This window comes from Cytobacillus purgationiresistens, from assembly GCF_030813235.1.
Taxonomy (GTDB): Bacteria; Bacillota; Bacilli; order Bacillales; family Cytobacillaceae; genus Cytobacillus; species Cytobacillus purgationiresistens.
Genome location: NZ_JAUSUB010000021.1, coordinates 1 through 57671 on the forward strand (window position 1 = coordinate 1; position 57671 = coordinate 57671).

The 57671-nt window shown below is 38.0% G+C and carries 49 protein-coding genes and 4 pseudogenes (1 of these 53 running past the window's edge); 16 read left to right on the plus strand and 37 right to left on the minus strand.

Annotated elements, in window-relative coordinates; genetic code table 11:
• Together J2S17_RS19715 and J2S17_RS19720 are read right to left on the minus strand one after the other, a co-directional pair.
• Positions 1 to 1019 (minus strand): IS110 family RNA-guided transposase (locus J2S17_RS19715; protein ID WP_307477483.1); only part of this gene is annotated, 1019 nt, incomplete at its 3' end.
• Between the two features lie 323 nt (positions 1020 to 1342).
• Complete coding sequence (locus J2S17_RS19720) at positions 1343 to 2227, minus strand: GNAT family N-acetyltransferase (protein WP_307477484.1); 885 nt, start codon at positions 2225 to 2227, stop codon at positions 1343 to 1345.
• Between the two features lie 613 nt (positions 2228 to 2840).
• Between J2S17_RS19720 and J2S17_RS19725 the strand changes: the two genes are divergently transcribed.
• Complete coding sequence (locus tag J2S17_RS19725) at positions 2841 to 3038, plus strand: hypothetical protein (RefSeq protein WP_307477485.1); 198 nt, start codon at positions 2841 to 2843, stop codon at positions 3036 to 3038.
• A gap of 280 nt (positions 3039 to 3318) precedes the next feature.
• Here the strand turns inward: J2S17_RS19725 and J2S17_RS19730 are convergent, their stop codons facing one another.
• Positions 3319 to 4074 (minus strand): GntR family transcriptional regulator, encoded by a 756-nt coding sequence (locus J2S17_RS19730; protein WP_307477486.1) that lies wholly within the window; start codon positions 4072 to 4074, stop codon positions 3319 to 3321.
• Positions 4075 to 4079: 5 nt separating this feature from the next.
• Between J2S17_RS19730 and J2S17_RS19735 the strand changes: the two genes are divergently transcribed.
• On the plus strand, positions 4080 to 4331 hold the full coding sequence (locus tag J2S17_RS19735) for an ArdC-like ssDNA-binding domain-containing protein (RefSeq protein WP_307477487.1): 252 nt from the start codon (positions 4080 to 4082) through the stop codon (positions 4329 to 4331).
• A gap of 197 nt (positions 4332 to 4528) precedes the next feature.
• Here J2S17_RS19735 and J2S17_RS19740 read toward each other — a convergent pair whose 3' ends face one another.
• The 6 genes and pseudogenes from J2S17_RS19740 to J2S17_RS28950 form a co-directional block, all read right to left on the minus strand.
• Complete coding sequence (locus tag J2S17_RS19740; RefSeq protein WP_307477488.1) at positions 4529 to 5863, minus strand: MFS transporter; 1335 nt, start codon at positions 5861 to 5863, stop codon at positions 4529 to 4531.
• A gap of 126 nt (positions 5864 to 5989) precedes the next feature.
• Positions 5990 to 6331 carry a nucleotide-binding domain containing protein gene (locus tag J2S17_RS19745; protein ID WP_442342051.1) on the minus strand — a complete coding sequence of 114 codons (342 nt, stop codon included), beginning with the start codon at positions 6329 to 6331 and terminating at the stop codon, positions 5990 to 5992.
• A pseudogene (locus J2S17_RS29045) lies at positions 6305 to 6524 on the minus strand (FAD-dependent oxidoreductase); the annotation flags it as partial. The gene J2S17_RS19745 and the pseudogene J2S17_RS29045, both read right to left, overlap by 27 nt.
• 148 nt (positions 6525 to 6672) lie before the next feature.
• Positions 6673 to 8103 (minus strand): NAD-dependent succinate-semialdehyde dehydrogenase, encoded by a 1431-nt coding sequence (locus tag J2S17_RS19755; protein WP_307477563.1) that lies wholly within the window; start codon positions 8101 to 8103, stop codon positions 6673 to 6675.
• A gap of 519 nt (positions 8104 to 8622) precedes the next feature.
• Entirely contained in the window at positions 8623 to 9801 is a 1179-nt protein-coding gene (locus tag J2S17_RS19760) for an iron-containing alcohol dehydrogenase (RefSeq protein ID WP_307477489.1), read from the minus strand.
• Positions 9802 to 9863: 62 nt separating this feature from the next.
• Positions 9864 to 9974, minus strand: coding sequence for an FCD domain-containing protein (locus tag J2S17_RS28950; protein ID WP_370875085.1), 111 nt, complete (start codon positions 9972 to 9974; stop codon positions 9864 to 9866).
• A 200-nt stretch (positions 9975 to 10174) separates the two neighbouring features.
• Between J2S17_RS28950 and J2S17_RS19765 the strand changes: the two are divergent.
• Positions 10175 to 10500 (plus strand): annotated as a pseudogene (locus tag J2S17_RS19765) (IS66 family transposase); the annotation flags it as partial.
• Between the two features lie 571 nt (positions 10501 to 11071).
• Here the strand turns inward: J2S17_RS19765 and J2S17_RS19770 are convergent.
• A complete protein-coding gene (locus J2S17_RS19770) occupies positions 11072 to 12289 on the minus strand; it encodes a CaiB/BaiF CoA transferase family protein (protein ID WP_307477490.1) in 1218 nt (405 codons plus the stop codon).
• A 192-nt stretch (positions 12290 to 12481) separates the two neighbouring features.
• Positions 12482 to 13270, minus strand: a complete 789-nt coding sequence (locus J2S17_RS19775; protein WP_307477491.1) for an enoyl-CoA hydratase-related protein — start codon at positions 13268 to 13270, stop codon at positions 12482 to 12484.
• 1137 nt (positions 13271 to 14407) lie between these two features.
• On the opposite strand from J2S17_RS19775, the gene J2S17_RS19780 reads away from it, so the two are divergent.
• The 3 genes from J2S17_RS19780 (at position 14408) to J2S17_RS19790 (ending at position 18546) form a co-directional block, all read left to right on the plus strand.
• Complete coding sequence (locus J2S17_RS19780; RefSeq protein WP_307477492.1) at positions 14408 to 14668, plus strand: FCD domain-containing protein; 261 nt, start codon at positions 14408 to 14410, stop codon at positions 14666 to 14668.
• A gap of 312 nt (positions 14669 to 14980) precedes the next feature.
• Entirely contained in the window at positions 14981 to 16861 is a 1881-nt protein-coding gene (locus tag J2S17_RS19785; RefSeq protein WP_307477493.1) for an NAD(P)-dependent oxidoreductase, read from the plus strand.
• 215 nt (positions 16862 to 17076) lie between these two features.
• Positions 17077 to 18546, plus strand: a complete 1470-nt coding sequence (locus J2S17_RS19790) for an aldehyde dehydrogenase family protein (protein ID WP_307477494.1) — start codon at positions 17077 to 17079, stop codon at positions 18544 to 18546.
• 106 nt (positions 18547 to 18652) lie between these two features.
• On the opposite strand, the pseudogene J2S17_RS19795 reads toward J2S17_RS19790, so the two are convergent.
• Positions 18653 to 19357 (minus strand): annotated as a pseudogene (locus J2S17_RS19795) (IS6 family transposase).
• A 110-nt stretch (positions 19358 to 19467) separates the two neighbouring features.
• On the opposite strand from J2S17_RS19795, the pseudogene J2S17_RS19800 reads away from it, so the two are divergent.
• Positions 19468 to 19911: pseudogene (locus J2S17_RS19800) on the plus strand (IS3 family transposase); the annotation flags it as partial.
• Positions 19912 to 20084: 173 nt separating this feature from the next.
• On the opposite strand, the gene murC reads toward J2S17_RS19800, so the two are convergent.
• The 6 genes from murC to J2S17_RS19830 all read right to left on the minus strand — a co-directional run bounded on the left by murC (position 20085) and on the right by J2S17_RS19830 (position 27890).
• Positions 20085 to 21380 (minus strand): UDP-N-acetylmuramate--L-alanine ligase, encoded by a 1296-nt coding sequence (gene murC / locus J2S17_RS19805; protein ID WP_307477495.1) that lies wholly within the window; start codon positions 21378 to 21380, stop codon positions 20085 to 20087.
• 272 nt (positions 21381 to 21652) lie between these two features.
• On the minus strand, positions 21653 to 22336 hold the full coding sequence (locus J2S17_RS19810; RefSeq protein WP_307477496.1) for a hypothetical protein: 684 nt from the start codon (positions 22334 to 22336) through the stop codon (positions 21653 to 21655).
• Positions 22337 to 22472: 136 nt separating this feature from the next.
• On the minus strand, positions 22473 to 25406 hold the full coding sequence (locus J2S17_RS19815; RefSeq protein ID WP_307477497.1) for a DNA translocase FtsK: 2934 nt from the start codon (positions 25404 to 25406) through the stop codon (positions 22473 to 22475).
• A gap of 183 nt (positions 25407 to 25589) precedes the next feature.
• On the minus strand, positions 25590 to 26384 hold the full coding sequence (locus J2S17_RS19820) for a DUF1444 domain-containing protein (protein ID WP_307477564.1): 795 nt from the start codon (positions 26382 to 26384) through the stop codon (positions 25590 to 25592).
• Positions 26385 to 26544: 160 nt separating this feature from the next.
• A complete protein-coding gene (locus tag J2S17_RS19825) occupies positions 26545 to 26859 on the minus strand; it encodes a thioredoxin family protein (RefSeq protein WP_307477498.1) in 315 nt (104 codons plus the stop codon).
• Positions 26860 to 26861: 2 nt separating this feature from the next.
• Positions 26862 to 27890: a PTS sugar transporter subunit IIC gene (locus J2S17_RS19830; protein ID WP_307477499.1), complete on the minus strand. Its 1029-nt coding sequence runs from the start codon at positions 27888 to 27890 to the stop codon at positions 26862 to 26864.
• Positions 27891 to 28130: 240 nt separating this feature from the next.
• Here J2S17_RS19830 and J2S17_RS19835 point away from each other — a divergent pair, with 240 nt between their 5' ends.
• The gene (locus J2S17_RS19835; protein ID WP_307477500.1) at positions 28131 to 30200 is read left to right on the plus strand and encodes a methyl-accepting chemotaxis protein; all 2070 of its coding nucleotides are present in this window, start codon (positions 28131 to 28133) and stop codon (positions 30198 to 30200) included.
• Positions 30201 to 30292: 92 nt separating this feature from the next.
• Here J2S17_RS19835 and J2S17_RS19840 read toward each other — a convergent pair whose 3' ends face one another.
• Positions 30293 to 30628, minus strand: a complete 336-nt coding sequence (locus J2S17_RS19840; protein ID WP_307477501.1) for a hypothetical protein — start codon at positions 30626 to 30628, stop codon at positions 30293 to 30295.
• A gap of 162 nt (positions 30629 to 30790) precedes the next feature.
• Between J2S17_RS19840 and J2S17_RS19845 the strand changes: the two genes are divergently transcribed.
• The 4 genes from J2S17_RS19845 (at position 30791) to J2S17_RS19860 (ending at position 36174) form a co-directional block, all read left to right on the plus strand.
• Positions 30791 to 31237 carry a YtoQ family protein gene (locus tag J2S17_RS19845; RefSeq protein ID WP_307477502.1) on the plus strand — a complete coding sequence of 149 codons (447 nt, stop codon included), beginning with the start codon at positions 30791 to 30793 and terminating at the stop codon, positions 31235 to 31237.
• 791 nt (positions 31238 to 32028) lie between these two features.
• Positions 32029 to 32739, plus strand: coding sequence for a glycerol-3-phosphate acyltransferase (locus J2S17_RS19850; RefSeq protein WP_307477503.1), 711 nt, complete (start codon positions 32029 to 32031; stop codon positions 32737 to 32739).
• A complete protein-coding gene (locus J2S17_RS19855) occupies positions 32720 to 34324 on the plus strand; it encodes an aminotransferase class V-fold PLP-dependent enzyme (protein ID WP_307477504.1) in 1605 nt (534 codons plus the stop codon). The genes J2S17_RS19850 and J2S17_RS19855 overlap by 20 nt, the downstream gene beginning before the upstream one ends.
• Positions 34324 to 36174, plus strand: coding sequence for an LTA synthase family protein (locus tag J2S17_RS19860; protein ID WP_307477505.1), 1851 nt, complete (start codon positions 34324 to 34326; stop codon positions 36172 to 36174). The genes J2S17_RS19855 and J2S17_RS19860 overlap by 1 nt, the downstream gene beginning before the upstream one ends.
• Positions 36175 to 36305: 131 nt before the next feature.
• On the opposite strand, the gene J2S17_RS19865 is transcribed toward J2S17_RS19860, so the two are convergent.
• Together J2S17_RS19865 and J2S17_RS19870 are read right to left on the minus strand one after the other, a co-directional pair.
• Positions 36306 to 36824, minus strand: a complete 519-nt coding sequence (locus J2S17_RS19865; protein ID WP_307477506.1) for a DUF84 family protein — start codon at positions 36822 to 36824, stop codon at positions 36306 to 36308.
• Positions 36825 to 36881: 57 nt separating this feature from the next.
• Positions 36882 to 37955, minus strand: a complete 1074-nt coding sequence (locus tag J2S17_RS19870) for a M42 family metallopeptidase (protein ID WP_307477507.1) — start codon at positions 37953 to 37955, stop codon at positions 36882 to 36884.
• A 233-nt stretch (positions 37956 to 38188) separates the two neighbouring features.
• Here J2S17_RS19870 and J2S17_RS19875 point away from each other — a divergent pair, with 233 nt between their 5' ends.
• Positions 38189 to 38500 (plus strand): PepSY domain-containing protein, encoded by a 312-nt coding sequence (locus tag J2S17_RS19875; RefSeq protein WP_307477508.1) that lies wholly within the window; start codon positions 38189 to 38191, stop codon positions 38498 to 38500.
• Between the two features lie 51 nt (positions 38501 to 38551).
• On the opposite strand, the gene J2S17_RS19880 is transcribed toward J2S17_RS19875, so the two are convergent.
• Positions 38552 to 39394 (minus strand): YtnP family quorum-quenching lactonase, encoded by an 843-nt coding sequence (locus J2S17_RS19880; protein WP_307477509.1) that lies wholly within the window; start codon positions 39392 to 39394, stop codon positions 38552 to 38554.
• A 239-nt stretch (positions 39395 to 39633) separates the two neighbouring features.
• Entirely contained in the window at positions 39634 to 40272 is a 639-nt protein-coding gene (trmB, locus tag J2S17_RS19885) for a tRNA (guanosine(46)-N7)-methyltransferase TrmB (protein ID WP_307477510.1), read from the minus strand.
• A gap of 220 nt (positions 40273 to 40492) precedes the next feature.
• Here trmB and J2S17_RS19890 point away from each other — a divergent pair, with 220 nt between their 5' ends.
• Positions 40493 to 40771: a YtzH-like family protein gene (locus J2S17_RS19890; RefSeq protein WP_307477511.1), complete on the plus strand. Its 279-nt coding sequence runs from the start codon at positions 40493 to 40495 to the stop codon at positions 40769 to 40771.
• On the opposite strand, the gene J2S17_RS19895 is transcribed toward J2S17_RS19890, so the two are convergent.
• The 5 genes from J2S17_RS19895 to thpR form a co-directional block, all read right to left on the minus strand.
• Complete coding sequence (locus J2S17_RS19895; protein WP_307477512.1) at positions 40768 to 41550, minus strand: phosphotransferase family protein; 783 nt, start codon at positions 41548 to 41550, stop codon at positions 40768 to 40770. The genes J2S17_RS19890 and J2S17_RS19895 overlap by 4 nt on opposite strands.
• Positions 41551 to 41879: 329 nt before the next feature.
• Positions 41880 to 44039: a type I pullulanase gene (gene pulA / locus J2S17_RS19900; RefSeq protein WP_307477513.1), complete on the minus strand. Its 2160-nt coding sequence runs from the start codon at positions 44037 to 44039 to the stop codon at positions 41880 to 41882.
• Positions 44023 to 44982, minus strand: a complete 960-nt coding sequence (locus tag J2S17_RS19905) for a diacylglycerol/lipid kinase family protein (RefSeq protein WP_307477514.1) — start codon at positions 44980 to 44982, stop codon at positions 44023 to 44025. Before J2S17_RS19905 ends, pulA begins: the two co-directional genes overlap by 17 nt.
• 15 nt (positions 44983 to 44997) lie before the next feature.
• Positions 44998 to 45975 carry an NERD domain-containing protein gene (locus J2S17_RS19910; protein ID WP_307477515.1) on the minus strand — a complete coding sequence of 326 codons (978 nt, stop codon included), beginning with the start codon at positions 45973 to 45975 and terminating at the stop codon, positions 44998 to 45000.
• A gap of 31 nt (positions 45976 to 46006) precedes the next feature.
• A complete protein-coding gene (thpR, locus tag J2S17_RS19915; protein WP_307477516.1) occupies positions 46007 to 46570 on the minus strand; it encodes an RNA 2',3'-cyclic phosphodiesterase in 564 nt (187 codons plus the stop codon).
• 217 nt (positions 46571 to 46787) lie between these two features.
• Between thpR and cysK the strand changes: the two genes are divergently transcribed.
• Positions 46788 to 47714 carry a cysteine synthase A gene (cysK, locus tag J2S17_RS19920; protein WP_307477517.1) on the plus strand — a complete coding sequence of 309 codons (927 nt, stop codon included), beginning with the start codon at positions 46788 to 46790 and terminating at the stop codon, positions 47712 to 47714.
• Positions 47715 to 47912: 198 nt separating this feature from the next.
• On the opposite strand, the gene dat is transcribed toward cysK, so the two are convergent.
• The 7 genes from dat to J2S17_RS19955 all read right to left on the minus strand — a co-directional run bounded on the left by dat (position 47913) and on the right by J2S17_RS19955 (position 55792).
• Entirely contained in the window at positions 47913 to 48782 is an 870-nt protein-coding gene (dat, locus tag J2S17_RS19925; protein WP_307477518.1) for a D-amino-acid transaminase, read from the minus strand.
• A gap of 251 nt (positions 48783 to 49033) precedes the next feature.
• Positions 49034 to 50452, minus strand: a complete 1419-nt coding sequence (gene pepV / locus J2S17_RS19930) for a dipeptidase PepV (RefSeq protein ID WP_307477519.1) — start codon at positions 50450 to 50452, stop codon at positions 49034 to 49036.
• A gap of 219 nt (positions 50453 to 50671) precedes the next feature.
• A complete protein-coding gene (locus J2S17_RS19935; RefSeq protein WP_307477565.1) occupies positions 50672 to 51883 on the minus strand; it encodes an ABC transporter permease in 1212 nt (403 codons plus the stop codon).
• Positions 51867 to 52580: an ABC transporter ATP-binding protein gene (locus J2S17_RS19940; RefSeq protein WP_307477520.1), complete on the minus strand. Its 714-nt coding sequence runs from the start codon at positions 52578 to 52580 to the stop codon at positions 51867 to 51869. The genes J2S17_RS19935 and J2S17_RS19940 overlap by 17 nt, the downstream gene beginning before the upstream one ends.
• 112 nt (positions 52581 to 52692) lie before the next feature.
• A complete protein-coding gene (opuFB, locus tag J2S17_RS19945) occupies positions 52693 to 54207 on the minus strand; it encodes an osmoprotectant update ABC transporter permease/substrate-binding subunit OpuFB (RefSeq protein WP_307477521.1) in 1515 nt (504 codons plus the stop codon).
• Entirely contained in the window at positions 54200 to 55159 is a 960-nt protein-coding gene (locus J2S17_RS19950; RefSeq protein ID WP_307477522.1) for an ABC transporter ATP-binding protein, read from the minus strand. Before J2S17_RS19950 ends, opuFB begins: the two co-directional genes overlap by 8 nt.
• A 21-nt stretch (positions 55160 to 55180) precedes the next feature.
• On the minus strand, positions 55181 to 55792 hold the full coding sequence (locus J2S17_RS19955) for a flavodoxin family protein (RefSeq protein WP_307477523.1): 612 nt from the start codon (positions 55790 to 55792) through the stop codon (positions 55181 to 55183).
• Between the two features lie 626 nt (positions 55793 to 56418).
• Here J2S17_RS19955 and J2S17_RS19960 point away from each other — a divergent pair.
• Entirely contained in the window at positions 56419 to 56592 is a 174-nt protein-coding gene (locus J2S17_RS19960) for a PhzF family phenazine biosynthesis protein (protein ID WP_307477524.1), read from the plus strand.
• A 223-nt stretch (positions 56593 to 56815) separates the two neighbouring features.
• On the opposite strand, the gene J2S17_RS19965 is transcribed toward J2S17_RS19960, so the two are convergent.
• Positions 56816 to 57232, minus strand: coding sequence for a DUF4181 domain-containing protein (locus tag J2S17_RS19965; protein WP_307477525.1), 417 nt, complete (start codon positions 57230 to 57232; stop codon positions 56816 to 56818).
• A 229-nt stretch (positions 57233 to 57461) separates the two neighbouring features.
• A protein-coding gene (locus J2S17_RS19970) for a M48 family metallopeptidase (protein ID WP_307477526.1) crosses the window boundary here: on the minus strand, positions 57462 to 57671 show its end. It continues 1068 nt past the right edge of the window; 210 of the gene's 1278 nt are visible here — the last part of the coding sequence; its start codon lies beyond the right edge, outside the window; its stop codon occupies positions 57462 to 57464.

The window sequence follows — 57671 nt, forward strand, 5'->3', positions numbered from 1 at the left end:
TTGGTTCTCCCTTTATGCTTTCCTGATGTATTTTCTTTTAAGCTAAGTCCTGCCAGTTTGGTTATTTGACGAGGATGATTATATTCACTCAAATCACCTACTTCAGCGAAAAAACCCGATACTGTATCCCGTCCAATGCCTGTTATCTCTAACATTTGGTCAACACCTGGAATATCTTGAAGCAGTGTATCCAGAGTTTGGTCAAGCTCTTCGAACTTGGCTTGAATGAGTTCATATTTTTGAATTAACGCTTTTAATTCCATTTTAGCCATCATGGCTCCCTGACGAATGCCAATCGAGCGATTGGCGGCTTCTTTTAGGGACTGAATCTTCTTAATTCCTATACTTCTTTTCACTGCTTGCCTTAGATAATTAAGTAATTCTTCGTCTGTATATTTCACTAATTCATGAGGTAGCACTTCAAGTTTTAATAAATGAAGAGCTGCCTTTCCTTCCCAACTTTTAAAAACGGTAAAGAACTCTGGAAAGTATCGATCAATCCAGTTGTGTACTTGTCCCTGCACAATTTGTAAGTCTACATTTAATAAATCGCGTAATTTCTTAGCCACACGCAGTTCCGCGAAAACTCCTTGTGGTATGGTTGGTTCAGCGTATCTACCATCTTTAACTAGTTGTGCAATGACTTTTGCGTCTTTTACATCATTTTTTGTTGGAGAGTTATCGTCTAACTCCTTACTATGCTTGACGTGTAAAGGGTTGACCGTTACGAACTTAATCTGTTCCTCCTTTAGAATATGAGCTAGATTAAGCCAATAATGACCTGTTGGCTCCATTCCAGTAATGACAGAATCCATTTCGCATGACTCTTTTATTTGATTAATCCAATTAATAAATGCCCTAAACCCTTCTTGGGTGTTATCAAAAAAGCAAGTAGATCCTAGCTCCATTCCACGATAATCTTGTGCTCTAGCTACATGATGATGTTTGGCAATATCAATACCAATTACTAAGGTTTTAGGTGTAATTTGAGCTATTTTATGATTTTGGTTATAATTCATGGTGAGTCCTCCGAGTAGATGTTTTGTCCTTTTTAGCTGGCCAGCTCAGGACACATTCATCTTACCAAGAGGTCTTTTTTCATTCAAATCGCATTTTCAGTTATTACAGGAATGCTGCCCCTTTTGTTCCATAAGAAAAAGAGCTTTCTTATTAGAGAAAAGCCCCCGTTGTTAAGTGCTGTTCTTCACAAACCAACTATTAGCCGGCATATTTGTCATAGTATTCAGAATCGCAACTCACGGATTATGATACTGAATAAACAAAAAAGCGACTATTAATTCACTTTTAATAATCGCTTTTTTCCTGTAAACTTACATCTTTATTAACAATGTGATGTAAATGGAAATTTAAAATGCCCTTTCAATAATGGAGTATCTGATAAAATGAATAACGCATCGTCATCATTTGCCATTGTATTTACTTCCATACCTGCAACTAAATACTCAGGTGTAAAGTGGAACACAACCTGCTTAGTAGAATCCGTAATTATATTGGCTAATAAAGTCTCAATATCTTGCTTTTGATGAGAAATGATATCAAATACATGCAATGTTTCTTCTTCATGCTCCATTAATACGATTGTTTCTAAGTCTTCTATATAGTAAATAGCTTCAGGGAAAACGATCGTAAAATAGAACATTAATAAATTCTTATTATTCCTAACGTCTATTTGTTTTGCACATATATATTGGTTAGTTGCATAATCCTCAAGTAATGTAAGATTTTCTTCAATGGTCAGCCTTTTTAGACTTGTGTTATTTACTCGCTGAACATTACTTTTGTCTAAGGCTAGACAATATTCACTTTCATCAAGACGAGAGAAGCCGAATTTAGGATAAAAATCTAAAACAGATTCATTCGCAAATAGATACATAAAGTCACAAGATACTTTGTGTAATTCCATGATATGCAACATTAATTCTTTAGCAAGTCCTTTGTTACGATAACGTTGATCTGTCATAACTGTTCCAATTTGCATAGCATTATACGTTTTACTGTTAATAACCACAGACATTTTAAAAATAGAAGCATTGGCAATCACATTTCCATTCTCTGTATATGAATAAGGAATATAGCTATCGCCCCAATAGCCTTTTTCATACCAGCCACTAAAATCTATTCCGAAAGTTTCCTTAGCTAATTCGTTAAAACTTTTTCTCAATTCCTTATTATTTCGATAATCACTTACTAACTTGTAACTCGTCATCAATAGTTCCCTCCAAATTTTATTTTCTTTACTCAATCTCTTTTGTATTAATCACCCCCAGAAACAGAAAAAGACTTTACGAGAATAAACTCATAAAGTCTTTTTACAAGCACACTAAATAAGAGATTAGATCAAACTGAAAAAGAGTTTAACCTAATATGCTACTTCATTAGTCGCTAAATAAGAAATTAGACAATAATAGCTTTTCTACACATCGCAAAAGGGTATAGTAAATAAACCTATAATTATCTAAAAATTATAGAATACTACCCTTATTAAATTCGTTTGAATTTATTTTGCGATAATAAGTTTTAGCATAAAAGTCTAATCTCCTTTCTGTTTTTGGATTTAATTATTATAACATATAAGGTTTTCTTCTTTTTGGGGATAATATCAAAAAATTTCGCTTCTTAAACTATTCTGCCACGTTGGTTTAAGTGTATTCATTCACAATTTTTAATTACAGATTTCTACTGTATATTGTTTAAATATTTTTCATAACAAACACATTCATAAATTCGTTGGTTAGTTGTTTTAAATTGCTCAATCTCTTTTCGGTTCTGGTGCAAATATGATTTGTTAGAAACATAGAACCTCAATATCCTTTTCATCTATGAATTATGTTAATGAAAAGGACGCAAAATATGTACTCGGAAAAACAGGTGATGGCCAAGTTATAAAAAGTTCCATCAACCCTATGGCTGTATCTTTATTTTCAACTGGTAATTCAAGTGGTAGGATGTCTGCTACTTATGGAGGTTATACGACTGCAACTTCTTTTATTAAAGTAGATGGAGCAATATCAGCCTGAAATCTGGAAACCCCGGGTCTACATGCACAACTGCCCCTTCTTGAATATTTGAACATTCATCAACTATAATTTTTTCATTATCCCCTCGCAATATTACATTGAACCATACAGAGGTATCCTTTTTCAGTACAATAAACCTATTAATTGGACTCCCGGGGAAATGTAGGTGCTCTTAACTACTTGTGGATCTTTCCCTTTTAATTTGTAATTCATAAACAACTGCCCTTCACTTCTTGCTTTTTAAGAGCCATTCTTACAAAACAATTAGTCTCCTTTTTTACTAATGTTTTTTAGTCTCGAAATATTTTTGACCACGAATTTGGTCATTTTTTAAATGTTCTTCAACCAAACGAACGGCCTTTTCTTCATCTCTATCGTTAAGAGCCTCTAGTATCAACCTGTGTTCCTTTATTATTTCAGCGTAATGGTCAGAATAATTAACGATTGTTGCTCGATATAACAGTAATAAAGAACGAACCTGATCCAACAATTGAATCAACCGTTTATTGCTTATTGAATGAATAATGATTTCATGGAATTTTGTATTGAGCTCTAAAAAGGAGTGACCGTCCTCGCCGGGTTCTAATAATGACTCTGCCTTCGTTACGATATTATCTATTTTTTGTAACTCTTTATCTGAAATTTCCTTTACTGCTAATCTAATTATTTCTCTTTCAAGTAATAGTCTACTCGAACAGAGTTCTTCAAAATCCTTTTGGTCAAGTTCAATCACGGTTGCTCCTTGATTATTTTGGATCAGCAATTGTTCCTTTTGCAATTGACGTAAGGCCTCCCTTAAAGGGGTTCTACTAATTCCGTATTCTTCTGCCAGTTTGGATGCATTTATTCGAGATCCGGGTTTAATTTGTCCCGATATTATTAAATGCTTAATTAGCTCATAAATTTGTTGATATATGGGTTGGGATTGTTTTATAACCTTCAATAAAATTGCCTCTTTTCTCTGATGGTTTATAGATCCGGGATCCACATCTATTAAGATTACAATACAGAAGTTTTTTAAATAAGTCAATGCCATTTTAGATGGCTGAGTATGCGACTTTCAATCAAATAAAAGAAACTGGTGCCACAGTTAAAAAAGGTTCTAAAAGTCATATCATTGTTTTCTGGAAAATGTTTCAAGTTGATGACAAAGAAACAGAAGAAGGGAAGAAAAACATTCCCATGGTGCGCTATTATCGAGTGTTTAAAATCGGAGAACAAACCGAAGGGATCGAGCCAAAGCGTGAACTAGAAAAATTTGTTCATGACCCAATCAAGGAAGCGGAAAGGTAAGGGGAATTATTTTAATGCCCCATCATTTAGTTTTAATTCGGGTGGCGAATGATACAGACCGTTTGAAGATTACATAAATGTACCGCCAAAAGAAGAATTTGCAAACAATTGAACCAATCTTGGATGACATCGAGAGGTTTCTTCAGCAAAATAGTTAGCTAAAAAGCATGGTGGCCTTGAGGGGAAGCCACCATTTGTTAATTTTGAACTGGTTCTTTTATAGTTAAAATTACACAGAAACCAAGTACTAACAATACACCAAAGAAGCCGAAGGCAAGATTATAATTGCCTGTCGCATCAAGAATAGCACCAACAATCAATGGAGAAAAGAAACCGCCTAGATTCCCCCCGCTATTAACTGTAGCTATTGCAACAGGGTACGTATCTCTATTGGTTAGTCCCATCGGATAGGCAGTAAATGCCGGCAAGCCGATATTAAGGAAGAAACCCGCCAGACCTAAACTAAGAGCTACAAGCAAACCGTTGTTTGGTATGTTGATAACGACAAGCATCATAATAGATGTAGCAATAGCTGTTATTAACATCGTTGGTTTACGTCTCCCTAAGAAGACTTTGTCAGATAACCAGCCACCCAAAATGGCCCCAATCATTCCACCAATTGCAGGAGTCGAAGCTACAAAACCCATCTTCAAAAGCGAGTAGCCTTTAGCGTTGACTAGATACATAGGAACCCAAGTTAACATACCGTATACCACGCTATTCATTAGAAAATAAGTTAGTGTATTCCCCCAAATATTCCACGTAGTGAAAATGCCTTTATTAGTGGTTATTGGTTTCACTTTTTTATAACGAATCACCTTATCAATCCAGCCAAGTGATTTCTGTTCATCTGATTTGACTTCCGTAATTACTTCGCTTTGACGAATATATTCTAATTCATCTTTAGAAACATTTGGACTATCCTCTGGTTTCGTTCTTACAAATAAATACCATACTATCGCTATAACAATTCCTGGAACGGCAAACCAGAAAAACACTTGACGCCAGCCATAAGCTAATGCAATAGAAGTTGCGACAATCGGTACAATAATTGGAGCAAGCTGTGTTGATGCAAAGTAAACGCCGGTAGCCGTTCCTTTTTCTTTAGCTGGGAACCATTGATTAATAGTAGACGTCATACTTACAGGAACTGGTCCTTCTGCCAAACCTAATGCTAAGCGGAGCAAAATAAGCATAGCAGCGCTTGAGACAGTTCCAAGTAAGAAGGTAATCACCGAGAAAGTAATTACGGCTATAGTAACGATACCACGGGATCCTCTTTTGACTAGCCAGAAGCCTGTGGGAATTTGGGAGACGGCATAACCTAAAAAGAAGAAACTCGCGATAGCACCGGTCTGAAAATTAGTTAAAGTTAAATCCTTTTTTAAGAATGGTAATATTACCCCAATATTCGTTCGGTCAGCCATACAAACTACATAAAGACAAAAAATAATGGTGAGCACTACCCAGCGGTAACGTGATTTTTTCTTTAAGACAGGACTAAAATTGGCTTTAGATTCTAGCAAACTCATTTTCAATTCCCCCCTATTAACAATCTTAAAATATTGTTCAACTTTATTGACCGACAATAAATTGATTTTGTATACGTTTACATTTGGTGATATAATGATTAAATGATTTTACGCATGTATGACTTCTTAATGGTTTGATGTCGATGATTCTTTAAAAATTCTTTTTACAATAGATATTGCTGTATCATCTGCACCCGTTAATCCGCCCTTGCCAACAACAAGCCCATCATATTTTCCACCTATAATCCTTCCAAGATTTTCTTGAGGAATTACATAATCAATTAATTCAATTCCTTTTGCTCCTAAGACACGAAGGGCGTTGACCATTGTATCTCCACCAGTCATATAGATACCTCTAATGTCAACTTGTTCATCGTTTAAGACATGGGTAACAATTTCCCCCAAACCTACGTTGATGTTATTCGCAGCTTTACCCGAATTCAGTCCAAATTCCTTGCAAAACGCTATGATAGCCTTATTTCCTTCACGTGCAAATTTCGCATTTTGCTTTAAGGCTTCCCGGTTTATGGCCGGTTTGGTGAGTCGCCTACTCTTCCTCCTTTTCAAGAATTAATTACTTCGCTTTGGGATAACGACGGCTTAAAGCCATACCTGTTGACAGACCAACAATCCCTCCACCTATAATTGAAAAATCATACATTGATATCCCCCTCTTTTATCTTAATATTAAAGATCCAAAACATTAGGCTGAGCCTCAAGATCGGATTATTCCTGCCCTCTCTTTTAGCATCAGCCGGTATAGTTTTATTTCATAGCAGGAACTCTGGAAACCTCGCTTCGCTCCCTGTTTATTTAGTTTGAATACTCATTGATATATACTTATCTTCCAGATATTCATCCAATCCTTGATGACCGCCTTCCCGGCCCATTCCACTCTCTTTCATGCCGCCAAACGGAGCCTGGGCAACCGTAGGATTTGCATCGTTCATACCGATAATCCCAAATTCTAATGCTTCTGAAACTCTAACTGCCCGGCTAATATCCTGAGTATAAAAATAAGCCGCTAAACCATATTCTGTGCTATTCGCATGTTGGAGGACTTCTTCTTCGGTATCAAATGGAATGATTGGAGCAACCGGTCCAAAAGTTTCCTCTTTTGTAATCAACATGTCCGTGTTTACTTCCCCTAACACGGTGGGCTCATAGAACAATCCATCAGACAATTCACCTTCAAGTCTATTCCCGCCATTCAAAAGTTTAGCTCCTTTGTCCAATGCATCCTTTACATGTTTTTCTACCTTTTCTAAACCGTCTTGGCTTACAAGAGGGCCCACCTGGACACTTGGATCTATACTGTTTCCAACTTTCAGCTCCTGCACCTTTTTCACAAAAATATCCGAGAATTTCTCAATCACTGACCGATGCACGTAGATTCGATTTGAACAAACGCATGTCTGACCTGTATTTTTAAATTTACTAAAAACGGCACCAGCAGCGGCTAATTCTAAATCAGCATCTTCAAAGACTATAAACGGTGCATGTCCGCCAAGCTCCAGAGATAACCGCTTCAATTGATTCGCTGACTTTGTAACCAACAATTTTCCTACCTCTGTAGATCCGGTGAAAGATACTTTTCTTACAACCGGGTTTTCGAAAATGGCATCCGAGATAGGTCCCGAACTCCCCGTGACTATATTAATTACCCCGTGGGGAACACCCGCCATTTCCACCAATTTAGCAAACGCGATCGCACTGATTGGAGATTGAAGAGCAGGCTTTACAATTGATGTACATCCAGCTGCCATCGAAGGACCTACTTTCCGCGTTATCATGGCCAATGGGAAATTCCAGGGAGTAATCGCAGCAACCACCCCGATAGGCTGCCGAATCACTGTCAACCTTTTGTCAGGGGCAGAAGCTGGTATGACTTCACCGTAAATCCGGCGTCCCTCTTCAGCAAACCACTCCAGGTAACTTGCGGCAAAATCCACTTCTCCTTGCGATTCTGTAAAAGGTTTTCCCATTTCCAAACTCATGATTTCAGCCAATTGGTCTTTGTATTCATGCATAAGGTCCCGTATCTTTAGCAGATATTTTGCACGTTCAATAGCCGTTAATTTTGACCACGACTTAAAGGCTTGTTCAGCCGCTGCAATCGCCTGCTGTGTTTCGTCGTATCCGCCTTTTGGAACATCAGCGACAACTTTCCCTGTTGACGGGTTGGTAACCGAAAAAGTTTTTCCGTCGGTTGTAGCCTTCCATTCACCATTTATATACATTTTCAGTTTGGTAAAATCAACCAGATTATGTGTTTCAGTATTTATCATTATGATTCTCCTTTACACTGCTTACTTATATTTTCCTTAAACCGACATTCTGTCGCCATTTTCAATATCTGTTTTTAAAGATAATCCCTCGTTTTCCATAAGGAATGTATATCCCAGAGAAGCGATAAAACAGATAACGACCGGAATAATAAGCAATCGTAAAATTTTTTAAAATTAACAATCAAAGACCCTGTTGCCACAGGCGCTAACCATCAAGCTACGTTACCTACAAAGGTCTGTAACCCAACCAGCTTTCTTGCCGCTAAACCTTCACCGCCGATAGCAAGAGATATTAATGAAATTGCAAGTACCGAATTTTCTACAAAAATCGTTAGAATAATAGCTAACGGGAACAGATCCCGATGGCTTATATCGCTTTTCTTGCTTTAATGGAATTCCAGTCTCTCTTGATTAGCCCCCCCGACAAAAAGACGTCAAGTATATTAGTGATTCTATTGATTATCTTTAAAATTAATATCCCTCTAAATTACCATGGTAAGCTTTCTCAATAATTAATTGAATGTCGGCAGGATTTGTCAGTCTGGGGTTTACGAGGACGTTTCCGCTCCTCATTGCATCCTCCACTAGTTTTGGTACAAGCTCTAGATCTACCCTAAGGTCCTTTATATTAAGAGGGATGTTCATGGCTTGATTCATTTCAACAACAGAGTCTATGGCTTTTTCAGCTGCTTGTATAACGGATAAACCGGTTACATCATTTCCTAAGGCAACAGCTATATCTCTGTATCGTTCAGGACATGCATGCAGGTTGAATTTCATAACAAAAGGTAAGAGTGTCGCATTGGCTATGCCATGCGCAATATCAAAGACCCCCCCAAGCGCATGAGAAATGGCATGTACATTCCCCAAACGTGACTGTGCAAAAGCGGCTCCGGCCAACATAGAGGCTACAAGCATTTTCTCCCTGCTTTCTATATTTGTTCCAACGAAATAGGCTTTCGTTAAATTTTCACCAATCATTTTCATCGCCTGAGTAGCGAATGCCTGACTGACAGGGTTAGCAGCCTTTGAGGTATAAGACTCAATTGCATGGGTCAGTGCATCCATGCCGGTCGCTGCAGTAATACCCTGAGGCAGTCCCAGAGTAAGAACGGGATCAAGTATTGCCATAGTCGGGAATACATAAGAACTAAGCACACCTAATTTAAAAGAGGTTTCTTTATTCGTGACAACTGTTGAATTTGTGACTTCACTACCTGTTCCTGCCGTAGTCGGAACGGCGATGATTGGAAGTGGGCGATTTGGGATCTTCCCTACTCCTTCATAATCCAATATACTGCCTGCATTGGTGGCCATCACTGCGATGCCCTTACCCGTGTCAATACTACTGCCGCCTCCTATAGCCAACACTGCGTCACTTTTAACAACTTTCAGAAGTTGTGTACCTCTATGAAATGTTTCAGCAGAAGGGTTTTGCTCTACCTCATCGTAAATATCGTAGTCCAGACTTGCCACCTCGAGTGATTTTTCAATTCCCTCTAAAAGGTTGGCGGCCCGTACACCTTTATCTGTTACGATGAGTACCCTTTCTACACCTAATTTCTTTACGAATTCTCCTGTTTTTTTAGAGATTCCATTGCCGCATTCTACCTGTGTCGGCATAAAATACTTATATGGTATTGAAGACATGGTTAATAACTTCCTTTCTGCAAAGTTTATATCCAAAAATTAAAACCAAAACTCGGAAACTTTTAATCTTCTAAGGAGGTTAAGACGCCCTGCAAATGTCGCTTCATAGCCAAGACGGATCCCTCTGGATCTCTGTTTTCGATACAATCAAGGATATCTTTATGTTCTTGCAGAACCTCCCATCTTTATGATATCGCCTTCATTTCGAGGCATAGCGGCTAACTCAACAGTTCCCGACTCTACAATTTGCCGCATTTCCAGTAATTGCAGCGTTTGCTTCTTTTCCGTAACGATTGAAAGAACCAGCGGTTGAAATCGGTGGTAAGCTTGTCCGTGAAGAAGCCAAATTTATTCCTGCAAAAATGATGAAGGTGCAGCATATGATTGGCTGTTGCCTATTTACGAACGAATGAAAGATTTGATGATGTCTAAATCTGTTTTACATGTCGATGAAACGTATTCACAAATTATCTATCGTTCTGATGGTAAATCTGGTCAATCCAACGACTATAACTGGGTATATCGAAGTGTGCCAAGCCAAGGACCCACGATGATCCTGTTTCAAAGCTCCTTATCACGAGCTCGGTCTGTCCTTGAAAGTTTCACGAAGGTTATTCTGGTACGATTATTTGTGATGGCTACTCTGCCTATGATAAAATTGGCGGCATTACCTTCGCGAATTGTTGGGCGCATGTTCGTGCATCGATAGAAGAACTAATTCGTTACCGATATGAACTCCCAGTGTACAAAACGTTAAAAGATACAGCAAATGATGTGAGAAAAAAGTCCTGTCGTGTTATTTACGAACGGGTATTCAATTGATTAACCGAAGAACAGATAAAAGCACTAGATCAGCCAATTAGTTGCTTAATATAAAACTCTAACTTTTTGGGGTCACCTTATCATGGAGTGGCTTTTTATATTTGGTTAAACTTTTAATGATGGCTTATTATTCTAATACACTGTAAACACCTACTGCTTAAAAGTAGATATTGGATATGAGAATCATTAAACACGTGGTATATAAATCCAACCACAATAATACGATCGTAAATTGCAATGTTAAAAAGTGATAACCTTTACATTAGGGTGTTGCTCGCATTCATTGATTAATTCAATTTCAAAAGTTAAAGTATTTCGTTTATCGGGTTTATTAATATAAATAGTCGCTATTTCATCCTCTGATTGAAGAGAAATATCACTCTTACTATTCTTCGAAGTATCTACCATATTTACTTTTTACTTCATAAAACTTGCCCTTCCTTTATTGTCAAGATGTTGGAACGCCTTTTTTATAAGATTTTATTTCCCCTAAATCATTCATGGCAATAATTGATTTTTTGTCATATCCTAATTCTTTCAAAACTTCATCAGTATTCTGACCAAGTAGGGGGGCTGAAGATTTAATAGTTCCGGGTGTTTCAGAAAACTTAGTTGGAATACCAATCATCTCCATTTTCCCGATAACCGGATGTTCAACTTCTTGAATCATATCACGAGCTTGATAGTGTGGATCCTTAACAGCTTCAGCAAAATTATTAATAGGACCCGCCGGAACGCCAGCTTTTTCACAAGCATTTATCCAAAAATATTTATCCTTAGTCATAAGTACGTTCTCTATATCTTTCTCAAGTTCATCTACATGTTGATTTCGTAAAAGATTTGTTTTATAGCGTGGGTCATCTATCCATTCTTTTTTACCGATGACTTCTTCAGCGAATTTCTCCCATGTTCTTTGATTTGCGCAACCCAACATCATATATCCGTCTTTGGTTTGAACTGCCTGATACGGGGCTGAAACACGATGGCGCCAACCAGTAGGTTCTGGCAATGTTCCCTTTGCAAAATAGGCCCCTGCCTCCCAGGTAAACCATGGAAGTCCTATTTCAGCTAAAGCAATGTCCACGTGCTGTCCTTTGCTTGTTTTCATTTTATGAATAACAGCTGCTAGGATTGAATACGCAGCTGTTATTCCAGCCCCTATATCATAAACAGCAATTCCTGATTTCATGGGACGCTCTCCTTTTTCCCCAGTCATACTCATGAGTCCAGTCATACCCTGCGCAACTAAATCGAAACCGCCTCTTTGGGAATAAGGTCCAGTTTGTCCATATCCGGAGATGGAACAATAAATAATTCCAGAATTTATTTCTTTTAAAGTTTCATAATCAATCTTTAAAGATTTGGTAACACCTGGACGAAAGTTTTCAACGACAACATCCGCTTCTTTAGCCAGTTTATAAAAAACGTTCCTACCTTCCTGACTTTTCAAATTCAAAGCTACGCTTTTTTTATTTCTATTAATTTGAAAAAAACACGTTGATTCCCCGTTCACATATGGTCCCATTTGTCGGGAATCATCTCCACCATTTATTTTTTCTATTTTAGTAACATCAGCCCCAAGATCAGCTAAGACCATGGTACAATATGGGCCTGCCATAATCTGTGATACATCCAAAACTTTTATACCTTTTAATGGTCCCAACATTATCACCTCATATGTTTTGTTAAAAAGCCTAATATAACCGCATTCAAATAAGCTAGTGATTACAGTATAATCTTTTCATTATTTCCTTTTATATTTTTCCTTAATAATTTCCCTTCCTCTTTTCTTATTATTTTTAAAGTTTGTATTTCTATGAAAGTGACGTAATGGCTTTCATCCTTTCCCTACAAAAAATTATGAATATGTGAATTTGGGCTTCCTTTTTTCAAGAAATGCGCTGACACCTTCTTTGTAATCCTCGCTCTCAAAAGATGAAAGCACCAACCGTGCGACTTCATCTTGTTCTTTTATTTCACCATTTAAAACCTCTTGGATAATTGTTTTCGACCCTCGAACTGACATTTGTGCATTCTTTGCTATCAATTCTGCATATTCGGAAGTCCTTTCTATAATTTCCTCCGGCTCATAAAGGCGGTCTATTAATCTCATATGGTATGCTTCATCCGCTTTGATGATCCTCCCTGAGAACAAGATATCCTTGGCGTTGGACGGTCCAACAAGATCCACCAGATTTTTTGTTCCAGGCAAATTATAGATCAGACCTAATTTTGCAGGAGTAATTCCAAACATCCCTGTAGTATCAGCAAAGCGAAAATCGCAAGCTAATGCTAATTCGCATCCTCCGCCCACGCAATAACTTTGAATCATTGCGATTGTTGGTTTTGATAACTTTGCCAATTTTTCTTCTGCTTTTAAAGTTGCTTGATTATAAGTATTTGCTCCTTCTGCGCTATACCTTAAGGTTTTAAACTCACTTATATCCGCCCCTGCTGCAAAAGAAGTTTCATCTATGCCCCGAAGAATAAGCACCTTGATGTTTCGGTCTTGTTCCACCTCATCCAACAATTCATCCATTTTATTCCACATATCAAATGTTAACGCGTTTCGTTTTTCCGGCCGATTAAAGAACAGTGTTGCAATAGCACCATCTTTTGCTAAATAAAGGTCATATTTTTTTACCATAAACTAGCTCCTCCCCAGATATCACCTTATCATCTATTAATTGTTGAATTTCCTCTTTGGATAATTTAAGCTCATCCGGTTTACTAACCACTTTTTCACAGAAACTTGGAATGCCATTAAAGTTAACGTGGAAAATAGCCATAACCTGTTTCTATTATTTATTAACTTAATAAGCCATGATCCTCTGATATTACACTTAGAATATGAATCCCGGATCCGGGATTCGGTAAAATATATTCCAATATTACAATAAAATTCGGAAAGTAGTCAATGCTATCTTTGAAATTTTCTTAATTTTTTTGCTACTCTTAATTAAAGGACGAGGACTTTAATAACTTAACTCAACTTTCGCACAAAAAATTAAATGTAATTTGTTTGTTGTAGAAGGCCGACGGCCTTTCAAATATGTTCCTTGACAAACATGATAATAAATGAAAAACACCTCGTTCTTTTGTATAGTGTGTGATTTTCAAAAGAATAACTAGGATAAAAATCTAAAAAAGGACGAATTCGTCCAAGAGGTCCAAATGAAGTGAAAATATAGCTTCATTTAAAAGAAAAAGGTGATAGGGTGAATATCTCTCCAAAAAATATAATCAACCTCACCTGCTTGGGATGGCTTTCGAATCTCTAAATGGAATGCCAAAATAATAATATATATAAAGAACACTAATTCAACCGGTTGTCCTAATATATATGGTAATCGAAAAGTGAGTCACTATAATTTTGTGAATTTTTAGAATCTTTTAAAAACAATGTATTGACAATTTCAGAATTTTTATGTAATATCAAAAATGCAATTAGAGAATCCCGGATCCGGCGTTCAGCACCCAAAGCCAAACACCCCAGTCCAATAGATCTTTCGCTATCAAAAAAAAAACTTATAGAAAGGAGAAGGGTATTACTCACTACAAGCCGATTTATCAATAAGTGTATGCAATCATCAAAGATTCGATTTTAAAAGGAGAAATGAAACCCGCTTAAATTTCCGTGGCCAAACTCGCCGAAGATTTTCAAATCAGCAGAACGCCGTTATGAGAGTCCTTAAAACAGCTCCAAAGAGGGACTCCTTGTTCAAGACAGCCGCGGATCAACCGGCGTCTCCATAGATCACAAAGATTTCGAGGATTTGCTCAGTTGCAGACTCTTTTTGGAACAAAAAATCATACGACTGGCAGTCCAGTGATTACTGAATCGGAATTAAAAACTGCGCGGGCCCTGCTTGAAAAATTGAACACCGCATTAGTGGACAAGGATAATTTAAAAACATTGAAATATAACACGAAATTTCACGAAGTTTTTATTCATGCCTGCCCCAACAAGCGTTTTAGTAAAATTGATAGGATTTGTACGGTCTTTATTGCTTTTTTACAGGGCAAACATTATTCAATACCATGATGATTATAATTCTCAAATCATACAAGAGCATCAAAATGCATTTTAGATGCTGTGAAAGAGAGAGACACAACATGAAGAACATTTTCCGTTAGAGGGTTTGAAAGGGTCCGTTTACAATTTATAGTAGCGCTCCATTTGAAGTTAGCGAAGAAAGTAGACGTGATTGTCGAAAATCCCATCCGACTGTTGATGGCATCCAAGTCAACATCATCAAAAATTCCATGAATATGTTTTGATTGGATCCCTATGAAACTCTAAGTAAGGACGAGCATTTGGAACAAAATCATTTATTAATAGAGGGAGTTGGATAAAGTGAAAAAAGTAGGATTAATTGGTACAGGTGCGATTGGGAAAGGTGTATTGAAAAACTTAATTAAAAATAACTGTGAAGTACTTGCTTACGACATATCTGAAAAAGCAAAGGAAAATATAAGAAATCTGGGTGGCTTCGTTGCTAATCACCCCAAGGAAGTCATTCAATTTTCAGAGATAGTTTTCTTAAGCTTGCCTAGTCCACAAATTATTAAAGATTTGTTTCTGGGGACGGAAGGAATAGCTAAAGAAATGAAGAGCCACACAACAATTTTAGATCTAAGTACCATTGACCCTGCAACGGCAAGGGAAATGAACGATTTGTGTCATCAATATAATTCACATTACTTTGATTGTCCAGTTAGTGGAGGACCCGCTGGTGCAGATGAGGGAACTCTTACATTAATGGTAGGTGGTGACAAAGATCAATTTGATAACATTGTCGAATATTTAGGTTACATAGGTTCTAATATTGAATATATTGGGGAGTCAGGATTAGCACAAGTATTGAAACTATGTCATAACATGATCGGTGCAGCAAACATAGTGGCTATTGGAGAGTCTTTTGCGACAGGAGTCAAACATGGTTTAAGTGTAAAAGTCATGGCAAATGTAATTGGAAAAAGTTTGGCGGGTAGCAGGCCATTAGAATATTTTGGACCAAACATTGTAAACAATACTTACGATAATGTTAAATTCATGTTAAATCACATGCATAAAGATCTTGGACTCTATGTAAATATGACCCGACAAGTAGGCGTACCATCATTTATTGGTACAAACACATATAACCTGTACCATGCTGCTAAAACTCACAATAAAGGATCATTAGATCATACAGCTGTGTGTCAAATTATAGAGGATTTAGCATCAGTGAAATTGGTAGAAAATAATCACTTAAAAAATGAAATCGAAGGAGTTATGGTTGGATCAAAAAAAAGGACAAATGAAGTAAAAAAGATAGGATTAATTGGTGTAGGTGCTATTGGGGAAGGCGTATTAAAAAACTTAATTAAAAATAACTGTGAAGTACTTGCTTACGATATATCTGAAAAAGGAAAAGCAAAAATAAGGAATTTAGGTGGCCTTGTTGCAAATCATCCAAAGGAAATCGTTCAATTTTCAGATATAGTTTTCTTAAGCTTGCCTAGTCCACAAATTATTAAAGATTTGTTTCTGGGGACGGAAGGAATAGCTAAAGAAATGAAGAGCCACACAACAATTTTAGATCTAAGTACCATTGACCCTGCAACGACAAGGGAAATGAACGATTTGTGTAAACAATATAATTCACATTACTTTGATTGTCCAGTTAGTGGAGGACCCGCTGGTGCAGATGAAGGAACTCTTACAATAATGGTAGGTGGTGACAGAGAGCAGTTTGTAAATATTATTGAATATTTAGGTTTTATAGGTACTAACATTGAATACATCGGAGAGTCAGGGATAGCCCAAGCACTAAAGCTATGTCATAACATGGTTGGTGCAGCAAGCATAGTTGCTCTTGGGGAGGCATTTGCGACAGGAGTCAAACATGGATTGGATGTTAAAGTCATGGCAGATGTAATTGGGAAAAGTGTGAGTAATAGTAAGGTATTACAATACTTTGGACCAAACATTATAAATAACACCTATGATAACGTTAAGTTTATGTTAAATCACGCGCATAAGGATCTTGGACTCTATGTAAATATGACTCAGGATGTAGGAGTACCATCCTTTATTGGTGCAAGTACATATAACTTGTTCCATATAGCGAAAATTCATAACAAAGGCTCGTTAGACCAAACAGCTGTTTGTCAAGTAATTGAAGATTTTTCGTCAGTAAAATTAGTTGAAAATTCGGATTCCAATCAAATGAAGTATCAAAAAACCTTTTGAGGGCTATTTCAAGTAGCTAGGGCAAGCATACCATTTATTGGATGTATATTCATAGTGCTTATGCTAATGATTATTTTTCCAGATTTATTTAGCTACCTACCATCTCTATTTTATGATTAATAAAGAAGTTTTTTAGTATCGAATATTATTTGACTAGATTTGATACTAAGAAAAAATATACTCTTTATTAAAAAAATCAAAAGGAAGTGTTTGAAATGAAAACAGAAACTATTTCAAGAGAACTAATGCTAATTGATGGAGAATGGACTGAAGCTGTAAGTAAAGAATTCTTCCAAATAGAGAGTCCTGCAAAAAGAGGCTCTGTTATCGCAGAAGTACCAAAGGCAAATGCAGCGGATGTAGATATTGCAGTAAATGTAGCTAATAAGGCTTTTAAAAGTTGGAAAAGGGTACCAGCTAGAGAACGAGGAAAACTACTTTGGAAGATTTCGGATGCTATTGAAGAGCAATTTGAAGATCTAGCTCGAACAATTGCTACAGAAACCGGTAATGCTTTATATACACAGGCTAAAGGAGAAGTAAAAGGAGCTGCTGATGTTATTCGTTATTTCGGTGGAGTAGCAGGAGAGTTAAAGGGGGAAACAATGCCCGTAGATAATAATTTGTTTGCCTACACACAACGAGAACCATATGGAGTAGTTGGAGGGATAATTCCTTGGAACTCCCCTTTCCAACTCGCTGCATTAAAAATAGCTCCAGCGATAGCTGCAGGCAATACGATTGTTTTAAAAGCTGCTGAAGATGCACCTCTAGCTGTACTTAAATTAGCAAAAATTTGTTCAGAGTATCTACCTGCAGGGGTAGTAAACATTCTTACAGGTTTTGGTGAAGAATGTGGATTACCTCTAGCAAAGCATCCGCTTGTAAAAAAACTAACATTTACAGGTTCTACTCAAACTGGAAGAATTATTATGCACGAAGCCGCGGATCGAATCATTCCAATTTCTCTAGAATTAGGTGGTAAGAGCCCACAAATCGTATATCCTGATGCAGACAGCAATAAAGTAATAAAAAATGTAATATCAGCTATGCGTTTTGCACGTCAAGGGCAGTCTTGCTCCGCCGGATCACGACTTTATCTTCATAAATCGATTTATGATTCATTTTTAGGGAAATTAATCGGGAATTTGAAGCTTCTAAAAGTGGGGGATCCACTTGATGAAAATAATGATATAGGTTGTATTATTAATGAAAAACAATTTAATAAGGTTTGTAATTATATAGAAGAAGGAATTAATCATAAAGATACTGAGCTTCTTTTAGGAGGATTACCACCAAAAGATGGCCCCCTTTCCGAGGGTTATTATTTAGAACCTACTGTTTTTGCATCTCCTCACGATGATTTGAGAATTGCTAAAGAAGAAATTTTTGGACCAGTTTTAATTGTTATTCCATGGGAAGATGAAAAAGAAGTCATTGAAATGGCAAATAGGAGCGATTACGGATTAGCTGCTTATATTTGGACTAATGATACTACAAGAGCAATGAGAACTGCTAATCAATTAGAATCTGGATGGGTACAGATAAATCGAGGAGCTGGCATGTTGACAGGTCACTCTTATGGGGGTTTCAAACAGAGTGGTATGGGAAGAGAATATTCATTAGAGAGTATGATAGACAGTTTTACTCAAACGAAAAGCATTATGGTAGATTTCGATGAGTAAAACGTTAAATTAGTAAAATAAAGGTAGAATTCAACATTAGAGAGGGTTCTGGTGCAAATATGATTTGTTAAAAACATAGAACCTCAATATCCTTTTCATCTATGAATTATGATGCTACTCCAAACAATTTATGGATAAATTGTTTTTGATTTTGGGCAGACTTCACCTCTTGATGAACCTGTTTCTTTTTAATCCTATGCATGGCTTCTATGCCACTCAGTATGTAAGTAGCTGTACGAAATGATTTCAATCCTAACATCGAACGAACTCGCTTCTTTATAAAACGATGATCTTGTTCTACTATATTATTGAGATATTTAACTTGCCTTATTTGTCTGCCTTCAGGCTTGCGTTTCTCTTCTTTTAACTCTTGAATCGCTACAGGATAGGCTGGATTTTTATCCACTGTTATGACACGAGGTTTACAAACATGAGAAGTAGCCAAGGCTTTCTTGAAAAAGCGCTTGGCTGCTTGTTTATCTCTTGATTCACTTAGATAAAAATCAATGGTATTCCCTTCTGAATTGACTGCACGATATAAATACATCCATTGACCTTTTACTTTGATATACGTTTCATCGACTCTCCAAGAGTCATTTGTTGGCTAAAGATGACGACGTACTCTTTTATCTAATTGAGGTCCATATTGATGAACCCAACGCATAATCGTTGTATGAGCCATGGATAAGCCGCGCTCCTCCATCATTTCCACCAAATTACGCAAACTTAAGTTGTACCGTAGGTACCATCGTACTGTTAATAAAATAACAGGCTGATATTGCTTCCATTTGAACAAATCTTCTTTTTTCATACCGATCACACACCTTTTTTTAGAGTAATAGTATCAGTATGTCCAAGATTTAGAGATTAATTTCAATTGTCTTCAAGTTCTTGCACCAGAACCCTCAGTTTAACCTATAAGGAGAAAAGCTGTATTTATCACCTGTACTCGATTTATTTAATGGTGAAATCATCACCAACAACCTTGCCTCTAGACCTACCTATTCATTGGTATCTGAAATGTTAGAGAAAGCCTTTGAGCGTTTACCAAAAGGTCATCCTACGCTTATGATACATTCAGACCAATGATGGCAATATCAAATGAAACACTATCGAGATAGGTTAAAGGAACGAGGCATTATACAAAGCATGTCACGCAAAGGGAACTGTTATGACAATGCCGTCATGGAGAATTTCTTTGGGATACTAAAATCGGAATTTCTCTACTTAAGAGAATTTGAAAGTGTAGAGCATTTTGAAGAAGAACTAAGGAAATATATTCATTACTATAACAACAAACGGATTAAAATAAAATTAAAAGGACTGAGTCCAGTACAATACCGGTCTCAGTCTACAGTTGCATAAATAATGTGTCTAACTTTTTGGGGTCACTTCACTTCAGCAGGGTCTCGACGGTCTCGCTTCTCTCGCAGGAGTCGAGCGGTAAGCTTCTCCAAACCCAATTAGAATTGCTTTTTTTACTTTTGTCGACACTATGAAAACCCCAAGAATGATCTTGGGGTTTTCATATAGATAAATTATAGCTGCATTTCATAGGCTTTTTGGAACTTTTGAATATCTCCAGCTCCCATGAAAATAAGAACACTTTCATCATGGCCTTTTAATATAGCTGTTTCTGCTTCGTTTAATACGAGTGCACCAGAAACCTTTGCCTGCAGGTCTTCAATTGAAAGCTTGCCATGATTTTCTCTAGCTGATCCAAAGATTTCACATAAGTAAACTTGATCTGCCATGTTAAGACTAGCTGCAAACTCATCTAAGAAAGTTTGTGTTCTCGTAAATGTATGCGGCTGGAAAACACTGATGATTTCTCGCTCAGGATACTTTTGTCTAGCAGCTTCAATCGTTGCTTTAATTTCAGTTGGATGGTGGGCATAATCATCGATAATGACTTGTCTACCAATCACCTTTTCAGTAAACCTTCTTTTTACACCACCGAAGGTTGTTAATTGCGCTTGCACAATTTGTGCATCGATTCCTTCATAATGACAAACGGCTATAACTGAAAGTGCATTTAAGACATTATGATCCCCATAAGAAGCAATTGAAAATGTATTATAAAAAGTATTGCGTACAAATACATCAAATGTTGTACCTTCAGTCGACTTTACAACATTTCTTGCTTGAAAATCATTCTCTTCTCCAAATCCATAAAAAAGAACAGGTACTTTTGCTTGGATTTTTTGCAATTGCTCATCATCACCACAAGCAAAAATCCCTTTTTTCACTTGCCAAGACATCTCTTGAAAAGCAGAAAACACATCATCGATACTGGTAAAATAATCTGGGTGATCGAAATCAATATTCGTCATGATGCAATAATCCGGAAAGTATGAAAGGAAGTGCCGTTTGTATTCACAAGCTTCAAACGCAAAGTACTCAGCGTCTTTATCCCCTTTTCCCGTACCATCACCTATGAGGAACGCCGTTGGTTTTGCCCCTGAAAGGACATGAGAAAGTAAACCAGTTGTTGATGTCTTACCATGCGCACCAGTTACCGCAATGCTTGTAAAGCTTTTCATAAAATCACCTAAGAAACGGTGATATCTAATTACAGGCAAACCTAATTTCATTGCTTCCTGTATTTCTTCATGATCGTCTGGAAAAGCATTCCCAGCAATAATTGTCATTCCTGGTTCAATATTTTCCTTTTGAAAAGGCAAGATTTTTATCTCTGATTCCTCAAGAGCAACCTGAGTAAAGAAATGCTTTTCAACATCAGAACCTTGAACTTTAAAATTCATATCATGAAGAATTTGTGCTAACGCACTCATTCCCGACCCTTTTATACCTACGAAATGGTAAATAGTCATATAAAGAAACCTCCAACCATCGTATATCTGTAAAACAGTATATGACATATATCTAGTTTTGCTCATATTCCATGAAGAACATGGAACTGGCCATTTTCTAATCACATTTTAACATTATAGCATTATTCAATTTCAAAAACTATGTATCATGTTTCCTGAAAAACCATATTCACTTAGAAAGGCTTAACAAAAGCTTTTACATACATAATTATAGGCAATCAGAACTACGGATTTTAGTGTGTATTTATAAGTATGAACCTTCCTAGTTAAAATTACTCGCCTATTCTTTCCCAACTTTCTAAAGGAAGTAGAATTTCTAATGCAAATAATTTTAAATAGGCTCGCCAAGTCATTTCTGGCTCACTTATTTTACAACGCTCAAAGCCCATTTTAATCTTTTCTAAGCGGTCGGCAGCTTTTAAATGAATCACTGGACCAATAACGATATCATGATAAACACCAGGGACTTTCCTCAACAGTAAAACTGCCCCTTGTTGAAGGTTGAGTGGATTCATTGAGCTTATCTGTAGGGAAGCTGCTTTTCCGTCAGCTTCCTTCACAGACACCTTTCCATCTTTGCTTATATGAGCTATCTCAAGCGGCTCCATAACCGCTGATAAGCAAAGAGCAGCTTGGATTAATTCGTACTCCTTTAAACAAAGAGTACGATATTTAATAAATAGATTAAATATCGTTAGGCCTTGGACCGTTTTATAATCAAACATAAACCAATCTAGAAAAATGACTTGTAATTGTTCAGACAAAGCCTCTTCAGGCGGCAGCTCGAGTTTTTTTCTAAAAAGATGTTTCGCTCGTACCTTTTCTCGAATATTAACATGCTGATTGATGAAATCCATAGCTAAACTATGTAAGTGATTGATGCTCCTCTCTCCTTGAGCTTGCTTCAATGCACGATACTCATTTAAATTTAAGATTGAGTGATCCCTCATCACCATACTGCATGCTCCTTATTCCCTCAAGTTAGGCATTATTTCCCACAAACATCTAATATTTTATCACTAATAATCTTGTTTGTCTTTTTAAAGAAATAAGTCAATTCGATGACTTACCCATAACATCTAGTACCTCATTTTAGTTTTCATTGATTGTTTCAAGATTGGCTTCAGTAATCAGCACATCCCTTGGCTTGCTCCCACGATTTTCTGAAATGTATCCTTGTTGCTCCATCATATCAATTAAGCGTGCTGCCCTGTTATAGCCAATTTTAAATTTTCTTTGCAGAGAAGAGGTTGAAGCAGATTGATGATCAACAACAAATTTACATGCATCATAAAATAACTCGTCTTCTTCTTCGGTTATCTTTGCCCTTTTCAAAAGCTCTTCCTGTTCAAAGAGAAACTGTGGAGACTGTTCCTTCCTCACATGAGAGACAACCTCATCAATTTCTCGATCCGAAACATAGGTTCCTTGGAGGCGCACCGGCTTTGATGAACCATTTTCAAGAAACAGCATATCTCCACGCCCGAGGAGTTTTTCTGCACCGCTTATGTCGATAATCGTACGGGAATCAATTTGAGACGATACTGAAAAAGCGACCCTTGTTGGTACATTCGCTTTAATTAGACCCGTAATAACATCTACAGAAGGTCTTTGTGTAGCGATAATCAGATGAATGCCACAAGCACGCGCCTTCTGTGCAATACGGCAAATCGCTTCCTCCACATCCGCAGGAGACATCATCATTAAATCCGCCAGCTCATCAATAATGATCACAATAAACGGCAGCTTTTTCGAGAAATCCCTATTTGCTTCTGCTGTTTCATTGTAACGATTAATATCTCTTACTCCTGCATGAGCAAAAAGTTCATATCTTCTTTCCATTTCGTCTACAGCCCATTTCAATGCAGCTGTGGCCGCTTTCACATCCGTGATTACCGGGCTGACAAGATGAGGAATGTGATTATAAGGTGCAAGCTCTACCATTTTAGGATCAATAAGCAGAAGCTTTAGCTCTTCTGGCGTTGATTTATATAGAAGACTGACAAGGATTGAGTTAATACATACACTTTTACCAGAACCTGTTGCACCTGCAATTAGTCCATGCGGCATTTTCCGTAAATCTGTTACTACAGGCTTGCCGGCAATATCAAGTCCTAACACAGCAGTTAGTGGTGAACCTCCGTCTTTAAACTCCGGACTATTAATGATTTCACTAATTAATACTGGTCTGCTTGATTGATTAGGCACTTCAATTCCGATTGTATGCTTACCTGGAATAGGTGCTTCAATTCTGATATCTCTTGCTGCCAGGCTTAGTTTTATATCATCTGATAAATTTGTAATCTTATTAACCTTAACCCCTGGTTCAGGCTGGACTTCAAATCGTGTAACTGCCGGCCCTTTTGTAACATTCACTACGCTTGCCCGCACATTGAAGTTCAACAACGTGGAATTTAGGAGATTTTCCTGTTCAAGTAACCACGCAGAATCCTCTTCTTCCACTACAGGCGGGGTTAATAAGCTTTTAGATGGAAAAATATAATGCGGCGGAAGCCCTTCTTCATCCTCTTGAATGTCAACTCTCACGGTGTTTTCTTCCATTATCTCTTCAACATAACCCGCTTTTTCGACTTGCAACTTTGGTTTTTGCACTGAATTTTTTTGTTTATCAGAATTGAGCATAATAACGTTGAAGGGAATATGGCTTCGAGATGTGCTATTTGATTGTTCCTGAATCTCTTCACCTACGCCTTCCTCAATTACTGCCTCGCTATCGAGCCAAGGAGATTCTATCTCAACCACCACTTCGCTTTCCGCATCAGGCTGAATCGGTTCAACTGAATCTCCTTCTACTGAAGTATGTTTAACTGCCACATTTTCTTCCGATGTATCAGCATTTTCCTGAGCAATGGGTACATTTAATTTTTCAACGGCTGCTGCATATTCACGTTCATTAGAAAAATTGTAAGCTGTTGATTCTGAATAATGAATCGGCTCTGAAGCATCAATTGCACCTTCAAACTCAAGCTCCTTCGTCTCATCTTCTACTACCTCAATGATAGATTCAGGCTCTTCCTCATCTAAAGAACGAACCGCCCTTGATTCTGGAAAAAGAACCGTCTTTGAAGCACTGAAATCAGCCGATTGACCTTCGATCGCATCTTCAAGCTCCTCCGGCTCACCCTCTCCTATCTTAATGATAGATTCAGGTTCTTCCTCAAGTACAGATTGATCTGACGGTGATTTTGGAAAATGAATCGCCTCCACGTTTTCTAAAGTTGCGAAAAACTGCGAATCATCATCAATCGTGCTATCTAGCTCAAACTCCACCGTTTTATCCTCTAATGACTGAACTTTGGATTCAGACTCTTTCGGATAAACCACATGGTCCGCCATCCGTTCTGGAAAATGAACGGTATTTCCATTATGTAAGGAATCGAAACCAGTTTGCTGATGATACTCAATCTTTTTTTCAACCTTAAACGCTTTGATTTCATCCTCTAGTACCTTGACGATGGGCTCAGAGTTTTCCTGGTTAATCGGACTGTTTTCATTCAGATGTGAGCTTCCACTATTAAGCTCATATTCTACTGAATCTACGATAGGTTTACTTTCTTCTTTTTTTACTGCTCTTGGCCTTTCGAAGCCATAAATAGGAGACGGGATCTCCGTTGGTTTAAACGGCCTTTTCCTATTTTGTGCATCTCTTTCATTACGTGTGACAGGTGTTTCTTCCTGCGGTGTTTTCTCATTTTTGGGCGCTGTTGCAGGCGTTCTCTTCTTTCTTTCAGGTTGACGAACCTCTTTATCAGGTTGTTGTTGTTGTTTTGTTTCCCGTTTGTCTACTCCACTTGATCTCGGGTGCCTTCTTCTCGGCTGCTGCGGTTCGTCAGGGATGATAGGAAAACGAAACTCCCCTTTTGGGTATTGGTAGGTTACTCGTGTTTCCATTTCTCTTGAAGCTTCTCGTTTTTGCTGAGTTTGCTCCTTTTCTATAGGTTCATCTATAAAATCATGTTCATCATCATTTTTAAACACATTCATTAGTTTTTTTATCCAGCTCATTAAAAACCATCTCTTTCTTGGATTGTATCTTTCTTATTTTAGCAGTAATTGCTGTTGTTTGCAGTGAATTTAAGAGAATGAGTTCACATTGATACTTTTATAGTTGGATTGAAAAGGATGACATCAAAATGAAAACTCTTGAAACTGCAAAAAAAAAGCGGACCACCTTTGTGATCCACTTGATTACTTCTTCTTATTTTTACCCAAAATAAAGATAGGTTCAAGCTCTCCATCTTCATATATGAACGATAATGCAGTAATCGGTACACGTCCGCTTGCAAAGAAGCTCATGGTCATCTGTGCAAGAACATCGTAGCCTGTTTCATTTTTTATATCAGCCAAAATCAATACATCCTGGTGTGGTACAGCAACTGCCATATCACCTTCCATCTTCTGCTTCATCTCTTTTAGAAAAGCATCATTCAGAATTCTGCTGGCATCATAACCATCATTCTTATTTAAGAAGTAGAAAGTGTTACCAGCTACTTCGTCCTTTTTTAATGAAGTGGTTAGGGACCGAACATTAAAAAGTGCAGTCTCCTTTATTCGCTCATGCTGCCATCCCTCTTTATTCATCACTTGTTCATCAATTAATCGATACGTGTTGCCCAGATCAAGCGCATAATAAACCCTCGTTTCGGCTGTATGCTCATCAAATAAGAACGAAACACCATCTTGCGATTCAGACGGAAATGAAGTGGAACGAATGACCGGATATATATGTTTCTCTTGACCAGAGAACTGAACTTGACCTGTCATTGCTTCTAGTCCTTCTTCAACATAATATACAACCTCATCGATAGCATTTTCCTTCTGCTCATGCCACTTTGCTATAATTCCTGGTAATGAAACGGTAATTCCTTTACCTGTTTCTTTATTTTCAATGCGAAGCTGATCTTTCTCTCTATCAAAAGAAAACGAACGATTCTCTTTCGTTAAACGTTTTTCTAACTCTGCTTTCATCTTTTTACTATCCATTTTATTTTTCATTTTAGCCCCTCCTTTGCGGGGAAGAATTCCGTATACAGTTTACACTAAAATAAAGTTAAACAAAAGTGGAAGACCTTCACATCTTAATCGACAAAAAAAGCGGATCAGTCATTATGAGAAGACTGATCCGCTTTCATGTGAACGTGTTTTATGAAAGAGATCCAATAAATTGTTCAATCTCTTCTTGAGTTTTACGATCCTTGCTAACGAATCTTCCTAGCTCATTGCCATCTTTAAAGCCAACAAAGCTTGGGATTCCGAATACATCAAGCTTAATACAGAGATCAAGAAACTCGTCTCGATCAACATGAACAAATGTATATTCTTTATATTTCTCCTCTACTTCAGGCATGAAAGGATCGATGAAACGGCAATCTCCGCACCAGACGGCTGAAAACATAAAAATATGCTTGCCATTACCTTTCATTTGTTCAAACTGCTCCATTGATTCTAATTTTTCCATAATCATTTCCCTCCTATATTTAACCTCATATCACCAAATTTTATCCAGCCTTTTTTTCTCATATATTCTGATAATATCAAGCTAATCGCTGCTGGTCCAATTAAATGCAATATGATCACCTTTAACATTACAACAAAACTAAAACCCATTGCTGAAAAAGTCATAATTTGTCCAACCAGACCACTTGTGCCCATCCCCGCTCCTGCAGCAACATTCTCCATTTTAAAAATTAGTGTAGCAACAGGGGCTAAAATAATCCCAGCAACCGTCGGGGGAATCAAAATAAGCGGATTCTTAATAATATTTGAAATCTGCAGTTTGGATGTACCTAATCCTTGTGCTACTAATCCCCCTATTTTATTTTCACGATAGCTGCTAACCCCAAAGCCGATCATCTGAGCCGCACAGCCCACTGTTGCTGCTCCTGCAGCCAATCCATTTAAATCCAGCATCATGGCAATCGCAGCTGACGAAATAGGGCCCGATAGAGCAAAACCCATCAGCACTGCAACAATGATTCCCATCAATAGCGGTTGCTGATCTGTCCCCCACATAATAAGCTTACCTATTCCTTTCATCACATGATCAATCCATGGGCCAACCAAAGCTGCGACTGAATAACCAGTGAAAACAACTGTAAATGGAGTAACTATGATGTCCAGCTTCGTCTCATTACTAACAATCTTACCAACTTCTGTTGAAATCAGCGCAGCCACAACAGCACCAGCCGGACCGCCTAACACAGCCCCTGCTGATCCACTTAATAATGCAGAAAAGAGCACAAGAGGAGGTGCTTTTAATCCATAAGCAACCGCAACGCCAATGGCAGGGCCCATCAAGCCCATCGTCATTGTCCCCATTTCAACTAAATAAGATGCAAACACCCCTATTGCAATCTGCTCTCCTATTGTCTTTATGATTAAACCAATAATTAGTGATGCGAATAAACCTAGAGCCATATTACTTAAGGCATCAATAAAATAGACCTTAGGGGATAAACTGACCCCTTTTTTATTTAAAAAATCTCGCATACTGTTCCTCCCAATCATAAATGCTACAGTAGGCATACTCTTTGCCATTGTAGCCAACCCATACCGAGTCCAGACAATCATATCCTAATAACACTTTAATAGATTACCACATGTAAAGACAGATGTAATGAAAAATATTTGATCATGTCGGTTATTGTCAATATAGGTCATTAGCTCTATAATAATAGTCATACTAAATATTTAGAATATTACATTATATTTTACAGGGGGGTGACAGCTTTGAAAACCATACGCGGCAAGCTACGCATTATTTTATTTATGACCATTGGAGGGTTTGCTATTCTCTTGTTATCCAACTTCATCAACACGATGATACAGGAGAAAAGTCGCAAAGAAGAAGAAAAGATACAGCAAACAGTAGTTGATAGTAAAGAAATTAAATATCACTTGGCCATGACCAGGAAATTAGAACAGCAGTTTTTGCGGGCTCCTGATCAAGCAGGGGTTGAATTGGTTTCCGAATCTCTGGATCGTGTCAAATCTGAGGCGAAGTCGATTAGTGAAAAGCAGTCAAATACAAAAATGAAAGTTCTTTTCGACCAGGTTGATAGCATTTCCAATACGTATTTAGAACAATTCAAACAACTTGCAAAAATGTATGAACAAATAGGCTATCATAATACAGGCGGTCTTAAGGGCCAGATAGACAACGCGGCAAAACAAATCATATCATTGACCTCTTACTTAAATAATCCAAAAATCGAGGAGCAATTAAGCCTCATGCGCATGTATGAAAATCAGTTTGTTTCTGTAAAAAGCGAGGAATCCTACAAACAATTTACAGATGCAAGTGAAGTGTTTATAACTGAAATCAATAAAGACGGCAGTCTGGATGATTCAGCAAAGGAATACTTATCGAATAGACTATCACAATATTTAGATGCGATGGCTACCATCAATAGCTCCTATCTGCAAACCAATGAATTCATTCTTCAGTTCGACCAGCAAGCAGGAGCCATAGAGAAATTTGTCTCTACAGCAGAGCAAGAAGCAATAACCAATATGCATGCTCTTCACCAATCCATTGACCAGCAAAACAAATGGTTATCCTGGGGTATCCTTGCCATCAGCATGATTTTACTTATTACATTGTCATTAGTCGGAAATTACTTACTCAGCAATATATCCAGGTCAATTACACTATTAAAAACAGGCGCACATAAGATTGGTAACGGCGATTTGTATTATCGCGTGCCATTTAAAGGCAAGGATGAAATGACAGAGTTAGCTATAACTTTTAATCAAATGGCGGAGAAGGTACAGCAAGCTTTTTTACATATACTTGATTCATCTTCACAAGTACAAGGTTCTTCCCAAGTACTAGCAGCGATATCTGAAGAAACAAATGCTCAATCAACTGAGGTCAATGCTGCCATTAAACAAATCGCATTAGGGGCAGAAGAGCAATCCTTTGAGCTTGAAGAATGTATGGTCGATATCAGTAAGGTAAAAAAAGCGATTTCTCATACAGAACAGCTTGGCCAGGAGATTTCATCTGATGCTTCCTTAGCAGAACTGGAAGGACAAAATGGGTTAGAAACAATCACAGAGCTCCAAAGAGTATCCGATCAATTCTTATTGCTATCAACCGATGTGACTAATAAAGCAGTCGAGGCATCAAGACAAACTTCGAGCATCTCTACAATTATTGGCACCATACAGGATATTGCCGATAATACGAACCTGCTGGCATTAAACGCAGCGATTGAGGCAGCTAGGGCTGGTGAATCTGGAAAAGGATTTGCTGTCGTAGCAAAAGAGGTCAAAAAACTAGCAGAACGCTCTAAAAACGAAGCCCAGGAAATTCAAACATTAATCACTATAATGAACAATAAAATGAATCAGCTCATGATTGAAGCCGACAAATTTAATTTATATAAAAAGCAGCAAGCAAATTCGGTGCAGCAAACGAAAACCGCTTTTGAGAACATCGTAATTAATGTGAAGGACATACATGAAAAAACCATCATCATTGAGGAAGCGGTCAATCACATCCACCAAACAAATGATTATTTGACTGAAAGAATAAAAGGCGTTTCAGCAGTTTCTCAATTGTCAGTTACTTCATCGGAAGAAGTATCTGCCTCCAGTGAAAATCAGCTTGAAGCAATTGAAAAAGTCAACCTTTCAGCTGTCGAGTTAAGTAAAATTGCTAATGACCTGCAAGCTGAAGTTAGCCAATTTAAATTAAGGTCGAATGGCGAGGAGAATCCCAGCATCAGCCTACCTAAATCCAAAATGCTGACTTTAGAGCGGTTTAAATTTCGATTAAAGAAGCGAAAAAAATAATGATCTAAACAAATTTTTTTAGACGCAGGGTTCAAAACTCTGCGTTTTTAAATAATGCCTTCTATATACTCTAAGCATTCCGATATTCGCACTTATTTTATCTTCACAGACTTAGCAATTTCCATCATCACCCTTGTATCTTCCACCATATTTTTTGTTTTGGATTGTGCAGTCAGTTTTACACCGCCAATTCCAACTATCAATTCATTTGTCTGATCGTCATTTGCCTTCATTAACAAAAATCCAAAGCTTTTATCATCACGAAAATCATCATTCACATCATATTCAGTTTGTTCTATTGCTGTATCGTAAACCCCTTCACTATCATATGCTTCATGGTGATTGTAAAAAAGCAAATAGGTGCGTCTGCCTTTTTGTAATAATAAATTATTTGATTTTTCTCTTTTGATTTTATATCCTTTTGGCAAATAATAAGCAATAAAATCATTCTCTTGGTTTACTTCGTTTTCAGCTTGTCACAAAAACTCATCTTTAAAATCAGACTTGTATTTATTTTCATATACTATCGTTACAACTATTCAAGCGAAAATGATAAAATATGAAAAAAGCGAATAAAGGGAGTGTATATAATGGAATTAAACGTATATTTAGCAGGGGAAATTCATTCTAACTGGCGCAGTGAAATAAAAGAGAAAGCTAAATCACTTCAACTGCCCATTCAATTTTACGGTCCAATGGAAAATCATGATCGTTCAGACTTTATTGGCGAAGAGATTTTAGGGGAACAGCCCAATGCAATCTTTCGAGACGATGCCGCTTCCAGCATTAACAATTTACGCACAGAGCTGCTCTTAAAAAAGGCTGATCTCGTCATCGCATTATTCGGAGAAAAATATAAACAGTGGAATACAGCCATGGATGCAAGTGCGGCCATCTCACAAGGAAAACCGCTTATTCTTATTAGACCTGAAGGACTGCACCATCCGTTAAAAGAACTTTCCAATAAAGCAAATGTAACAGTAGAATCCGTCAACCAAGCCATCAAAGTCCTTTCCTATATCTTTGACAAGGAATAATGAAAAGCGAAAGGGCCTCGACCAGCCCCGACAAGCATAAGACGCAGTGGAAATGAAGGGTGATCTTTGCCTTCAATTCCACTGTGGCTTATGACCTCGAGGGGCTAGGACCTGTAGCTAGACATGAAAAGCGAAAGGGCCTCGATCAGCCCCGACAAGCATAAGACGCAGTGGAAATGAAGAGTGATCTTTGCCTTCAATTCCACTGTGGCTTATGACCTCGAGGGGCTAGGACCTGTAGCTAGACATGAAAAGCGAAAGGGCCTCGCTCAGCCCCGATAAGCATAAGACGCAAAGTGGATGAAATGAAACCAATAAGACATAGAGATTAAATATAACAAACACGGTCTAAAATATATTTTTGAAAAGGGGTAGCTAACTGGCTGCTCCTTTTCGATTGGAGTCATGATGTTGTAATGAATATTTATAGTAAGTACTCTCAAATGATCCGATTCAGAAGTGACATAAAGAGGGAATGGTGGATGAACAGAAGCAATGTACATGTAACTATCCCTAAGTAGCAGGAGGTACCAAGCCACCTCGCTTTGGTAGCCACTGTACCATTCCTAAGTTTAACTTTTTTATAGATAAATACATTAATAGATCACCCTAGAAAAATAATCGTGTTCTTTATGAATTTGCTTTAATTGTCAGGTTACATTGGATAAAATGGAAACAAGAATTCAATTTTTTCAATTTTTTACAGTTGTCCAACTCCAGCACCAAGCCCTCGATGTCAAATAACCTCCACCAAAAAAGTCCAAGAGCGACTTTTTCCAGGTGGAGAACATTTGCTTGTTTGGGCTGAACAAGGGGCTTGTGCTTTTCTAGTAAGACAGCAGGCCGTTTTTTTTACTTACCAATGCGTAAACAAAATTAGATCGGAGCGGATTGAAGTTATGCTATACGTCCTCATATTTGTATTATCCTATGCATTTGGGTGTGTGAATGGCGCATATTATTTAGGGATTATGTTGAAGGATAATGACATCAGACAGTTCGGCAGCGGGAATGCTGGGGCCAGGAACGCCGGAAGACACTTAGGGAAAAAGGGTTTTGTTATCACAGTCATCATAGATGCTGTGAAAGTATTTTTAGCTTTACTGATTGCCAATACACTATTTGGCAATAACGAATTTGCACTAATAATCGGTGGTTTCGGTCTGCTGCTTGGACATATTTGGCCTGTACAGCTTCAGCTCCGGGGTGGGAAGGGTGTTGTTGTATTCCTGGCTGCTGCCCTTTATCTGGAGCCGTACACAATCCTTGTGGCAGGGATTGTCCTGGCTGCGGGTTTTATTGCTGCTAGGCGGTTCACGGTTCCAGGGTTGATTTCCATACTATCCATACCTGTAACCGCATACCTATTGGGTAACTCCCATCAACTAGTCATTGGTTTGTCGTTAATGGCTGGTATCGTAATATTCATGCACAAACCGAATCATACATCCAAAAACAACCTCAACATACAGGAGAGTGAACATGATGGAATTCATTTATAAAATTGCCACTAATCAAGATGAACACGACCAGATTTATCAGCTTAATTATAAAACATTTGTAGAAGAAATTCCCCAACATGCTCAGAATGAACAACAGCGATTGATTGATAGATTCGATGATGAGAACACATATATGATTGCCAAACGGAATGATGAAGTGGTTGGTATGATTGCGGTTAGAGGAACACGTCCATTTTCCCTTGATTTAAAATTAGATGATTTAGATGAGCTTCTTCCAAAAGAGGCTCGTCCTTGTGAAATCAGGCTTCTCTCAGTTAAGGAAAACCTCCGGAAAAGTCCGGTTTTTTATAAATTATCCGAGCTGCTCGTAAGCTACTGCTTAGAGCATGGTTATAACATGGCCTTGATTTCAGGGGTTGAAAACCAAATACCTTTATATAAAAAAATGGGTTTCATCCCTTTTGGGAAGATGGTTAGAACGGGAAAAGCGAGATTCCAGCCGATGTATCTCACAAAGGAGCAGTTTGAATCATCGACAAAAATGTTCAAACGAGCGATGACAAGGATATCCAAGTCTAAAAAGCCTGTTAGCTTTTTACCAGGCCCTGTTCAGATGCACCCGGCTGTGGAAGAGGCTTTTACCCTTCCTTCGGTTTCGCACCGAGATCAAGTCTTTGCTGCTGAATGTAAAGAGGTACAAAAAAGGCTATGCCGGCTGACAGGGGCAAACTATGCGGATTTAGCAGTGGGGACAGGAACACTTGCCAATGACATTGTCGCTGCCCAATTACAATCGCTGAGTGGAAGTGGACTTATTTTGGCAACGGGTGAATTTGGCTATCGTCTAATTAATCACGCATCCCGGTTTCATTTAAAGTTCCATACGATTGAAAAGGATTGGAATGAACCTATTAATCTAGGTGAAATCAGGCAGATGCTTCTGAGTAATCCTGATATCACCTGGATATGGACAGTTCATTGCGAAACTAGCACCGGATATGTTTATGATTTGGCAGCCCTTGAATCATTATGTCATGCTGCAGAGGTTGAGTTATGCGTAGATGCCTGCAGCTCTATTGGAGTCATTCCGGTTTCTTTTCAGAACCTTTTATTTGCTACAAGTGTAAGCGGAAAGGGGCTGGGGTCCTATCCCGGTTTGGCTATCATATTTCACCGTGATCCAATCAAGAGCAATCCCAATATTCCGCGATATTTGGACTTGGGCCTCTACCATGGCAGCAATAGTGTCCCCTTTACCCATTCATCCAATTTGGTAAAGGCATTGCATGTAGCCATGGACCATCTTAATTTCTTGATTATAGAAAAAAATGCTGCCTCACTGAGGATCTTCCTCAAAAAGGAGAACTATCTATTGGCAGGTGACGATTTTTATTCACCTGGAATCATTACGATCCAATTGCCCGCCAGTCTGTCTTCAAGAAAGTTAGGAGACTACTTAAAGCAAAAAAACATTTTCACAAGCTATGAAAGCCACTATTTATTGAAAAAAAATTGGCTGCAAATTTCTTTAATGGGCCATCACAGCGAGGAAGAATTACAAATCCTCCAAAAAGAATTAGTGTTTGCGAAGGAAGCCTTCACTGTTAAAAGCGAGGTACTATAATGCGATTCAATCATCGCTTCAGCGCCAAACATGTTATTCTGTTGGCGCTGCTATGCATGTGGGTTAAAACAGTTGCTGTTTCCTTTGTTGGGTTTGAATTGCCGGCCCATTCTTTGGCAGATGCACTTGTGATGCTCATAAATCCAATCGGATCCCTTTTGCTTTTAATTGGAGCCAGTGTTTTTTTAACAAAGACTGTAAATATGAAATGGCTTCTCTTTTCCATGCTTCTCCTGACCGGCCTGATATATGGGGATCTCCTTTATTACCGCTTTTATATCGATTATGTAACGGTGTCCATCTTATTTCAATTTAAAAATGTAGGAGGGATTGGACCAAGTACCTTCGAACTGATGAGCAGCTGGGATTTATTATTATTTGCAGATATCCTGATTATCGCCTGGGCTTCAAGAAAAACAACTATGCCTCGGGAAACAGTGAGCAGGAGAACGAAGGGCCTATACTTTTCCATAAGTGCAACCATCCTTATCATAAATGCTGCAATTGGCTTGATCCACTCTCCTCACCTTTTTACAGCCTCGTACAACCGGGAGCAGATGGTCAAGGCAATCGGCCCATTTAACTATCATCTCTATGATATTGCAACAGGAGTCCGTCCTTCTATTGACCGAGCGATGGCCACTCATTTGGATACGGGGAAAATAGTAGAATATATATCAGAAAAGGACGAAAAGAAAACGGAACTGTTCGGAATTGCCAAAGGTAAAAATATTGTTATGATTAGCATGGAATCAACTCAAAACTTCGTCATCAATCAAAAGGTAGGAGGTAAGGAAATCACCCCCTTCCTGAACGGCCTAATCAAGGAGAGCTTCTACTTTGATCAAGTTTATGACCAAACAGCGCAAGGAAAAACATCTGATTCCGAATTCATGATAGATACAAGCTTGTATCCTTTATCTGGAGGCTCTGTATTTGTCCGGCGCCCAGATAATGTCTTTAACAGTCTCCAACAACTTTTAAAAGAGGAAGGCGGATATTATTCAGCAGCCTTTCATGGAAATGATGCATCGTTCTGGAATCGCGAGCAAATGTATGAAAGCTTGGGCTATAACCGATTCTTTTCGAAAAAAGACTATCAGGTTACAGATGATAACTCGATAAATTATGGCATTAAGGACATCCCGTTTTTTGAACAGACGGTCACACATATGAGTGATTTACCAAGCCCCTATTTTGCCAAGCTGATTACACTAACCAATCACTTTCCTTTTCTGCTAGATGAAGACGAACAATTTATTTCCATGGCTAATACCGGTGATGGCGTTGTAAATCGCTATGTAACGACCGTAAGATACCAAGATGAGGCCATTAAGCAATTGTTCGACCAGCTCAAAAGTGATGGAATGTATGAAAATACGATATTTATCCTGTATGGGGATCATTATGGCATTTCAGAAAAATATGAGACTGCCTTAACTGATTTCCTGGAAAATGAAGAAAGCCCAATCAACCATACATTATATAAGCAAGTGCCTGTCATCATCCATATTCCAGGTTTAGCAGGTGAGACAATATCCACTCCTGGCGGAGAAGTGGATATCCGGCCAACCTTATTGCATCTATTAGGAATTGAATCCGAAAACCTAATGTCTTTCGGCCATAATTTGCTTACCAGATCAAACAGACACCCCGTCGTGTTCCGTGATGGGAGCTTCGTGAATGATAAATATGTGATGCAGAATAATATATGTTATAAAAAAGCAACTGGCGAAGCGATACCTGAGAGTGAATGTGAAAAGTCTGCAGAAATCGTCAGGGATGAATTACGTTTATCCGATGAAATTATTTATGGGGATTTATTGAGGTTCATGAAGATAAAACAATAGATATAAACAAATAATTTCAAATGGAAAAACGATGACTTATGGTCATCAAGAGCTGCAAATTGACTGTTCTATTTGCAAATAAATCCAAATCGCCAAGGAGTTTTAGCATAGTAAAAAGGAGATAGTACACGCTATCTCCTTTTTACATGTCTATATTCATATTGACCCAGCAAAAGCTTTGCCACATGGGTAAACATGTCAGCCCGATTGATTTGTCCATTCGTAAATACACCAATTGCCCCTTCGTTATGGCGGATATTTTGCTTTTTTGCATAATCGTCCATAACTGGACCTAGCTCTTCACCTTTTACTAAGCGATCGGCCACTTCTTCAGGCAGTAGAATTCTAGCACCTCCAGCGATAATTGGGGGTTCATCCTTTTCAACTAATGCACCCCAATTGCACAGAAATAGCCCGTTTTCTGTCTTCTCAACTCCTCCTTCTAGACCTATACCAATCTGACCCTCACCTGAATAAAGAGCATCAGCAGCACGATTAACAGCTCCTTTAATCGTTTCAGCATCCGAAAATGGTTGCTCGGCTACACCCGACGGTATATCCATCACTATGAACTCAGCTTTATATTGGCTAAAAATAGTTTCTATCGCCTTAATCTTCGCTGGATTTTTTGAACCTATAACCACTCTCATCTATAAGACCCCTCTTTTTAGAAAAAGAGACAGCTCAGAGCTGTCTCTCATTTTTCTTTAGCTATTTTGGCGAATCGTTTCAACTGTTGTGCGATCCAATGATTTGATAATCTTCACAAGTAATTCCTTCGCTGCAGCGTAGTCATCTACATGAACCATCGAAGCATGTGTGTGGATATAACGTGAGCAAATGCCCACAACCGCACTTGGCACGCCTTCATTGGATAAGTGCACGCTTCCTGCATCCGTTCCACCTTGAGAAACAAAGTATTGATATGGAATATTATTTGATTCAGCTGTATCTAGAACAAACTCTCTCATCCCGCGATGAGTGACCATGGAGCGGTCAAAAATTCTTAACAGCGTCCCTTTGCCAAGCTGGCCAAATTCATTTTTATTACCCGTCATATCATTTGCAGGGCTAGCATCAAGCGCAAAGAATAAATCCGGGTTAATCATATTTGCCGCTGTTTTTGCGCCTCTTAATCCGACTTCCTCTTGGACCGTTGCACCTGACCATAAATTAATTGGAAGTGTTTCATCTTTTAATTCTTGCATAAGCTCAATTGCTAATCCGCAGCCATAGCGGTTATCCCAAGCCTTTGCCAATATTTTCTTTTCATTTGCCATAGGAGTAAACGGACAAATCGGCACCACTTGCTGCCCTGGTTTAATCCCAATTTTCTTCGCATCTTCGCGATCATCTGCACCAATATCAATCAGCATATTCCCGATTTCCATCGGTTTATTTTTCTTTGCATCATCTAATAAATGAGGAGGGATAGAACCAATCACTCCAATGACCGGACCGTTATCAGTGATAATTTGGACTCTCTGTGCCAACAGCACCTGGCTCCACCAGCCGCCTAATGTTTGAAAGCGGATCATCCCATTGTCTGTTACCGAGGTTACCATAAAGCCAACTTCGTCCATGTGACCCGCAACCATGATCGTTGGGTCTTCTTCTTTTCCCCGCTTCACACCAAAAATACTGCCAATCTTATCCTGGACAATTTCATCTGCATATTGGCTTAATTGCTCACGCATAAAGTTTCTGACTAGATGTTCATTTCCTGGTGCGCCCGGTAGCTCTGTTAATGTTTTAAAAAGCGCTAATGTGTTTTCATTCATGATTACCCACTCCTTTTTTTGTCCTGCTCATAATTCACTTCATATGTATAGATTTCATTTTACAGAACTTTCTTACTGGTTGCCACCATTTATCCGATGGCAATCAGTTTTTAATTTAACCGTTTTTTGCTAAGATAAGAAAGAAGATTCTAAAAATGAAACCATTAACCATAATTAAATTCATTTTGCTTCATCAGTTATTCCACTTATTTTCAACCTACGGAGGTGCAATTATGAATTGGAAATCATTTGTATTAGGAATTGGTCTAGGGCTAGCCGGTGGTTATATTACTAGAGAACTACTTTCTGAAAAGATTGAAGTATCACCAGAAAAAGCATTGCACAATGCAAAGGCTGCCTTTAAAGAGGTTGGTTCCATTAGTGGCTCTTGGATACATATGAAAAAAGAACCCTATGAGAAAGGCCAACTTCACTACGAAGTTTATAAAGGCGGAATTTCCAGACATACTGGCGAAGAAGTGAAACAATATGAGTTCATAGCGGACGCAAAAACGGGTGTGATCTTAGATGCATATCCTCTTTAATCAGCTAAAAATAAACGACTTACATACTAACATGTAAGTCGTTTTTTTATCTTATTTTTCTCTCTCAATGGTGGCAGCAATCTTTTTGCCATCTTGCTCCCATTTGACCGCTCGATAAATCGCATCATGGTAGAATAAAAACCAAGCATTCTTTTCAAGACCAATCTTCATCCACTTTTGCTTAGCAGAAATGGAGTCCATCGGATAATCATCAAACGCAAGAACCCATAGAACATTTTGATGAGCATGGGTCGGCATGATATCAGCCATATGAATCAACAACTGTTCCCCAGTTTCAATGACTAGAATAGAGTGCCCGTCACTATGACCGCCTGTATGGACCATACGGATTGGGCCAAGCGACCATTCACCTTCAAAAATTATGACCTGGTTTGTTATTGCCTCCCAATTTTCTTTCCAATATGTATTCCGAGAACGGATATTTGGATTTCTCATTTCATCCCATTCAATCTTGGATGAAACAATTTTTGCATTCGGAAAAGCGGAAACAAAACCATCATTCTCCTGTTTGGTAAGCCCGCAAGCATGATCAAAATGCAGATGGGTCATTAGTATATAATCAATATCTTCAGGTGTAAGACCTAAAGATTGTAAATCCTCATCCACCTTTGATTCTTCCAGTGCTCCATAATTGCGCTTCTGTTTCTCATCCATCTTATTATTACCTAAGCCGCTTTCAACGAGAATATTCTGCCCTTCCCATTGAATTAAGATTGGATCCGTACGCAGCTGGATCTGATTGTTATCATTGCTTGGATACTTTCTTGACCATAGAGGCTTTGGCACAACGCCAAACATTGCTCCCCCATCCAAATGGGTTACACCCCCACGCAACCAAGTAAATTTTAAATCATCAATTTGTAAGGTCTCCATTATGTTCCTCCTTAGCTCTCGCATCTCACCTTTATTCTACCATTTACATATATAGTTGATGAAATATTAAGAACTTTCATTCGAAAAATGATACAAAGAGGTTAGTTGCTGTAATTCCCATTTATTTCGATTAGATGGATCATAATAATATTTTTTCAGTGATTCACCAATCCTACAGAATTTACCAGCCAATTATTCATCAAAAAAATCGCGTATGCCTCAGCACACACGATTTTTCTCTATCTATATTGAACCTCGCAGCGAAAAATACGGCTGCCCTTTTTAGAGAATTTCTCTTCATATTCTGTCATGATATTTCCTTCATACTCGCTTTTATGGAGGTCAAGGCTTACATACGTTAATAGCATGCCATATTCTGAAAAGCTAGTAAGCGAATATTCAAATAATCCCTGGTTATCGGTTTTAAAGTGGATTTCACCTTTTTCCGGCAGGATGTCTTCATAAAGAGATAGAAAATTTTTGTATGTTAGTCTTCGTTTCGCATGGCGCTTTTTTGGCCATGGGTCAGAGAAATTCAAGTAGACCCGGTTGGTTTCGTTCTTGGCAAAAATATCGCGTAAATCCTCAGCGTTGATATTCATTAATTTCACATTTGGCAGTTCTTCTTCAATAATTAACTCCAAAGCTGAGACAATGACGCTCTCTGCAAGCTCTATACCTATATAATTAATTTCTGGATTTTGCTTGGCCATTCCCGTAATAAAACGGCCTTTACCGGTCCCGATTTCAATATGAATTGGGTGGTCGTTACCAAAATACTCACGCCATTTACCTTTATTGCTTTCAGGGGAAGCGATGACGTATTGAGGGTTTTCAGCGAGCATATCTTTCGCCCATGGTTTATTTCTTTGTCGCATAATGACACTCCTATAATATTTATCGTTCAAAACATATCATGTTCAGTCAGAAGCGCGCAAGCTTTTGCAGCCAACTTCTTTACTATATTTTTTTCCGGTGCTAAATGTAAGCTGCCAGTTTTCGTTCAATCTTTCACATATGCATAAAATATGAAAGGAATCACAACCTAAATGTGATTCCTTCTTCATCTATCAATTTCAATAAGAAAGGATGTTTTTTGTGCCAATTCGCCTACAGGACCAATTATGGTTATTAAAAGATATATTAAATAACCATCAAAGCGATTGCTGCGGATCCATATCTGAATGCGAGCAAGTAGAACGGTTAGTTAAATCCTTAATGACCCAAAATGACCTTAAGCAAGATTTAAAACCCATATTATTAGAAGTATATCAATATAGTCAAAGCGGAATTCAATCTAATCACTTAAATCAACATATTGAGTCGAGCCGAGAAGAGCTTTCCCAATGGGTGAATGGTATGAATCAGTTGACTTAATCTAATGACAGCATTCTTCCTAAGCTTTGAATGAGATTATTCATTTCCGAGTAACGAAACTTGCCTTTATGCCATTGAATTGAATCCAAGGTTTGAGCAATGACATACCATTTCATTCTCAGTCTTAAATCATCCGTAAGTTCAAGTCCATAACGCTTGACCCAGTCTGACCATTCATCAACAGGTATATAAGAATATAAAAGCGTACCCAAGTCAATGGCTGGATCACCGATCATTGCCCCATCCCAATCAATCAAATAGAGCTGATTATCCTCTGTGAGTAGCCAATTATTATGGTTTACATCACAGTGACAGACGGTTTTCTCTTCACAATAAAGGCTTGAAACCTTCCCTTTTAAAAAGTGAATAGAGTTTGCAATGACATCCTGATCTATTAAATCACGATCCATTTCCTTTAAAATGCCTTGGAGAACAGTTTCTGGATCAATTGCTGACTTGCCGAGTCGAGTCAGCATTCCTAGCAGCGGCTTAGAAGAATGGATTTTTTTCAGAAGCCGAGCTACTCGCTCATTATTCATTTCAAATGCCTTTAATTCACTACCATTCATCCATTGTTGCGCAGTAAAGACATCCCCATTTTCCATCCTTTTTGTCCATACCAGCTTGGGGACAATACCTTCAGCAGAAAGCACAGCTAGGAAAGGAGAAGAATTCCTTTTCAAGAATAATCTTTGTTCCTCATGTTGAGCATAATAAGCTTCTCCAGTTGCTCCACCAGCTGGGACAATCTCCCAATCTTCCCCGAAAAAATTTTCCAAAATAGTTCACCTGCAATTTACTATGCCATTTGCAAAACAGCTGTATTAAGAAAAGCAATCACCTTAATCAAGTTGACCAAAATAAGACGAGTACAAGAAATTCAGTACAAAGTACACCAGCAATCCCCTAGTTTAAAGAGTATCATGCACGACCTTGCATCGTACAGACTGCTTGTACTCCTTTATTAAAAAAGCATGTTCATCATGCCTATATAAATAATTTATTCTTTTTTCTTAAAATAAAAAAAGCTATTGATACAAAAATCCTACAATAGCTATCTTTATAAATTTTATCTCGTAATGGCTTTTTTAGTCAAGTCATCTTTTCGCTAACGATCACATTGTATAAATACTTGGATACTTAATGCCTTTATCGTTAATTCATTTTTGCCAGCGTATGAGTGGATTGGCTTTATTCCAGCTTGAACTTCATTAGCAAGTAACTGCCAACCTCCTCCCGGCAGGATGAACCCTGAATCTTTATTAGTTGGATTTAAATAAACAATGATTTTCCCTTCGTATCCCTCACCTTGTAATAGGAATGCAACCATTGGTTTTTCAACGTGAAGAAAGGTCATCATGTCTTTTATTTGATTCGCATCGGTCATTCTAAAAAGCGGATATTTTTTCCGAAGTTGAATGAGCCCTTTCATATAATCAATATTTCCCTTGAATTTACTTCTCGCATCCCAATCAAGCCTATTTATATGATCTGGGGATTTATAGCTATTACCATTTCCTTGTTTCGTACGAAAAAATTCTTGGCCGCTATGGAGGAATGGAATACCTTGAGCAAGTAATACAAGCGACGTTGCTAATCGATGTCTGCTTTGCTTTATTTTATCTGATTCATGAGGAAAACAAACGTCAATTTTATCCCATAAGGTATGATTATCGTGCACTTCTACATAGTTGACTGTTTGTATGGGATGTTGAAATACACCGTGCTCACCAATACTTCCCTTTACCACTTGCTTGACTGCATCATAATAAAAATCATTTCCTAATGCATAGCCTCTATCATATAAATTAAAGGTATTACCCTTTATTGTATCTCTAAACCAATCATTAAATTGTGCAATTCTTGGCATTTGTGCTTGATTACTTATATTCGCCTTTCTATCCGGATTGATTGGTGTATTTAAATCCCAGCCTTCACCAATGATTAATATCGACGGACTGATGAGGTCTGCTGCCTCTCTCACTTTATTCATTGTTTCCACATCATGGATGCCCATCAAGTCGAAGCGAAAACCATCAACATGATATTCTTTTAGCCAATATGTGATCGAATCTACAATGAACTTTCTTACCATCAGTCGTTCTGAGGCCATATCATTCCCAACACCTGTGCCATTCGAAGGCATTCCATTTTCATCATGCCTAAAAAAATAGCCTGGAACGATTTTTTCAAAAGAAGAACGCTCCCGCATGAATACATGATTATAGACGACATCCATAATTACTCTTATACCCTCTGAATGGATGGTATCAATCATTGCCTTTAATTCGATTATTCTACTATAAGGATCAGATGGATCTATAGAGTAGCTTCCTTCCGGCACATTATAATGCAAGGGATTATAGCCCCAGTTGTATTGACCATCCTTCTTTCTTTCGTCTACACCTTCAAAATCATTCATTGGGAGAAACTCGATATGAGTCACACCGAGTTCCTTAATATAGGAAAGACCTGTTGATAGCCCATGTTGATTTGTTGTTCCTAGCTCTGAAGCCCCTAAATACGTCCCCTTATTGCAAGCTCCGCTTTGTTGATGAATCGTCAAATCCCGAATATGCGTTTCGTAAATGATGCTGTCTGTTGGCTGATTAAGGTGAGGCAAAGCCCGCTTTTGCTTTTTTGTTTTTTCCTTATCGATAATGACCCCTTGTTTTCCATTCACTGTTACAGCTATGGCATATGGATCAACGGCTTCTCTCCATTCTAAATTTACGCAAGTATGATAGGTATATCTCCATAAATCCAAGTCGCCTTGTTCAGTAATCTCCCATACCCCTTTATGACATCTCTTCATGTTTACTTTTTTCGATACGCTTTGAACAGGTGATTGCAGGAGGAGCTTTACGTCAGTCGCAGTCGGTGCCCACAAGCGGAAAAGAGTGTTTGAGTTTTCATAAGAGACTCCAAGTTCTCCTTCGTAAAAAAAGCTTTCATCAAACGCTGATGTTCTAATCACAGCGCCTATTTGCAAATCTGTCTTTTCGCCATGCTCATTCATAATCCAATATCGATTGCCAAAAATGATTTCTTCCTCGACAGAGCATATATATTTTTTGTTATTCTCAATCTCGATAACACCGATTATATTTAAAGGAGTTTGGACACCCGCATGGATTAAAGTGAAAAACGCTGATTGCCCGTGATGATTGTCAAATGGCATCAAGATCGTAATTAGTTGCATTTCGTCCAAATATGAAAAAAAGCTTCTTTTAATAACATGCAAAAGGGGTTCAGCTCCTTTTTTCATTTATTCTTCCTGAAGATAACGCGACAATATTCGGTTTGATAGAAACGGCCATAGGCGTTTGACCAATTAATTCTCCATCAGCATGTGTATATAAAGGCGAATTAGCACCTATTGTAATGACTGTCCCTGTATAGGTCAGAACTTCTTTATACCTCACATGATTCCCTTTATATACAGATGCAAACAATAGTAAAAACCTTATTCTTGATAAATGATGTACCACAGTGATATTTAATAAACCATCTCGCGGTGAAGCGTTTGGTGAAATCTTCATGCCTCCGCCAAAATATGGCTGATTTGAAATTGTAATAAACCAAACCTTCTTGAACCTATGCTCACGGCCGTCAATAATGACCTTTAATTCAGATGGCTGATACGCTAACAATTCTTTTAAAACAACAATCACGTAAATTAATTTCCCCATAGATAGCCGATTAAAAACACGTTTCAATTTAGATTGATTGACCTTTTGTGCAATAAGCGCATCAAAACCACAACCCATATTATTAATAAAGCAAGTCAGTTTCTCCTCTTTATCTTGAATGACCCCTACATCAATCCAATCTACTTTACCATTTATATTTTGAATGATATCAAGAAGTGCTTGTTGCGGATTTTTAGATATCGAGAACCCACGTGCAAAATCATTTCCCGAACCACATGGGATGAACGCGATTTTAATATTTGCATACCCGCATATTCCATTAATTATTTCATGAATCGTTCCATCGCCACCGACTGCAACAATAAAGGCTTCTTCTCCGTTCGCTTCCACAGCTAGTAATTCAGCAATATTTTTTGCATGGCCATGATAGGAAGTAAAGAAAGCTTTATACCCAACACCGCTCTGCAATAGCTTTTTCTCCAGCTTTGACCATACCTTTAGGCAATATCCGTTTTGGGCTACTGGGTTAATAATAAAGTTAACCTCTGCCAGCTTCATTGGACCCTACCCCATTTATTCATTGAACGATTCCCACTCAAGTCTAGGATAGGATGTACTATCTCCATATTGCAGCAAGGCTTGAGCAGATTTTAACTGGATATTCTTCAAAGGCGAACGCGCATTTCTCATTCGCGTAAACCATTCATCGTATTTTTTTCTATCAATCAGTTGGATAGCCAATGGCACAGTAGGATAATCTATATATCCATTTCTGCATAGGACTGCTTGTTTTACTGGTAAATCAATCTCATGTTTACGGAGAACTTGCTTCACAATTTTTTCTGTACGACTTAAAGCAATCAGCGGATTCAAGACCTTTTTCTCTCTCTTTTCCTCCTTAGCGAGCCAGAAATGTTCCGTTGACCCTGTATAAACAGTCATATGATCCTCCTCCAAGAAGCTGATACACCATACTTCTGTCGGTGTCACAATGATATTCTCAGCTGCAACCGGGGCATTTTTAAACTTGAAAATCGGTTGATATAAAATGAGATATGTATCTGGAAACCTTTGCAACAGATACTTTAATCTTTCCTCATAATAGTACTTGCGGCTGACATCCGATTTCTCTCTTAAAGTTGAACTTGCCCACTTCATTTGGAAGCGGAATAATTGGTCAAGAAATTGCTGTTTCAATTCCAGGATGGATTCAGGCTTCACTGTAAAAACAGCTTGAAAGTCGAGGATATCTTCTTGGGTCGTATGAACATCTTTACTTCCATCAATGACATCTATTTTGCCAGCGTCATTTTCCTTTTGGGTTTTAGAAATAAGCCCCTTGATTTTCTCCTTAAAGGTACGTTTTTCATCCATATACTCTTGAGCCGCTGCCTCCTGTTGCTGGAATTGTTCCTCAAATTGGTTCCCATCCCAGCTCTGTTGTAACTTACTCCATTGCTGCTGTTTAAGCCTTACAAATCTAGAAGGATATAAAAATATATTGTGTTCGTAGCGCGAAACATAATCTTGTAATTTTATTAACTGTCCCATTCCTCAATCCTGCCTTATGATTTCATTTTTATTACTCATTAGTGAGCGGAATTATAGCTATTTTTTCATATTTAGGAATCTGATCTAAATGAGTTCTATACAATACTACTTCATTTACCATAAAGGAAAGACCTTCATCAAAATATTTGCCGCCTTCGATAAAATGCTCTTCTGTCGACCATTTGCGAGCAAGTGTAATATGAGGGGTGAATGGCCTGGTCTCGAGCTGAAAACCAGCTGATAGGCAACCGGAAAATACTTGATTTCTCAAAGAAATCAACTGTTCATTATGTTGTAGGTCAGCCCATAAAATGCGTGGTGAATCGGCTTTTCCAAAAGTTCCAAAATGTTGAATGACAGCATTAAACTCGTGCGTTTCTTGTATATTTTTCTTTATGGTTTCAACGGCTGTATTTAGTTTCTCTGCAGTTGCTGCACCAAGAAAGGCCAGCGTAATATGATAGTCCTCATGATGAACCCATTTTTTAAAAGACATATCAGTTCTCATTCTTTCACATTGCTCTCTTAAAATCAGTTTCACTTCCTCAGGCAGACTAACGGCGAAGAAAAAGTGAGCCTGTCGACAGTCATTCACATCCATTCACTCCAGTCAGTTATTCTTATTATTCATTTTATCAAAGAATTTTCAAAAAGCAGAAGGAACAAATAGTCCATAAGCCTCATTCCCCGATTTTTCACTCTTATTTGAAAGCTATAGTTCAAATGATTTGATTGGAGCAGCCTATATTGGATACGATAAATATGATATAAATAAAACATGACTATTGGATACAATGAAAGGAAGAGAATATATGAAGGTTGTTGAAAATCTTGCAGATTTAATTGGTGATACGCCCTTAGTTAAATTGAATCATCTTGCACCAAAGGATGGGGCAGCCATTTATGCAAAGCTGGAGTTCTTTAACCCTAGTAAAAGCGTGAAGGACCGCGCTGCTTATAATATGATTATTAAAGCCGAAGAGGCAGGCTTCTTAAAGGAAGGCTCAACTATCATTGAGCCTACGAGCGGAAATACAGGCATCGGACTTGCAATGAACGCAGCTGCCCGTGGATATAAATCCATTCTTGTCATGCCAGATACCATGACACTAGAAAGAATCAACTTATTAAAAGCATACGGTGCTAAGGTTGTACTTACCCCTGGTGATGAAAAAATGCCTGGTTCGATTAAAAAAGCAAAAGAACTCGCAAAGGAAATTCCAAATAGCTTTGTACCCATGCAATTTGAAAATGCGGCAAACCCAGATGCACATCGCACGACTACTGCGGTGGAGATTATCGATGGGATGAAGCAGATTGGCAAAGAGCTGTCAGCTTTTGTTGCGACTGCTGGGACAGGGGGAACAATTACTGGAACCGGCGAAGTGCTGAGAGAACACTATAAAGATTTACATGTACATGTAGTTGAACCAAAAGGCTCTCCTGTTCTCTCTGGAGGCAAACCAGGCAAGCATAAGCTCGTCGGTACGAGTCCCGGTTTTATCCCTGACATTTTAAACACAGATGTGTATGACGAAATCCATCAAATCAGCGATGAAGAAGCCTATGATACAACGAGAAGGATGGCGAGAGAAGAAGGCATTCTCGTCGGTCCATCATCCGGTGCTGCTTGTTATGCTGCCATACAGGTAGCTAAAAGACTCACAACTGAAGATGTTGTCGTATTTATTGTTAGCGATACTGGAGAAAGATATTTATCTAGTGACTTATTTAAATAAAATACCGCTAAAAAAACACTCGGTTCCCGAGTGTTTTTTTGTAGCGATCATAGTGTGGTTTCGGACTGTCTGGTTATTTAGTTGATATGTTTAATTTTTTATTGATATATAGATTTTTATCCGCCAAATATACACTTTACTGTCTTAATCTCTAAAAAAAGCAGACGTGCGATTAGTCACACGTCAGCTATCATCTCTTTATTTGATTGATTCTTTCAAACTTCCGCATTCTGCTTCGATCTCTTTATCAAATAAGGCTTGAATTTTTTTCGTAACTGGTCCTGGTTGGCCGTTGCCAACCTGTTTGCCTGCAATCTCCACGATCGGTGTGATTTCTGAAGTTGTGCTGGATAGAAATACTTCATCCGCAGCATCCAAGTCAGACAATGTGAATGGTTCTTCTACAACAGGAATATTTCCTTTGCCGCAAACTTCAAGCACCTTTCTTCTCGTAATCCCATTTAGAATTAAGTTGTCCGCATGGTGTGTGATCAACTTGCCATCTTTTATGATTGAGATATTAGATGAGCTTCCTTCAGTAACTGTATCTCCTCGATGCTGAATGGCTTCATAGCACCCGGCAGCCACCGCTTCCTGCTTCGCCATTACATTACCAAGCAGGTTTAAGCTTTTGATATCACAAAGCAGCCAGCGAATATCTTCCTTTAATATCGCTTTAACGCCATTTTCTAAATTCGGAATAGGTCTTGCCACTTCTTTTGTGTAGGCTACTAAAGTATGCGGCACAACCGGATTGGGATAAGGGTGATTTCTTGGTGAAACCCCTCTTGAAATTTGCATATAAATCGTGCCAAGCTTCACTTCGTTTTTCTCAATTAACTCGGTCAATTGTTTTTTCATGTCTTCAACTGAATAAACAAGTTCCATCCCAATTTTCTTTGCGCTAAGCACGATACGTTCAAGATGTTCCTGTGCGGTAAACATCTTTCCATTGTATACACGGATGACTTCGTACACACCATCACCAAATTGATAGCCACGGTCTTCAATATCTAGTCGTGCTTCTGAACGTTCAATCAAGTTGCCATTTACGATGACGTAATCCATTTCCCCTGCATCTCCTTTTAAGAAAAGCGCCGAGCGCCCTGCTCAGCCCAAAGACTAGTATAAGACGAGCCTCACAGAAAGGTGTTACTTACCTTTTTGAGAGAATCCCCCTAGACCACCCGTGGGAGTAAAGCGCTGCGCTAGACATTTTTTCTAATTTGAAAAATATATCTTTAAACAAAATAACTTAATCCCTTTAAAGCGTTAAACTTGATGCTATCTTACCAAGATAACATAAATTTGACAATAGATTATTTAGATAGTTCATGGATGGCTTGAGCATAAATAGCTGTGGCTTTTAGTAAATCTTCAATATACATATATTCATCCTTTTGGTGGGCTACATCTTCTCTGCCTGGGAACAATGCACCGAAGGCTACACCCGCTTTTAATGACCGGGCATACGTACCGCCGCCAATGGAAAGCAGCTCTGCTTTTTCACCGATTTGATCCTCATAGACTTTTTGCAGCGTTTTAATCAGGAAATCATCTTTATTCACATGATGCGGTTTTGAGTCATCTAAGTTTTCAATTAACATATTTTCCTTTTCTGCTAATGACTCTATCTTTTGAAGTGATCCGTCTATATCAGTTGTTACAGGATAACGCATATTCAAACCTAGGCGTCCGCCTTCTTCTTTGGTGAACATCAATTTTCCTGCATTGATCGTTAAATCACCTGTAATATCATCCGAATAAGCAATACCTAGATTCATTCCTCTTGAATCAAAGCCAAAATATTTATCTGTGAATTGGATAAATGCAGCTGCTTTAGAATCAAGGCTTATATCCGCTAGAAATGCCGTCATTAGCAGTCCGGCATTTTTGCCGTTTTTCGGTTCCATACCATGGGCAGATACACCTTCCAGTTCTAATATCAGCTCCCCTTTTTCCATAAAGTAATTGCCTTCCAGACCTCTGTCCTTAAGATAATCTGCATATTTTTGGACAATTTCTGTTGGTTCAAAATGGATTAGCAATGATGCCTTTGCAAAATCAGGTACCATATTATATCTTCTTCCGGAATGAAAGGATATTAGCTCTGCTTGAGGGTTTTCAACTGTAGGAAATCCTTCTTTTTTTTGAACGATATCATAATCTGCTATCCCTTTTTCGGCATATATAATCGGGAAGTCTGCATCAGGGGCAAAGCCGAGTGTTGGCATTTCTTCATTTTCAAAGTAATGATCAACACAGCGCCAGTCGCTTTCCTCATCTGTCCCGATAATCATCCGAACGCGCTTATTAACCGGTACATCTAGCTCTTTAATTATTTTCATTGCATAATAGGCAGCCATAGTTGGCCCTTTATCATCGATCGCTCCTCTGGCAAAAATCTTTCCATCTCTCATTTCAGCACCATATGGATCACTTGACCAGCCATCACCTTCTGGCACTACATCGACATGGCATAAGATTCCGAGAATTTCTTCTCCATTTCCAAACTCCAGATGACCGGCTAAATTGCCGACATTCTTCGGTATGAAGCCATCCTTCTCACCAAGCTGGAGCATGAAATCAAGCGCTTCCTTTATCCCTTTACCAAGGGGTGCTTCTTTCTCAGGATTTTCATCGTCAAGCACACTTTTAATTTGCAGAAGCTTCTGCGTATCTGCAATAATATCTTCTTTTCTCTTCATTACTTCTTCTTGCCAATTAATCTGTTTCAATGGGGAAACCTCCTGAATATGTAATCGACACTTTTGTGTGTAGAACTGTATATGCTTTAAAAACTGCAAGTCGACAAAAGTTAAAGTGAGCCAACTGCCTTGGATTTGGGCATGCTTACCGTTCAACTCCTGCGGAAAGCTTCGGAATATCCCATACCACTCTTTTTCATAAATTGATATAAGTTTGTCTACAGCCTTGCTTTAAAAAGCCTAATACTATTATAACATTTCCCTCAATCCTGATTGTATATCCACAAACTGCATCATCGCAAATATACTAAGACCGATAGTTACAAAGAAAGTAAGAAGAATAATTCCTAATACCATGAATGATCGGACTGCACGAGTCCTTGCAATATAATAATCATCCCGTTCAACATACTTCTTCACTTGCAAATTCGCATAATAGATTTGATCCCACACATTCACTAACCATGAATGCAGCCAGATTAGGAAAATGAAGAACATCAGAACCTTTATCCATAGAGGCGGAATGATGACAATTGCGGCCGTACAGACTGAAATGATTTGCGTATAACTTAACCAATAGGTATGGTTCCTAATAAAAGCTTTAATAAATAATTCAGCGAAACCATTCACAGGCGTCCTATTACGAAAAATCCGTTTTGATTTCTTCCAAAACAATGGCTTTTTTCTATTGGATATACGAGGTTTGCCAATTTCTTGAGCCATCATGAAAATCCTATCGATATTTTTCGTCCTCTCTTCATGGTGTATGGCGATCTCATGTTCAATTGAAGCATGAGTGAGCAATGCTTTCAAACTGAAAATAATCGATAACATAAAAGTGAGACAAGAGAGGGCAATGACAGGTATTAATAAATTGCTTTGCCAAATTTGAAAAATAAGTATGGAATAAACACCTAGAATAAGAAAAACCAAACTTTGCAGCGCAAGCTTTTTCCAGCGGTGTTCAATTTTTCGCAAATGATATTTAATAAGCAATATAAAAGATTTTAACGAGAGCAAAAAGAGAAGAAGTAAAATGATATCTAGCCAATACAATTGATAGTGATAGAGCAGCATTGGTAGAAGCAAAAGAAATGAAATCAATAAACCGACAGCCTCATGAACAATCGTATAACCATAAGCCCATTTTTTCATATTCATAAATAGCGGTTTTTGCCTAATTAGAAAAACCTTATCCGCTTCTTCCACATAGGTTCGTAAATTCCCGGCCCAAATCATTGCATACATCAAGGAAAAAATAAGAAAAAAGGGAATACCCTCTATCCATTTGGGTGCTTCCATCCACCAAGAATAATAATTGAAGATAGCAATCAATGCGGCTGGAAGAAGAATATATATAACAACTGTCCAATCTGCAACGGAACGGAAAACCCGAAACTGATAATTGCTATTTTTCCTTAACCTCTTTAGAAAGATACTCCAGCTATTCAATGGCATCACCTTCTGCAATGGTATGAAAGCAATCATACAGAGAACCTTCAGGCAATTGACATTGAATTCTTATCTCAGATAAGGTACCGGCTGCTTGAAGCTCACCCTGATGAATAATTAAAAAACGGTCACACACCTTTTCTGCCGTATCCAATACGTGGGTGGACATAAGGATGGCAGCTCCCCGCTCCCTTTCAGCTTCAATGGACGTAAGGAAGAGTTTCATCGCATTCGGGTCCAGCCCAATGAAAGGCTCGTCTATGATATATACATCTGGTTCAGTAATCATCGCTAAGATCAGCATAGCTTTTTGCTGCATGCCTTTTGAATATTTGCCGGGAAATTCATGTGCATGTTCAAGCAGCTTATAACTTATTAACAATTCCTCCGCCTTTGCCTTATACGCTTGATCATCTCGATTCTCTACGGCTGCAATAAAGTCCAAGTGCTCCCATAAAGTCAGTTCGTCATAAAAAATCGGCCTTTCTGGAATATACGAATAGCTCGCTTCATTATAAAAAGAAATTTCCCCTGCTTTATGGTCAAGCAATCCTAGAATTGTTTTAATAGTTGTACTTTTACCTGCACCATTCGGACCAATTAAACCAATTAGCTCTCCCTTACTAACTGAGAAATGAATATCATGAATAACCGGTTCATCTTTTTCATAGCCTGCATTTTGAATTGCTACGTTTAATAAATTCATTTTTTTCACCTCAATATGATTTACGAATAAAAAGAGAAAAGGTTTTTATTAAATAGCTAAAAATAAAAAAATGACTCAGAATTAAACTTTCTGAGTCATTTCATCTGTTCTATTAAAGAAGTCCTTCGTTCTCCAAGTACTCTCTTGCAACCTCATCTGCACTTCTTCCTTCTACATTCACTTCATAATTCATTTGCCGCATTTCATCATCACTGATTTTACCCGATAGCTTGTTAAGCGGTGCACCGATTTCCGGATATTGGTCAATCGTTTCCTGACGAAGCATAGGCGCACCCTGGTAAGGAGGGAACAACGTCAAGTCATCCTCTAATACCTTAAGTTGGTATTGGCGGATTTCTGAATCTGTCGAATAAGCATCAACAAGATTGATTTCTCCTTTTTCAATTGCACTATAACGCAGCTTTGGCTCCATCGTAGTTACATCAGTAAATGTGATGCCATATAGCTTTTGTATCCCGAGATAGCCATCCTCTCGATCTGAGAATTCGAGCGTAAAACCTGGCTTTATTTTTGACTGAAGCGCTTTTAAGTCTGAAATAGCTGTTAACTGGTGCTCTTTAGCAATATCCGGTGGAACCGCTAAAGCATACGTATTATTAAATTCCATTGGATCTAAAAGAACCATATCGAATCGCTCTTTAAGCCCGTTCTTTGCCTGTTCATAAACTTCCTCACTGCTTTTACTTTCAGCCGGCTCCTTGAGAAATTCAGATATGACCGTTCCAGTGAACTCAGGATAAAGATCGATGCTTCCCGATTGGAGCGCTTTAAAGACAAAGGGTGTTTTTCCTAGTCCAGGCTGCAATTCAACCTGCAAATCCGTGTCCTCTTCGATTAGCATCTTATACATATTAATCAATATTTCAGGCTCAGCACCTAGCTTTCCTGCAATCGTGATGTCGCTTTTTTGATTGCTAGCCATAAAAGGCACTACCATAATGATTACTGCTGCAGCAATCACTGCCCCAAACGAGAGCAATGACTTCTTGAAAGACATTTGCTCCAGCTTCCTTAAAAGGAAATCGAACAAAATTGCTAACACAGCAGCCGGGATCGCGCCAATAACGATTAAATAAGAATCATTGCGATCAATTCCAAGTAAAATTAAATCACCCAAGCCACCTGCTCCAATTAATGCTGCAAGTGTTGCTGTTCCGATAATCAATACCATTCCAGTCCGAATTCCAGCCATAATAACTGGAATCGCTAAAGGGAGTTCCACTTTAACCAACTGCTGAAGCTGATTCATTCCCATGGCACCGGCTGCCTCTTTTAAAGAGGGATCCACCTCTTTAATTCCTGTATATGTATTTCTAAGAATCGGCAATAGAGCATAAGCGACTAGAGCAATAATAGCTGGAACTTTTCCGATGCCTAGTAAAGGGATTAATAAGCCTAATAAAGCTAGAGAAGGTATCGTTTGTAAAACAGCTGTAACACCAATGACGCCTTCAGCTATTCTTTTTCTTCTTGTTAAAAAGATCCCAGTTGGTATCGCAATCAACACGGCAAAAAAGAGTGAGATAAATGATATTTGAATATGCTCAATAAGCGCTTGTATGAGCTGGTCCTGTCTTTGCGAAAAAACCTCAGCTAATTTATTCATGTGCCAGGCTCCTTTGCGACGACATTCTATCAGCTAAATAAGCGATCACCGTTTTTCTATCAATCATTCCTAACTCTTTTCCTTCTTCATTAATCAGTAATGACTCGTAAATTGCCAGCTTCAGTAATAAATCTTCCAAAGAAATCGATGAAGGGATAATTTGATCTTCAGTAAAATGGCCACCTTCAGGCTTCCGCTGCAGGATTTCTATTAAATCTATGTACTCCGTTTTCTTCTTAAGGCCTATAAAGTCCTCAACAAATGTTTTTGCCGGTGATTGTATCAGCTCTTGAGGGGTGCCTACCTGTACAATCGCTCCCTCATTCATTACTGCTATTCGATCGCCAAGCTTCATCGCCTCACTAATATCGTGAGTGACAAATACAATTGTTTTTTTAATTCGCTGTTTTAAATCGAGAAGGTCATCTTGCAATTTCTCTCTTGTAATTGGATCAAGTGCACTAAAAGGTTCGTCCATTAAAATCAGCTTTGGATCTGCAGCTAGGGCCCGCGCCACACCAATTCTCTGCTGTTGTCCGCCAGAGAGCTCCTTTGGCTTGCGCATCCTGAATTGATCGGGATCTAGCCCGACCAATTCTAACAATTCGGTCACACGCCCCTTCACTTTTTCAGACTCCCACTTCTTCAATTCTGGTACAATTGATATATTCTCTTCAATTGTCATATGTGGAAATAACGCAATTTGTTGTAACACATAGCCGATCTCATACCGAAGCTGATGGATATCATAATCATAAATATCCTTCTCATCTATCATGATGTGGCCCGTTGATGCTTCTATTAATCGGTTAATCATTTTTAATGTAGTTGTTTTACCGCATCCACTTGGTCCAATCAACACAAAGAATTCACCCTCGTTAATTGTAAAATCCAGCGAACTTACAGCCTTATGCCCCTCATATTCCTTAGATACCTTTGAAAAAGTAATCATTCCTTGTCCCCTTTAATTCCATTATTTTCTTTCTGCCGGTATGGGATTGCTCTTTAAAAGCTTGGCAAAGTACATGAGATTATATGCAGTCATTTTTGCATGCTCCATAGTAAACTCGTTTTCCTCACCATTCGCTTCGATAAAAGAAAAACCTGGACCTGCTTCTCCAACCCAATAAGCATCCACATTTGGCGGAATAGTAAAGCCTAAGCGATGTAAGCTATAGAGAAGATAGCTGCCTACATTTTTTGCTCCATCCTCGTTTCCAGTTACAACCGCTCCACCCACTTTGTTGTAATAAATTGATTGTCCTTTTTCATTAGTCAAGCTGCTTCCCCCATTCAGCCTTTCTATCACTAAGTTCGCTATACTGCTTTGTTCTCCTAGCCAAATGGGTGAAGCAATAAGCACAATATCTGCTGCTTTTACTTTCTCAAACAGCATCGGCCATTGATCCTGCTCATCCACTGCTTCATGAGTAATCCCAAAACCGATGGAATAATCCGCTGCTGTTATATATTCAACGTCTACGTTGTCAAAATGCTTTGTTACCTCTTTGGCAAGTGCTAATGTATTAGATGTTTCACTACTCTTCTTTAAAGTACAATTGATTACTAATGCTTTTAGTTCCACGGATATCATCTCCTAATAAAGTTTAAGAATGCTTAACTCTTCCCTTAAATTGGACCTATAAAACATATTTAAGAAATGAAAAAACTAGCGTTATTTAGCACTAAAGTACTGATAAATATTCATGATAATATAAGTCATATTGTATGAATGCTGCACGAATAGTTCATTTAGTGTAGTATTAATTAAAAAGTACCTCCGTTCTTATTACGGTGCTCTTTTCACATGTCGAAGATAAAAGGATGAGGTTTTTTGAATAATAAAATTAAATTAAGCTATATTTTTTTATTTATTTTACTTCCAGCTGTGTTTTTATTAAGTTCGTTTATTTGGAGGCTTCTAATTCATAGTCATGAGTTTCTGAATGTTGCTACCGATGCGCTGGGTATTCTGGGAATTTACTATGTACTGATCAGTGTTATCTTTATGTTTCTTAGTATTAAAAATGTGAACTTAAAAAACATTTAATCGTTAAAAAACAGCAAGATATTTGTCTTGCTGTCGCTTGTCGATAAAAGTTCTCAACTTGACAATCATGCTTGGCAATCCTGTTGACACGACTTGTATTGGAAACTCACTTCTAAATATTCCGTAAAACGAAATATTTAAATGAAAAAGGGTGAATTACAATGAAATTTTTCATCGTTGATGTGTTTACAGAAAGGCCATATAAAAGAAAACAATTAGCGGTATGTATTCCGGAAAAGGAAGTTGATACAGAGAGGATGCAAAAAATTGCAAAGGAAATAAACTTCTCAGAAACAACTTTTAGCCGATTCCTCATAAAGTATCACTCCCTTTAAAACCTTAAAAAGTATATTAGATTATGGATATTAACTTTTTCTTGTTATATATACGAAACAGCCACCAACCTCCATTTAGATTGGCAGCCATTGCTTCTTAATGAATTTAAAGTTTTCATCAATAAGCTCTCTTATCATTTTTCTCAATCATATGATTTAACCATAGATCAAATATTTTAATAATCACACAATTAAAACCGGAATACAACTATTACTGAGCTAGTTAAACCAACCCGAAAAAGTTTGTTATGTACAGTAAAACCAACAAAATTACTGAAAATGCTAATTGAACAATTGTAAAAATAAATTCATTCCTATTTGCTGCATATTTCCACTCCATAGTGGCCCTTGCAGTCTCAGATGCAATAATAAATATAAAGAGAATAAAGTATGTTTCCAAAAACCAAAAATCTCTCGTCATGTTAATAAAAAAACCAAGGATGATCAAAACCATCGTAGTAATTCTAATAATCCAATCAATTTTCCTATGTTGAGCATTCAGATGGTTATATGAAAACGTTGCCTTCTTCTCCACTTTAAGCCACTTTCTCAAAACTACACTAAATGAAAACAATATAAGTCCTACCGTTACTAATATTATAATGAACTTTAACCCGAAGATGGGTTCAACACCGTACATAAGTAACTCTCCTTTTTCCTAATCCTTTAATAGTTGTTGAGGATAAGCTCTTAGGAAAATAATACACCTTTTATACTCTTTCAATAGAAAAAAGTTCCATCTTCTTAACTTTCCATTCATCCGTTAGACGCTATTTAATCATCAAAATGGTAGCATTTTAAAAAATAAAGTAAGGCCTGAACCTTGGTAAATCCAGGCTGAATTAGATAAACCATCTAAAAATAAGTGGTTATTGTTGTTCAATTAGTTTAATAAATTCTTTACTGTCATACTCTATCGCATAATCATAAATAGACATACCATCTGCATCTTCCATAGTTGGATCTGCTCCATAGCTTAGTAGCAATTCTGCCATTTCTATATCCTCATTTAAGAGAGTAATCAGCAGAGGATAAGTATCATACAAGTCGGGAAGATTAGGGTCAGCTCCATGTTCGAG

What these genes read in the sequence shown, in the direction of transcription:
- J2S17_RS19880 (WP_307477509.1), bottom strand. Translation starts at nt 39,394, where the DNA reads ATGGAGACCTTACAAATTGATGATTTAAAATTTACTTGGTTGCGTGGG.
- J2S17_RS19775 (WP_307477491.1), bottom strand. Translation starts at nt 13,270, where the DNA reads ATGGTAAAAAAATATGACCTTTATTTAGCAAAAGATGGTGCTATTGCA.
- dat (WP_307477518.1), bottom strand. Translation starts at nt 48,782, where the DNA reads ATGGATTACGTCATCGTAAATGGCAACTTGATTGAACGTTCAGAAGCA.
- J2S17_RS19845 (WP_307477502.1), top strand. Translation starts at nt 30,791, where the DNA reads ATGGAATTAAACGTATATTTAGCAGGGGAAATTCATTCTAACTGGCGC.
- J2S17_RS19950 (WP_307477522.1), bottom strand. Translation starts at nt 55,159, where the DNA reads ATGATTACTTTTTCAAAGGTATCTAAGGAATATGAGGGGCATAAGGCT.
- murC (WP_307477495.1), bottom strand. Translation starts at nt 21,380, where the DNA reads ATGACTATTTACCATTTCGTAGGTATAAAAGGGTCGGGAATGAGTGCG.
- J2S17_RS19755 (WP_307477563.1), bottom strand. Translation starts at nt 8,103, where the DNA reads ATGTATATAAATGGTGAATGGAAGGCTACAACCGACGGAAAAACTTTT.
- J2S17_RS19735 (WP_307477487.1), top strand. Translation starts at nt 4,080, where the DNA reads ATGGCTGAGTATGCGACTTTCAATCAAATAAAAGAAACTGGTGCCACA.
- J2S17_RS19820 (WP_307477564.1), bottom strand. Translation starts at nt 26,384, where the DNA reads ATGGATAGTAAAAAGATGAAAGCAGAGTTAGAAAAACGTTTAACGAAA.
- J2S17_RS19770 (WP_307477490.1), bottom strand. Translation starts at nt 12,289, where the DNA reads ATGTTGGGACCATTAAAAGGTATAAAAGTTTTGGATGTATCACAGATT.
- J2S17_RS19905 (WP_307477514.1), bottom strand. Translation starts at nt 44,982, where the DNA reads ATGAAGCTGGCAGAGGTTAACTTTATTATTAACCCAGTAGCCCAAAAC.
- cysK (WP_307477517.1), top strand. Translation starts at nt 46,788, where the DNA reads ATGAAGGTTGTTGAAAATCTTGCAGATTTAATTGGTGATACGCCCTTA.
- J2S17_RS19810 (WP_307477496.1), bottom strand. Translation starts at nt 22,336, where the DNA reads ATGGTGATGAGGGATCACTCAATCTTAAATTTAAATGAGTATCGTGCA.
- J2S17_RS19965 (WP_307477525.1), bottom strand. Translation starts at nt 57,232, where the DNA reads ATGTACGGTGTTGAACCCATCTTCGGGTTAAAGTTCATTATAATATTA.
- J2S17_RS19740 (WP_307477488.1), bottom strand. Translation starts at nt 5,863, where the DNA reads ATGAGTTTGCTAGAATCTAAAGCCAATTTTAGTCCTGTCTTAAAGAAA.
- J2S17_RS19960 (WP_307477524.1), top strand. Translation starts at nt 56,419, where the DNA reads ATGAAATTTTTCATCGTTGATGTGTTTACAGAAAGGCCATATAAAAGA.
- opuFB (WP_307477521.1), bottom strand. Translation starts at nt 54,207, where the DNA reads ATGAATAAATTAGCTGAGGTTTTTTCGCAAAGACAGGACCAGCTCATA.
- J2S17_RS19730 (WP_307477486.1), bottom strand. Translation starts at nt 4,074, where the DNA reads ATGGCATTGACTTATTTAAAAAACTTCTGTATTGTAATCTTAATAGAT.
- J2S17_RS19720 (WP_307477484.1), bottom strand. Translation starts at nt 2,227, where the DNA reads ATGACGAGTTACAAGTTAGTAAGTGATTATCGAAATAATAAGGAATTG.
- J2S17_RS19830 (WP_307477499.1), bottom strand. Translation starts at nt 27,890, where the DNA reads ATGCGAGATTTTTTAAATAAAAAAGGGGTCAGTTTATCCCCTAAGGTC.
- J2S17_RS19940 (WP_307477520.1), bottom strand. Translation starts at nt 52,580, where the DNA reads ATGAATTTATTAAACGTAGCAATTCAAAATGCAGGCTATGAAAAAGAT.
- trmB (WP_307477510.1), bottom strand. Translation starts at nt 40,272, where the DNA reads ATGCGACAAAGAAATAAACCATGGGCGAAAGATATGCTCGCTGAAAAC.
- J2S17_RS19860 (WP_307477505.1), top strand. Translation starts at nt 34,324, where the DNA reads ATGCGATTCAATCATCGCTTCAGCGCCAAACATGTTATTCTGTTGGCG.
- J2S17_RS19865 (WP_307477506.1), bottom strand. Translation starts at nt 36,824, where the DNA reads ATGAGAGTGGTTATAGGTTCAAAAAATCCAGCGAAGATTAAGGCGATA.
- J2S17_RS19760 (WP_307477489.1), bottom strand. Translation starts at nt 9,801, where the DNA reads ATGTCTTCAATACCATATAAGTATTTTATGCCGACACAGGTAGAATGC.
- J2S17_RS19825 (WP_307477498.1), bottom strand. Translation starts at nt 26,859, where the DNA reads ATGGAAAAATTAGAATCAATGGAGCAGTTTGAACAAATGAAAGGTAAT.
- pulA (WP_307477513.1), bottom strand. Translation starts at nt 44,039, where the DNA reads ATGAAAAAAGGAGCTGAACCCCTTTTGCATGTTATTAAAAGAAGCTTT.
- J2S17_RS19815 (WP_307477497.1), bottom strand. Translation starts at nt 25,406, where the DNA reads ATGAGCTGGATAAAAAAACTAATGAATGTGTTTAAAAATGATGATGAA.
- J2S17_RS19725 (WP_307477485.1), top strand. Translation starts at nt 2,841, where the DNA reads ATGAATTATGTTAATGAAAAGGACGCAAAATATGTACTCGGAAAAACA.
- J2S17_RS19910 (WP_307477515.1), bottom strand. Translation starts at nt 45,975, where the DNA reads ATGGGACAGTTAATAAAATTACAAGATTATGTTTCGCGCTACGAACAC.
- J2S17_RS19790 (WP_307477494.1), top strand. Translation starts at nt 17,077, where the DNA reads ATGAAAACAGAAACTATTTCAAGAGAACTAATGCTAATTGATGGAGAA.
- J2S17_RS19870 (WP_307477507.1), bottom strand. Translation starts at nt 37,955, where the DNA reads ATGAATGAAAACACATTAGCGCTTTTTAAAACATTAACAGAGCTACCG.
- J2S17_RS19875 (WP_307477508.1), top strand. Translation starts at nt 38,189, where the DNA reads ATGAATTGGAAATCATTTGTATTAGGAATTGGTCTAGGGCTAGCCGGT.
- J2S17_RS19855 (WP_307477504.1), top strand. Translation starts at nt 32,720, where the DNA reads ATGATGGAATTCATTTATAAAATTGCCACTAATCAAGATGAACACGAC.